The sequence below is a fragment of the Acidobacteriota bacterium genome (assembly GCA_003696075.1).
Taxonomy (GTDB): domain Bacteria; phylum Acidobacteriota; class Polarisedimenticolia; order J045; family J045; genus J045.
The window spans coordinates 1-44971 of record RFHH01000121.1 but is presented as its reverse complement, the minus strand read 5'-3'; the positions used below and the strand labels follow the sequence as shown (position 1 = coordinate 44971).

The window sequence follows — 44971 nt, the reverse complement described above, 5'->3', positions numbered from 1 at the left end:
TCCTCGAGGACGGGGACACGGTGATCATGACGGGGTGGTGCGAGAGGGAGGGGCTGCGTATCGGCTTCGGCGAGTGCAGCGGCACGTTGCTGCCGGCGTCGGAGTGAGGCGGCGGCCGGTCCCTGCGCGGCCGGCTTCTACAGCGCGCGAGGCTCGCCCCGTCTGACGGCCGCGCGGCGAGGCATGCCCCGCGCCGGCGCGGGCGCTCATGCCGACGGGTTCCGCTCCCGCGCGCCCCGCCACCCCGCCTTCCGTCCCGGGCCGGGATGGGGGGGCGAAACCCCCGGGCGGGGCGTCGCTCCTCGCCACGCGCACCGCCCCCGCGTGGCGGTGGGCGCAGGGCCCGCGGTGAGCGCCGAGCAGGCGCCAAGGGATCCGCCGACTCCGCCGGGGAAGATCGGCCGGCCGATCGAAACGCCTGGCCTTCTTTCTGCGAAGATGCCGCCCGCGCTCCGCGGGTCCCCTACGCTCGGTTCGGGGTGCGCCCCTGCGGTCCGTTGTCCTTTTGGAGTCGATGCCGGCGCGGACGTTGCCGGCTCGGGTCGCTCCGGGCGGCCGATTTCCAACCGGCCTCCACGCTCTTCGATGGCTCGGGCCGGATCGGAGCCCGCGCGGCGGAGCTTCGCACGGATTCACCGGGCCGGCGCATCGCCCTCCACCTTCCAGCGCAGGCGGTAGGCGGATGCCGGCGTGAGCGCGTCGAGCAGCCGCCTGCGGAGCTCCGATTCGGACGCCGCCACGGCGTGGCGCGGCTCCGCCAGGACCGCGTCCAGCGAAAGCGGCTCGCTCGCGCCGAGGATCACGTAGGGGACGAGGAGCGAGAAGGGATCGGGCGAGGCGAACTCGGGCGCGAGCCCCTTCCAGGCCCGGAACAGGCTCAGCCCCGGCACGACGAACCGTCCGTCCCGTTCGGCGAACCCGGACGCCTCCTCGATCCCGAACGGCGCGACGATCTCGAGCGGCGCGGGGAAGGGGTCGTGCGCCAGCGCCAAGATCTCCTCGAGCGTGTAAGGCTCGCCTTCCGGAACGGTGAAGATGCCCGCGAGGGCGGTCATCGTCTGACCGATGCGATCGAGGATCTCCCGCTCGCGCTCGTCCGGCTCGGGAAGCCGCTCCCGCTCGGAATCCTCGAGGGCGTCGGCAAGAATCGCGCCCAGCACGGCGCGGCTTCGGCCGGGGCGGCGCTCGAGGTAGCGGTACAGCTCGGCGAGGCCGCGAAGGTAGTCGCTCAGCGCCGCGATCCACTCGTCCAGAGCCTCGTCGAGGGCCTCCCGCTGGCTGAAGGTCGCGCGGCGGGAACGGTCGGCGAGGAAAACCAGCTCGATCTCGCCCGCCTCGCGCTCGACCTCGACGCGGACGTCGCTTCCGTCGAACAATGGCCCCAAGTCCTCGAGGCGTTCGAACGAAGCCTTGTGCCGGACTTCCCGGATCTCCCCGCCCGCGCGGTCGATGGCCGTGGTCCACCGCACCGGCTCGGCCCTCTCGAGGCGCCGGGACCAGTCGTCCTCGCCGCGGGCGGCGGCGGAGCGCAGGTTCTCCAGCCTCCTCGCGACGGCGCGCGGCGCGTCACCGCCCGGCGCGATGCGCTGGACGATCTCGACCTCGAAACTCCCGTCCCGCGAGAGCGAGATCGTCATGCCCTCCTGGAGCGGCGGCGTCGGGAAGCAACCATCGAGCAGGGGTACGACGGCCGCAAGGGCCAGCGCGACGCAGCGCGTGGTCCGAAGCGGTGCGGGATCCGCCCTGGAGGCCATGATGCTTCATTCTAGCCGCGCGCAGCCGTGCGGGATTGTTCGCGAGGTACCGGAGCCGGATCGGGCGGATTCCGGAGCGCGCACCGCCCGGAGCTCCTCGCGGCGCGCACCGGACCGGTCGTGAAGGGTTCCGCTTGCGGCCCGACCGTGCCGAGGGGGCCGCGAGGAAACCGCGGGCCGAGCCCCGGCGTCCGAGAAGCGGCGAGACCGGGGCGCGGGCCGAGAACGTCGATCTCAGCCCCAAGGGACAGACCCGGTGCCGCGGTCGCGAGACCCGCCGCCGAGCGTTGCCGCGTCGTCCCGCCGCAAGACGTTGCCGGGTGGACCGTTGAATCGCCGTCCGCCATGACGCGACCGGTGCGGCGCGCTAGGATCGTTTTCTTCGGGTTCGGACCGCGATGTGGCTGTACCGCGTCAACGCCGCCGTCGGCCAGCTCGTACGCCCCTATTGGCGGCTCGGGCTGACGGGAGCCGTGGAGGCCATCCCGCGGGAGGGCCCGCTGATCGTCGCGGCGAATCACCAGTCCTATCTCGATCCCTGGTTCATCGGAATCGTCTTCCCGCGTCCGATCCGGTACCTGATCAACAGCGAGTGGTATCACCGCTCCCCGCTCTGGCGGGCGCTCTTCCGCGCCTGGGGCACCGAGCCCGTGCGGAGCCGGTCGCGCGAGACGATCGAGGCGGTTTGCGGCATCCTCCGGCGGGGAGAGGTGGTGGGGATCTTTCCCGAGGGCCGGATCTCGCTCGACGGCCGGTTGCAGCCGTTCCGGCCTGGCCTGGCGAGGATCGCCGCCCTGAGCGGAGCCCCCGTGCTTCCCGTGGCGATCCGTGGCGCGTACGAGGCTTTCCCCAAGACCGCACGCGTGCCGCGTCCCCGCGAGGTCAAGGTCCACGTCGGCGTGCCGCTCGTCTTCGAAGGCGCGCCGTGGCCGACGCCCCCGCCGCGGGAGCTGGCGGAGCGCTTCCGGACGCGCGTGTTCGAGGAGATCCGCCGCCTCGCCGGACAGTCCGGCCCGGCCTCCGCACCTACGCTCCGGTGGGCACCGGCTGCTCCGCCCGCCGGCGGCGGAGGAGCCCCGCGACCGTCCCGACAAGCCAGGCCGCCGGCCAGAGGAGATCGATGATCCCGCCGAAGCGGGTGTAGACGGTCGGCCGATCCGGATCCAGCATCACCCGCCGCGTCAGCGCTCCCTTGACGAGGATTCTCGGGTCGTCCATCGGCCTCCAATGCTCGGAGGTGCCGACGAGGAAGCGATCCACGCGCCCGCTCGGCAGGATGAAGCCCGAAATCCCGGTGTTCCCGACGCGCACCACCCCCACCCGCGACTCGACGGCACGCATGATGCTGGAAGCGAGCTGGTTGTGGGCGACGCCCCAGCCGAGCCACCCCTCGGAGGTCATGTTGACGAAAAACTGAGCGCCGTTCCGCGCCGCCTCCCTCGCGCTGTCCGCGTAGTCGACGTCGTAGCACAGAGGCGTCCAGAAGCGGTAGGTCTTTCCGTCCACCTCGATCGAGAACACCGTCGCTTCCCGCCCCGGGAGCCCGTCGGGCGCGTGGCCCCAGGCCATCACCACCAGACGGTCGATCTGACGCGCCAGCCAGGGAAAGATCTCGTCCAGGAAGATGAAGGCGCGCCTTTCGGTGAACGGGAAGAGATAGATCTTGTCGTAGCGGCCTAGGATCGCGCCGCCCGGATCGATCAGGAGCGACCGCGCGCTCGGATGCTTCCCCCCGCCTCGCGTCCCCTGCGTGCCGATCAGCATGTAGGCCTTGCGGGTCGACGCCAGCCAGGTGACGACCTGCTGGTAGACGGGGTGCGTTTCGTACGGGAGCATGACGGAGTTTTCCGGCCAGACGATCATGTCCGCCGCGCCCGGCGGCACGTGCTCGGCGGTGAAGCGCTGCTGGAACTGGACGGTCCGGTCGGTCAGCTCCGGCGCGTGGTCCTGGCTGGGCTGGATCACCGCGAGCCGCGGGCCTGGCTCGAGCCGCTCGGTGGCAAGCCGCCACGCCCCGTAAGCCGTGGCGACCGCGACGATCGCCGCGGAGAGGGCCGCCCCCAGGCGGAGCCGGCGTCGGAGGTCCGGCGGCGGCCCGTCGATCCACGCGCGCGCCGCCTCGGCCATCGTGCCGAGGACCACTCCGTACAGCACGGTCAGGCCGCGCGCGCCGACCACGTCCGCAAGCTGAATCAGCAGGGGGTAGTCGTACAGGAAGGTCCCCACCTGGTACATGGTGAAGTTGCCCACTCCCACGAGCGGGCGGAGCCAATCCTCCGCGCCCATCGCCAGCGGCAGGACGACGAACGCCGGCCACCGGGTCGCCCGCCACAGGGCGTACGCGAGGACCCCCATGATCGCGAAGTGCCACGACAGGGCGGGAGCGAGAAGGATCGGGGCGAACCAGGCGAACTTCTTGAGCACGATGTGCATCGAGACGGCGTAGCCCATCAGCCCCGGCACGAAGCCGAGGATGGGCGCGCGCCACCGGTCACAGATCGCGGGGAGAAGGAGGATGGCGTAGCCGGCGCCGACGAGGGGGCCGGCCGCGGGCCAGCGCACGCCGGCATACAGCACGACGCCACCCAGCGCGGACACCGCGAGGACCTCCAGCAGACGCCGCCGGCCGCGAAGACCGCCGCTTGCCGCTCCAGCCTGCGAAGACACCACCATCAGCGGCCTGCCCCGCCCGGCGCGGCCACCCCTCGGAAACCCGCGCCGGTCGTGGCATTGGAACACGCGTTCCGGGGCGTTTCCACAGGGACGCCGCTCCGGCGGCCGGCCGCGGACAGGGCCGGCGCCCCGCGGATGGCGTGGCCGGGCCGCTGCGGTGCGGACGCGGCCGGGGGGCGGCGCCGGCCGGACGGCGCCGGCGACCGCGGGGACCCCGCGCCGCCCGGGCGCTTTCCGGAACCGGGTGCTCCGCCGGGAAAGGCACGGCGCGGAGCCGCTTTCCCGCGACGGGTGCATCCACTATGCTCGCCGCGGCACTCACCGGAGGACGCGTCATGCGCTGGACGATCGCCGCTGTACTGGTCGCCATCACCCTGCTGCCGGCTCAGGCGGCCGAACTCGCGGGCGTGAAGATGGAGGACTCGGTCGAGGTCGAAGGCCAGATCCTCGTCCTCAACGGGCTCGGCCTGCGGGAGAAGCTCTGGATCGACGTCTACGTGGCCGGGCTGTACCTGCCCCGGAAGATGGCGGACGCGGAGGAGATTCTCGCCTCCGACACGCCGCGGCGGATGGTGATGGAGTTCGTGCGCTCCGTCGGCAAGGGCAGGATCTGCGGCGGCTGGCGGGAAGGTCTGGCGAACAACAGCCCGGACGCCCCGGAATCGGTGAAGCAGGCCTTCGAGACCCTGTGCGGCTACATGGAGGACGTGGCTGCGGGGGATCGCTTCGTGTTCACCTACGTCCCGGGCAAGGGAACCGAGGTGCGCGTCAAGGGGGCCGTCAAGGGAACGATCCCGGGCAAGGAGTTCGCCGACGCCCTGTTCGCCTGCTGGATCGGTCCGAACCCGCCCGGCAAGGGCTTCAAGGCGGGGCTGCTCGGCGGCTGAATCGCCGGCGCCCCGGCACGGTCAGGCTCCCGAGACGGCTTCCCGGGCCGCGCGGAAGACCGCGCGGAACATCGGCTCGGTGAGACGTCCTGTCTGGGTGTTCTGCCGGCTCGGATGGTAAGAGGCCAGCAGCAGCCTCCCGCCGGACAGGTCGAACCGCGCCCCGTGCCGGAAGCGCGGCCTCTCCTCCAAGGGCGGCCGGCCGATCTCCCGTAGCGCGGGGACGAGCGTGTCGAAGGCCAGCCGGCCGAGGGCGACGTAGACGCGGGCGCGGCGCAGCAGGCGCAGCTCGCGCAGGAGAAACGGGCGGCACCGGGCGATCTCCTCCCGGTTCGGCCTGTTCCCGGGGGGAACGCAGCGGACGATCGCGGTGACGAAGCAGTCCCGCAGCTCGAGGCCGTCGTCGCGGGAGACCGCCCGCGCCTGGCTGGCGAACCCGTACCGGTGGAGGGTCCGGTAGAGCAGATCCCCCGACGCATCCCCGGTGAACATCCTTCCGGTGCGGTTCGAACCGTGGGCGCCGGGCGCGAGGCCCACGACGACCAGCCTCGCGCCTCCGCGGCCGAAACCGGGGACCGGCCGGCCCCAGTAGGTTTCGCCCGCGTACGCCCGGCGCTTGCGGCGCGCGATCTCCTCCCGGTGGCGCACCAGGCGCGGGCATTCGGCGCAGCGGACCACGTCGCGCTCGACCTCGGACAAGGATTCGCGCATCGGCCGCCGATGATAGCGGACGCTGCCGGGAGGCCGCTGTACAATCGCGCGCCCGCCCGTTCGCGCCGGAGGATCCGACATGCGCCGCTTCCCTGTTCTTCTTGCCGTTCTTGCGCTTTCGCTCGCGGCGGTCCCCGCCGACGAGGGGATGTGGCGTCTCGATCAGCTCGAGCAGCTCGATTGGGATGCGATGAAGGCCAGGGGCCTGCGCCTGGGGCCGGAGGAGGTCCGGGGCCTCGCCCGGGCCGTGGTGAAGATCTCGATGGGACGCGGTTACGGCACCGGATCGTTCGTCTCGGACCAGGGGCTGATCCTCACCAACCACCACGTCGCGCACCAGTGCATCTCGACGAACTCGGACGTCGAGGAGAACCTTCTCGAGAAGGGATTCCTGGCGGAATCGAGGGAAGAGGAGATCCCCTGCCGCGGGTTCGAGGTCCTGCGCGCCCTTTCGATGCGCGACGTCACGAGCGAGGTTCAGAAGCCGGAAGACGCCTCGCTCGATCCGTTCGAGCGGTACAAGAAGCGGGAGGCGCGTCGCAATCGGCTCGCCACCGAGTGCCAAGGCGGCCGGGAGGACCGGCGGTGTCAGGTGGTTCCTTTCTACGGCGGTGCGCAGGAGATGCTCGTCCGGTATCAGGTCATCCGGGACGTCCGGCTCGTCCACGCGCCGGAGCGGGCACTCGGCGTGTTCGGGGGGGATATCGACAACTTCGAATGGCCGCGGCACACGCTCGACTACTCGCTGCTGCGCGCCTATGACGCAGGCGGCGCGCCCTTCCACCCGGACGTCAGCTTGAAGATCTCGCTCTCCGGCTACACCGAGGGCAGCTTCGTGATGGCGTTGGGCTACCCGGGCTCCACCCGCCGTTACCTCCCGGCGGCCGAGCTCGCGTTCCAGACCGAGGAATTCGCTCCCCGCGTCCTGGACCGCATCCGCTCCGTCCTCGCGGTCTACCGCAAGCACGCGGCGAGGGACGAGGCCACGCGGCTGGCGCTGATCGACTCCATCAGAGGTCTGGCGAACGCGGAGAAGTACTACTCCGGGATGCTGGCGGGACTGCAGCGGATGCATCCGGACCGGCAGAGGCGGCGGATGGAGGAGGACCTCGCGGCCTGGATCGCCGCGGATCCGGAGCGCCGGAAGCGGTATGGTGACCTGCTTCCCGCCATCGAAGACCTCGCACGGCGCCAGCGGGAGACGGTCGAGCGGCAGATGTTGTTCTCGCGCGCCGGGTGGATCCGATCCCTCGGATGGGCCTACGCGCTCTACGAGCGGAGCGTGGAACGGGAACTCCCGGACGACCAGAGGCACGACCCCTACCACGACCGGCAAGAACCCGCGCTCCGGCTGCGCATCGTGGAGACGCCTCGCAAGATGGTCCCGCAGGCGGACGAGGAGCTGCTGGCCGGCTTCATCGCCGACGCCCTGCGGCTGCCGGAGGATCAGCGCATCGACGCCGTCGCGAAGCGGGCGCAGGGGCGGGAGGGCACGCCCGAGGAGGTGGCGCGGCGGATCGCGGCGGAGCTGGTGTCGGGGACGAAAGTCGGCGATCCGGAGACCAGGCGGCGCTACTTCGAGGCGAGCAAGAAGGACCTGCTCGACAGCGGCGATCCGATGATCCTCTTCGCCGCCGACCTGCACGCGCAGCGGCGGCCCTTCGAGGACCGCCTCGACCGCGAGATCACAGCGCCCGCGGAGGAGCTGTCACGCCGCTACGCGGCGGCACTGATGGAGTTCCGCGGCGGGAACCTCTACGCCGACGCCAACGCGACCCTGCGCTTCACGCACGGGCGTGTCCTCGGCTACTTCCCCTACGGCCGCGGGAGCCGGCTCGGCTACGCGACCACGGCCGGATCGATGATGGCGGCGGTGACCGACCACCCCGACTACGCGCTGCGCGACGAGGTGAAGGCGCAGCTCGCCGGCCGGAAGCTCGACCTGCTCGTCGACCCCTTCCTCGGCAACCTCCCGATCGACTTCGTGGCCGACATCGACACCACGGGCGGCAACTCGGGCAGCCCCGTCCTCGACGGCACGGGCCGCGTCCTGGGCGTCCTCTTCGATGGCAACTTCGAGGGGCTCGCCTCCGACCTGGCCTACGACGGCGAGCACGATCGGTCGATCATGGTCGACGTCCGGGCGATCCTGCACGTCATGCTCAGCGTGTACGGAGCGGTGGATCTCGCCGCGGAACTCGGCCTGTGACGTTCGCGGCCCGCGCCTGTCCGCGGGGCGCCGCCCGCACCGGGGCCGCAGGCCGGCCGGCGCCGGCGGCGGTCGCCGGGACGGCCTCTCAGGAGCTGCGCCCGGGGCGTTGCCGGCTGGAGGGAAGCAGCCGGGCGCGCAGAAGCCCGGCGTAGCGGTTGAGAGGGTGCTGGCGCGGGAGGAAAGAGAAGACGGGGGGCCGGCGACGTCCGAGAGAGGCCAGGAGCCGCTGGGCCGGGGCGCAGTCGGGCTCGAGCGCCAGCGCCGTTTCGAGAGCCTCCACCGCGAGGTCCTTGCGCGGGAGGAGGAGATAGACGCGGGCCGCGTTCACGTACAACTCCGCCTCCATCGGGCAGGCCCGCACCGCCTCCTCGCACAGGCGCCTTCCCCGGTCCAGGTCGCCCTCCGCGTGCGCCAGGGCCAGGCCGTAGAACGAGCGCAGGTGCGGAGTGACGCCGAGGCCCGGCTGGAGCCTCGCGTGCGCCAGGGCGCGCTCCAGCGGATCGAGCGCCTGGGCGTATTCCCCCGAGCGAGCCAGCTCGACCCCCAGGCGGTACCAGCGCTCGAAGACGGCCGCGTGGCCCCATGAGCGCGGCGGCAGAGTGGTGCGTCCCCTCATGGCGGTGAACCTCCGCCGGGGAATCTCGTGCCGCCGGGCGCGGCGGGCAAACGGGGGTCAGGAGGGTGCGCGCCAGCGGCTCGTGAGCCGGCGGAGGCGCTCGACCGCCCGCTCGACACCTTCCCGGTCGGGCCCCTCGACCGTCACGAGCACCACCGGCCCGTCCGGATAGGACCCCACCTCGAGATCGGGGTGTTCTTCCGCGAAGCGGTCGAGGACGGGGGCGATCTCCGCCTCCTCCGCGGCCAGCTCGATCTGGCCGCGATGCAGGGGGCGGCCGCTGAACCGCGGGGCGATCGCCGCGAACTTGCGCCTCACCAACTCCGGAACCCCCGGAAGGAGGAAGACGTTCCGCACCCTGACCACGGGCCAGCGGGAGCCCGGTTCCCGCTCGAGCGCGGCGCCCTCGGGGATCCTCGCCATCCGGAAGTGAGCCGGCGTCGCCCGGTCTCCGAGGTGGTTCCGGATCAGGGAGGCGAGGGTGGGATCCTCGACGACCCGCAACCCGAACGCCTGCGCGACCCCGGCGATCGTCCGGTCGTCGTGCGTGGGGCCGATGCCCCCGGTGGTGATGACATAGGTGTGTTCCCCGGAGAGCTCCCGGACCGCGCGGGCGATCGCCTCCACATCGTCCCGGACGACCAGGGCGCGGGTGACCCGCACGCCTCTTCTCCACAGCTCCGCGGCGAGGAACGGCAGGTTCTCGTCCCGCACGCGCCCCGACAGGAGCTCGTTCCCGACGAGAAGGATCGCGGCGGTGGGGGAGGAACTCACGGATGCGCCCCCGGGTCGCGCCACCGGCCCGCCCCGCGTCCGGCGCGCGGGAGGACGCAGCCGGGCGCATCCACGGTCATTCCGGGCCGCGGCCGGGGAAGGCAGCCCGGCGCACGCCGTGGGGCGGCCGCTCCGCGGACCGCCCCACGCCGGTGTGCTCGCTCAGTTGCCGACCAGGAAGTCGTGGCCCCGGACCGTCTTCCGCCCGTTGGCCAACGCCCGGGCGGCGGCCTGCTGGATGTACCAGTGGACCACGTTGTTCAGCGACTCCACCGCGTCGGACGCGACGTTGACGTTGTTCTCCCGCAGCGCCTGCTTGACCTTGCTCGCCACCATGAGCATCTCCGCGCTCTTCTTCGCGCGGGAGCGGGAGGTCTTCTTCGAACGGCTGGCAGACCGGCTGGTCTTCTTCTTCGCTTTTCTGGCCATCGGCTTTGCTTTCCTCCTCACCGGGACCCGAAACGCCCCGTTTACCCTCGAAACGGCCGTTTCCGCCCGATCCGCACGCATAGGTAGCACCGAAAACAAAACGGATCAACCCGGAAACGGGCTTTTTTTGCCATTTTTCGGGCGATCCGGGCCGCGCGACCTTCGCCGGCGGCGTTCGGCCGCACCCCTTCTCCCCTCCTCGGCGCGAGGCCGGGCATCCGGGTTAGCCTAGGTGGCCGATGAACCGCCGCTCCGCGACCCGACCGACGGAACCCGCCGCGCGCCCGGCGGCGGGAACGCTCCTCGCCGTCTTCCTCGTCGCTCTCGTCCCCTACGTGCGCGTCCCGTCCATACCTCTTCTGAGCGACTGCCACATCGCCATCGAGAACAACCCCTACGTTCGGGAGCGGCCCCTCGGCGAGATCTTCGGCGTCGACTTCTGGGGTTCCCCCCTCGATGCGCGCTACGCCACCGGTTCCTACCGGCCGCTGGTGACGCTCTCCTGGGCCCTCCAGGTGCGCGCCTTCGGCTACAGCCCGAGGGTGCTGCACCTGACCGACATGGCGCTCCACGGCGTGGGGGCGGTGCTGGTGGCGCTGATCGCGGGAGCCCTGCTCCGGCACCCGAGGGCGGCTCTCGCGGCGGGGATCCTGTTCGGCGTCCACCCCGTGCTGAGCGAGGCGGTGGTGTCGGGAGTCGGTCGCGCCGACCTGATGGCCTCGGTGGCCCTTCTCGCGGCACTCCTCGTGCGCCTTCGCGTCCGGCGGCGTGCGGTCGCCGACGCCGCCTCGGCGGCCCTCGTCGGGGCGGCACTGCTGTGCAAGGAGTACGCCGTCTCCTTCCCCTTTCTCCTGGCGGCCGCGGATCTGATCGCCGCTCGGGCGGCGGGGACTCGTCCCGACTGGCGCCGCCTCGTCCCGGGCTGGGGCGCGATGCTGGCCTTGCTCGGGGGCTACCTCGGGCTCCGCTACGCGCTGATCGGGGCGGTCGGCGGCGTGCCGATGCTGGGCCCGGCGAACCACCCGCTGTACGGGCAGCCGCTCTCCGTGCGGTGGGCCACCGCGCTCTGGATGTTCGTCCACGCGTTCCGGCTGGTGCTCGTGCCGATCGCGTTGAGCGCCTTCCATCAGGGCTACGGCGCGCTCGCCATCGCGCGGAGCTTTCTGGAGCCGCGCGCGCTCGCCGGCGCGGCCCTGCTCGCCGGTCTCGCCGCCGGCGCGGGATGGGCGCTCCACCGCCGGAGGCAGCCCGTACCCGCCATCGCCTTCGCACTCTTCTTCTTTCCCCTCGCCCCCTCCCTCAACACCGTGAGCCTGGCCGGTGTGCTGCTCGCCGAGCGCTTTCTCTACCTGCCGACCGCCGGGCTGGCTCTGCTCGCGGGGCTGGCGCTCCGGTGGTGGTTCGACCGGAAAAGGGAGCGGCCGGCGATCGTGTGGGCGGCGGTCGGCGTCGCGGCCGTCCTTCTCGCCGCCGGGACCGACCGGAGGGTCGGCGACTGGCGATCGGAGGAGAGCCTGGCGCGCGCCGCGCTCGCCTGGTACCCCGAGGCCGACGTGCCGTGGTACCTGCTGGGCCAAGCGCTGGGAAGACAGGGGAGGGATGCCGAGGCGGCCCAGGCGTTCGAGAGATCGCTGGCGATCAACGACCGCAACCCGATGGTCTGGAAGAACTACGCGGTGGCCCTCGGGCGCCTCGGACGGCTCGAGGAGGCGGCGCGGGCCTACCGCCGGTCCCTCCAGCTCTCTCCTCCCGACCTGGAGCCGCTGTGGAGGGGACTCGGGCGGGTCGAGCTCAAGGCCGGCCACTTCGAGCGGGCGCTTTCGGCGCTCCGCCGCGCCCACGAACTGCGCCCGGACGACGCAACGGCCACCGTCGCCTTCGCCCAGGCGCTGTTGCGCGTCGCGCAGAAGCGGCTCGGGGAAGGGCGTGCGGAGGAGGCCGTGGCTCTCGCCCGGGAGGCGGCCGGCCTGTCCCCGCTACCGCCGGATGGACGGTTCCTGGCCGCGCTCGTGTTGCACCGCGCCGGGGCCGCTGACGAAGCCCGCGAGCAGTTCGACATCGCCCTCCGCGAGGATCCGGAACTCCTCCGGCGCCGCCACGAACAGGCGATGAAGCTGGAGCGTGAGAGCCGGTACGACGAGGCCGCGGAGCTCTTCCGGGAGATCCTCGCCGCGCGGCCCGACCACGTCCCCAGCCTGTTCAACCTCGGACGCGCGCTGCTGCTGGCGGGCCGGCCGGACGAAGCGGTGGAGCCGCTCGAGCGGGGACTCGCCCTGCGGGACGACCCGGCCGCGCGCGCCCTTCTCGCCCGGGCACGCGCGGCCTCAGGACGCCCCCGGTAGCCCGCTCCGCGGATCGCCCGGCGTCCTCAGCGATCGTGCCGGGAAGCCGGGCGGTCCCGGTCGGCCTGGCGCCGCGCGCGCTCGAAGCGCCGCCGCACCATCGACCGCTGCTCGGGGGTGAGCAGGCGCGCGATATCCACGCGGGCGCGGAGCTGGACGCTGGCGAGTTCGCACTCCGCCTTCTCGACCTTCTCGATCGCATCGGCGATCGCCGCGTCGTCGAGCTCTTCCTTCTCCAGCAGGCGCATCAGCGCCATCCGCGCCTTTTCCCGCGCGGCCCGCAGCTCGATCATGCGATCGGCCGCCTCGTAGGCGACGCGGTCGATCTGCTCCACCTGCTCGGGCGTGAGCCCCAGGCGCTCGACGGCCTCCGGGTTCTTCCACCAGCGCTGGCCGAGCTCGCGTCCCCTCGCGGGCGCAGCGCCGAAGGCCGCCGCGATCGCGGCGAGTCCCACCGCCGCGGCGACCAGCGGCCGCAGGAGGCCGCTGTGTCCGTTCCTGGTGTTCGTGCTGGATCTCATCGTCGTCTCCTTGCTGTGCGGATGGCACCAGCGTCACAGAACCGCTTCCAGGAGGTCCGTCTCGACCTCCGGATCCTCTTCGAACAGAGGCGGAAGAGGCACGCTCTCCGGCGGCTCTTCCGCCAGCTCCCACGGGCCGAACGCGGCCAGGAGATCGTCGCCGGCCTCGGCGTCCGGCTCGGGGAGGGGCAGCTCCCACAGCCAGGCGGTGGCGGTCGTTACCTCCGGCGGCTCGGTCAGGAGCGCGAGCCCCGCCCCCGCCGCGAGGAGCGCCGCCGCGGCGAGAGCGGCGAGCCACGCCGCCGGCCGGGTGCGCCGCCGCTGAGCGATCCGATCGAGCACCTCCCGGCGCTGGCGATCGAAGAACCGATCGACCTCGGAGTCCCGCGTCACGGCGCCTCCCCGGGCCCGGCGGCCCAGGCGCCCGTGGCGCCGGCGAGCCTCGCGCCCACCACCTTCCGGAGTCTCCGGACGGTCCGGTGGAGGTGGACCTTGATCGTCCCGGTGTGCACCCCCAGGCGGCGGGCGATTTCCTGGACCGGGAGCCCCTCGAGGTATCTCATCTCGAACACCTCCCGCTGCCTGCCCGGCGGGATCGCGTCGATCGCCTCGCGGACCGCTCGTGCGGCCTCCCGCGCCAGCAGCTCGGCCTCGGCGCCGGGCGCCGTGTCCGGCATCTCGGCGGCTGCTTCCTCGCCGGAAACCTCGCGCCCCGCGCGGCGACCCCGGTCGGCCAGGAGGTTCCGGAGGATCCGGAACAGCCACGGTCCGAACCGATCCGGATCCTCCAGGCGGTCGAGCCGGTCGAACGCGCGGAGGAACGTCTCCTGGACCAGGTCGTCGGCATCGGCGAGATCCCCCGTCGAGCGCAGCGCCACCGCGGTGAGCGGGCGCTGGTAGCGGCGAACCAGCTCCGAGAACGCCTCGAGATCGCCGCGGCGCGAGCTTCGCACGAGGTCGGGATCGCCCGCGGAGCGCTTCGTCGCCAAGTTCCGCCTCCGTGAGACAGGACGGCCGGATCGCCCCGGGGTTGACACGGCGCTCCGCGCCCCGGCCTGTAGAATCGGCGTGACGGAGACCCGCCATGCCGCGCCTGACCAGAATCTATACCCGTACCGGGGACGACGGTTCGACGGCCCTCGGCACCGGGGAGAGGGTTCCCAAGGACGATCCCCAGGTCGAGGCCTACGGGACGATCGACGAGCTCAATGCGGCGATCGGGCTCGCGCTCGCGCAGCGTCCCGCGGAGGCGGTCGCGACCGAGCTGCGGCGGATCCAGAGCGAGCTGCTGAACCTCGGGGCGGTGTTGTCGACGCTCGGCGGGAAGGGCGGGGCCGGCCCCGCGATCGCGGACGCGCACGTGGACGCTCTCGAGGCGGCGTGCGACCGCCTCAACGCGGAGCTGGGGCCGCTGCGCAACTTCATCCTCCCGGGAGGAACGCCCGCCGCGGCGGCGCTGCACGTGGCGCGGACGGTCTGCCGGCGGGCCGAGCGCGCCATCGTCAGCCTCTCGCGGCAGGTGGCCGTCCCCGACGTGGCGCTGCGCTACGTGAACCGCCTGTCCGACCTGCTGTTCATCATGGCGCGGTACGAGAACCGGGAGCGGGGGGTCGCCGATGTCCTGTGGGACACGGAGGTCTGACCGCCTCCTCCTGACGGCGCTCGCCGCGCTGTGGCTGGCCGGCTGCGCGGCCGGGGGAGTGCCGCAGGCGCCGGCGCGACCCGAGCGGATCTGCTCGGTCAGCCTCGCGGGCGACGAGCTGCTGGCGCTCCTGGTGCCGGTGGAACGGGTCGTTTGCGTATCGGCGCTGGCGGACGACCCCGAGACGAGCAACGTGGCCGGGTTCTATCCGCCAGCGATCCCGCGGCTGTCCGCCAACATCGAGCCCGTGATCGCCTCGCGACCGGATCTCGTGGTCGCCGCCCCCTGGAACGAGGGCGGGTTCCTTCGCCTGCTCGCCCGTTCCGGCATCCCGTCGCTGGTGCTCGACGAGGTCCGCGACTTCGACGGGCTGCGGGCGCTCGTCGTTCGCCTCGGGGAGCGCCTCGGGGAGCCCGAGCGGGCCCGCGCCGTGGTCGCCGATCTCGACCGTCGCCTGGAGGCGCTCAGGAGCCGGCGGCCGGAGCCCGGCGCGCGGCCCCGGGTGCTCTCCCTCTCGCACTCCGTCGTCGCCGGAGCGGGAACGACGGTCGACGCCCTGATCCGCGCCGCGGGCGGGAGGAATGCGGCTGCGGAGGCGGGCGTGACGGGGCACCGCAAGCTCTCCGTGGAGAGGATCCTGGCGATCGATCCCGACGTGCTGCTGCTCGGGTTCGATCCGGGGGGATCGCCGGACGCCGCGCTCGCCTCCACGCCGGCGCTCGCGTCGATGCGCGCGGTCAGGGAGGGACGCGTCGTGGTCTTGCCCCCGCGCCTGCTCACCACGGTGAGCCCGCACTTGATCGAAGGTGCCGAGCGTCTGGCCGCGGCCCTCGGTTCCGGACGCGTGGCGCGCCATGGCGGGATCGAACGGTGAGAGCGGACCGCCTCCACCCGGCCGCTGTCACCGCGGGGCTCGCCGCGCTGCTCGCCGTCGCGGCGGCCGCCGGTCTTCTCTTCGGCGGGGCACCGGGTGTCGGGCCGGCGGAGATCGTCGCGGCGATCGCCGGGCAGGCGCCGCCGGACCCGATCGCTCGCGCGCTGCTCTTCGAGGTGCGCCTTCCGAGGGTTCTCCTCCTCGCGCTGGCCGGTGCCGCGCTGGCGGCGTCCGGCGCGGCGCTGCAGGCGTGTCTGGAGAACCCGCTCGCCGACCCCGGACTTCTCGGCCTGTCGGGAGGCGCGGCCGTGGGAGCGGTGGCCGCCCACGCCGGCGGCCTTGCGGCACGGTGGCCCGCCTCGGTGCCGGCCGCCGCGTTCGGGGGCGCGCTCGCGGCGGTCGCGGTCGTGTACGCCCTGGCGCACGCCGCCGGACGGCCCACGACCGGAACGCTGCTGCTCACCGGCGTCGCGGTCGGGAGCCTGGCCTCCTCGCTCGTGTCGGTCATGCTCCTTTCCACCGGGAGCCACCGCGTCCACGAGATCTTCGCCTGGCTGCTGGGGTCGGCGGAGGGGGCGAGCTGGGACGAGGTGCGCCTCGCCACGCTGCCCGTGCTCGCCGGCCTGGGGGCGCTGCTCGCTCTCGGGCGCCTCGTGGACGCCCTCGCCCTGGGGGAAGAGCACGCCGCGGGGGTCGGCGTCGATCTCCTCAAGGGCCGGGCGGTTCTTTTAGCGGCGGTGTCGCTGACCGCAGGATCGGCCGTCAGCGTGGTCGGCCCGATCGGCTTCGTCGGTCTGATGGTGCCGCACATGCTTCGCGGGCTGACCGGCGCGGCGGCGCGCGCCCTTCTCCCGGCCTCCGCGATCGGCGGCGCGGCGCTCCTCGTCGCGGCCGATCTGCTCGCCCGGACGGCCTCGCGGCGGTTCGAGGTGCCGGTGGGGGTGGTGACCGCCCTGCTCGGCGTGCCCTTCTTCCTCTTCCTTCTCCATCGCAGCCGGACGCGTCACTGAGATTGCTGCAGGTCTCGCGCCACCTCTGCCGCGCGGCGCATCACCCTCAGGATGTTCCCCCCGGCGATCTTGCGGATCTCGTCCTCGCCGTACCCGCGTTCGAGCAGGACCCGGATCAGGTTCGGATACCGGGAGACGTCCTCGAGACCGCGGGGCAGGGAATCACCGACGCCGTCGAAGTCGGAGCCGAACCCGACGTGATCGACGCCGACGAGCGACACCACGTGGTCGATGTGGTCGGCGACGTCGGCGACGTCGGCGTAGCCGGGGTGGTGGGCCTTCCGGTAGGCTGCGGCGTGCTCGCGGAATTCGGGATCGTCCCGGGACAGTCCGCGCTCGACCCGCCACGCCTCCAGGGCCTTCCGGAGCGACTCCTGCCGCCTCCGGATCCCATCGTCGAGGAAGGACGACCCGAAGTTGATCTGGACGACCCCTCCGGATCTCGCGATCCCGCGGATCAGCTCGTCGCTGAGGTTCCGCTGCCAGCCCGGAGTGAACCGGCGGCAGGAGGAGTGCGAGGCGATCACGGGAGCGCGGCTGATCTCGAGGACGCGCCGCGCCGCGTCGTCGGTGAGGTGAGAGACGTCGATCAGGATCCCGAGGCGGTTCATTTCCCGGACGACCTCTTCACCGAACGGGCTGAGGCCGTGCCAGCGCGGCTGCTCGTCGTACGAGGAATCGGCGATGAGGTTGTTCCGCGAGTGGGCGAGCGTGATGTATCGGATGCCTCGCTCGTAGAAGTGGGTCAGATTCCCGATGTCGCCTTCGATTCCAGCGCCGTTCTCCATCCCCAGCAGGAGAGAGAATCGACCCTGGCGGAAGTTCCTCTCCACGTCCTCCGCGCTCGCCGCCAGCGCGAACTTGTCCGGGTGCTGCGCGGCGATCCCCTCGACGATGTCGATCAGCTCGTCGGCCAGTCGCCTCGCTCCGCCGGACTCCTGGTACCGCGCCGGCACGTAGATCGACATGAACGCGGCGTCCAGGCCACCCTCGCGCGCGCGCACGTAGTCGAAGTCGCCGCTCGGCGTGCGCCGGGAGATGTCCTCCGGTTTCCGATAAAGGCGGTAGGGGAGGTCGATGTGCGTATCCACGATCGGCACCGCGTGCGCGATTCGCACCGCCTCGCCGGCGTCGCCACGCGGGTGCACGCACGCCCACACCCCGGCCAGCAGAAGAGCGAATGCTCCGGCGAACAGCGGCCGCGCCGCCGTCAACGCCACTCCTCCAGCGCGCGGACGAGCGCGCCGAGAAATCGGTTCGCGGTGAAGCCGTCGAGGGCCCGGTGGTCGATCGTGAGGGTCACGTAGACCATCGGCCGGATTTGAATGGCGTCCCCCTCGGGAGTGTCGACGACGACGACCCGTTTTTGCAGCTTGCCGACGCCGATCAGGGCGGACTGGGGCCGATGGATGATCGGCGTCGCGATCAGGCTTCCGGTGGTGCCGTGGTTCGAGATCGAGATCGTCCCGCCCTGAAGCTCCTCCGGCCGGAGCCGGCCGGCGCGGGCCCTGGCGGCGAGGTCGGTCAGCCGCCTCGCGATGCCCAGGAGATCGAGCTGCTGGCACCGGTGGAGCACGGGCACGACGAGGCCCTCGTCTCCCAGCGCCGTCGCCACGCCGACGTTCACGTCCTCGAACACTTCGAGGTGGTCGTCGTGCCAGGTGCTGTTGACCGCCGGGACCTCCGCGACCGCCCGCGCCGCGGCCGCGACGAAATAGGCGGTGAGGGTGAGCCGGGCGCCCTGGCGCGCGAACTCCTCCACGTGCGCCTTGCGATGCGCGAGGACCGCCGACATGTCGGCCTCGAAGACAGCCGTCACGTGGGGGGCCGCCCGGACCGACTCCACCATGTGCCGCGCGATCGCCAGCCGCATCGGCGAATGCGGCCGCTTGCGGCCGGTGGGGGCGGGCGCCGGCGTCCGGGCTTCGTCGGCGGGAGCCGATGCCCGCTCGAGATGTTCGAGCACGTCCCGGTGGGTGATCCGGCCGCCGCGGCCCGTACCGCGGATCGCCTTCGGGTCGAGGCCGTGCTGCGAGACCAGTCGCCGCACGGCGGGGCTGAGACGCGGCGCGCCTTCCGCGGTGGGCGGCGCAACGGCCGGCGCGGGGGGCGGCGCCGGTTCCCGGGCGGCGGCGTCGATCCGCCCGAGGATCGCTCCCGGCGCGACCTCCTCTCCCTCGTCGACGAGCACCTCGCACAGGACGCCGCCGGCGGGCGCCGGCACCTCCAGGGTGACCTTGTCGGTGGCGATCTCGACGAGCGGCTCGTGGAGGCGGACGGACTCTCCCGGGCGCTTGAGCCACCGGGCGACGACGGAACGCGCTCCCTCCGCCTCGTCGGCCGGAACCACGATGTCGATGCGCCTGCTTTCCCCGACGGTCATGGCCGCTCCGTTCTCAGAAGGCGAGCAGCTCTCTCATCTTCGCCTCGATCCGCTCCGTGGTGGGCACGACCGCTTCCATGAGCCCGGTGTCGTAGGGGATCGGGACGTCCGGGACCGCGAGTCTCACCACCGGGGCGTCCAGGTCGAACAGAGCTTCCTCGGCGAGCGTCGCGGCGATCTCGGCGCCGAAGCCGCAGGTCAGTCCGTCCTCGTGAACGATCAGGCAGCGTTTCGTGCGCGACACGGACTGGAGCACCGCGTCCTTGTCCCATGGAGAGATGGTGCGGAGATCGATCAAATCGATTCCGGCCTCCACCCTCTCCGCCGCGCGCTCGCAGCGCTCCACCATCGCCCCCCACGAGACGACGGTCAGGTCTCCTCCCTCGCGGACCCGCCGCGCGCGCCCGAACGGGAGGACGAAGTCGTCGCCGGGATAGGGGCGGCGCGCCCATGCGGCGTCGAGGAGAGCCCGGTGCTCGAAGAAGATCGTCGGGTCGTCTCCGCGCATGGCGGCTCGCAGCAGTCCCACCGCGTCCTCTGCATTGGACGGTATCGCGACGCGCCACCCGACGGCGTGGGCGAAGACCGCCTCCCCCGACACGCTGTGCCACGGATCGCCGCACTTGGCGAACCCCCCGGGCATGCGCACCACGATGGGAGCGGCAAAGCGGTTCGCGGTCCGCCACCGGATCGTTCCGCAGTTGTTGAGCTGCTCGGTGGCCGGATCGGCGTACTTGCGGAACTGGATCTCGGCCACCGGGACGAGGCCGGCGATCGCCATCCCGACGGCTCGGCCGACGATCCCTTCCTCGGAGAGGCTCGTGTCGAACACACGCTCCGGCCCGAACTTCGCCTGGAGGCCCATGGTGGCGGCATGGACCCCTCCCTTCGGCGCGACATCCTGCCCGAAGACGAGCAGCCGCGGGTTGACGCGCAGCTCGTGTTCCAGCGTCCGGCGGATGGCGGTCAGCATGTTGATCCGCGGCGGTTCCGGGGACGGGACGTCCGTACCGCGCGGCAGCTCCACGCCCTCGGCCGCGAGCCCTCCGGCCTGGGCCGGCAGCGAAGCGCCCGAGGGTCCGCGCTCGGCGAAGCGATAGCGGGTGACGCTGGCCGGATCGGGCCGCGGCCGGCGCCGCGCGGCCTCCACCGCGCGCTCCACGTCCGCCACCGCTTCGCGCGCCAGCGCCTCCCATTCGTCCTCGGAGATCAGCCCGGGCACCAGGTGGCGCCGCAATTTCGGCAGGGGATCGTTCTCGCGCTCCCGGCGCAGGACGTGTTCCGGCTTGTAGGCCTGGGTGTCCTGGCCCGAGTGCCCCGAAAGGCGCGGCACGGTCAGGCGCAGGAGCAGCGGGCCGCGGCGCGAGCGGACGTGGCCGACCGCGCGGCGCACGAGCGCCGCGCACCCGGCGGGATCGGTTCCGTCCCCCTCCATCACGGTGAGGTTCCTGAACGAGGCGAGGTTGGCGGCGATGTTTCCGCCCGGGGTCTGCATCGTGTTGGGAACCGAGATGCCGAAGCCGTTGTCCTCGATGTAGAAGAGGAGCGGCAGCTCGAGCGTCGTGGCGATGGTGAGAGCGGACCAGAAACCGTTCGTCGCCACCGACCCGTCTCCCCCGTGCACGACCGCGATCGAGCGGTCGTAGGTCGAGTCGCCCAGGACCCGCCGCCGGTACTCGATCGCCTGCGCCCAGCCTGCCGCGGGTGTGTACTGCGAGCCGACCTCCCCCGACATGGGCAGCACGGTCGGGCCGCCGTCGCCCGGCAGGTTGCACACCACGCCGATGTCGCGCCCGTCGCTGAAGCCCCCCGACCGCCCCATCGGCGCGGCCGCGGCGTCCTCGAGGGGAAGGCCGAGCGCCAGGAGCAACGGGCGGGAGCGGTAGTAGGCTCCGATCCCGTCGTGCGGGTCGTCCAGCAGGCTGCCGAGGATCGCCTGCGACAGGTCGTGTCCCCGCGCCGAGAACTGGTAGAGGACCTCTTTCCGCGGGACCAGTTCCGTCTCCTCGATCTCGTCGAGGGCCCGCGACCGCAGCACGACGCGCGCGACTCGCAGCCAGTCGATCGCCGCATCGGCGGCCGCCGGTTCGCTGCTGGTCCCGCGGTTCGGCATGGGGGCTCCGTCCCGCGTCGCCCGGCGCGGGGATCGCGCCGGGCCGGGCGCTCCGGTGTATTCTCGGCGTCCGCCCGGGCGGGGCGCGGCGATTGTACCGGAGCCCTGGCGCGCCGCACGCGCCGCCGCGCGGCCTGCCGGCGGGAGCGAGACCGATGGCTTACGAATCGATTCGTTATGAGCGCCGGGACGCCGTCGCCCGGATCGTGCTCGACCGCCCGAAGGTCCTCAACAGCTTCGACCGTTCCATGGCGAAAGAGCTGCAGGCCGCGCTCGACGATGCGGAGTCCGATCCGGCGGTCCGGTCGGTGCTTCTCACCGGCGCGGGCCGCGCCTTCTGCGCGGGACAGGATCTGGCCGAGGCGCTCCCCGAGCAGGGCGAGGCGCCGCCGATCGATGGGATCGTTCGGGAGAGCTACAACCCGCTCGTGCTTCGTATCGTGAGAGGGAGCAAACCGGTCGTCTGCGCGGTCAACGGCGTCGCCGCGGGCGCCGGAGCCAACCTGGCGCTCGCCTGCGATTTCGTGATCGCCGCCGAGGAAGCCGTCTTCATCCAGGCCTTCGTCAGGATCGGTCTCGTGCCGGACACGGGGGGCACCTATCTGCTGCCACGCCTGGCCGGGCTCGCCCGGGCCCGGGCGCTCGCGATGCTCGGCGAGCGCCTGCCCGCCCGGCAGGCCTTCGAGTGGGGCCTCATCCACGAGGTCTGCCCCGCCGGGGAACTGGAGGAGCGTTCCTTCGCCCTGGCCCGCCGGCTCGCCGCCATGCCCACCCGCGCCCTCGGCATGATCAAGGAGGCGTTCGCGGAATCGCTGGGCAACGATCTCGAATCGCAGCTCGAACTCGAGGCGCGGCTCCAGGCCGAGGCGGCGCGCACCGGAGATTTCGCGGAGGGCGTGCGCGCCTTCCGGGAGAAGCGAGAGCCGCGATTCTCGGGGACGTGATCGATGGCCGAGTCCGGGAAGCCGCGGGTGGGGATCGTCGGAGCCGGGACGATGGGCGGGGGCATCGCCCTCGTCGCCGCCGCGGCCGGGCACTCCGTGGTGCTCCATGACGCCGACGCGGGCGCACTCGCCGCGGCCCGGGGGAGGATCGAACAGGCGCTGGCCCGCCGCGCCGCCCGCGGGCGCTTGACGGTCGAGGAAGCCGAGAGGATCGGCTCCCGGATCGGCACCGCCGCCGGGCTCGCGGACCTCGAAGGCGCCGGCGTGGTCATCGAGGCGGTGGCCGAGCGCCTGGAAGTGAAACGCGAGGTCCTGCGCGCGGTGGAGCGCGTGGCGGAGCGCGATGCGCTCCTGGCGACGAACACCTCGTCGCTGTCGATCGCGGGGATCGGAGCCGGGCTTTCGGATCCCGGTCGCTTCCTAGGGATGCACTTCTTCAATCCGGCGCCGGCGATGGAGCTGGTCGAGGTGGTCCCCGCCCTGACCACCCGCCCGGAGACGGTTCGGCGGGCCGTGACGCTCGCGCGCGCCTGGGGGAAGACGCCCGTCGTCGCCAAGGACACGCCGGGCTTCATCGTCAACCGCATCGCCCGTCCGTTCTACGGGGAGGCGCTGCGGATCCTCGACGAGGGCATCGCGGACGCGGCGACCGTCGACTGGGCGATGAAGGAGTTCGGCGGGTTCCGGATGGGACCGTTCGAGCTGATGGACCTCATCGGCAACGACGTGAACTTCACCGTGACGGAGACGATGTTCCACGCCTTCTACGGCGAACCGAGATACCGGCCGTCGATCACGCAAAAGCGGATGGTCGAAGCGGGGCGGCTGGGCCGGAAGTCGGGCATCGGCTTCTACGACTACCGCGAGGGCGCGGTCCGCCCGCGCCCGTCGGGCGACGAGGAGCTCGGCCGGCGCATCTTCCGCCGCATCCTCGTGATGCTCGTCAACGAAGCCGCCGACGCCGTCTTCTGGGGCGTCACCACCCCGGAGGAGGCCGATCTCGCCATGACCAAGGGGGTCAACTATCCGAAGGGACTCTTGCGCTGGGGGGACGAGATCGGGCCTGCGGCGGTTCTCGACGAGCTCGACCGCCTCCGGGCCGACTACGGCGAAGAGCGGTACCGCGCCAGCCCTCTCTTGCGCCGCGCCGTGCGCGAGGGAACCACGCTGACAGAGGCCGGCATGCGCGGAAAGCGAGGTGGATCGTGCTGAGAGACGCTTTCCTCGTCGATGCAGTCAGAACGCCGATCGGAAAGCTCGGGGGATCGCTGGCGCCCGTCCGGGCCGACGACCTGGCGGCGCTGCCGTTGGCCCGGCTGCTCGAGAGGAACGCCGGAATCGATCCGGCGGCGATCGACGACGTGATCCTCGGATGCGCCAACCAGGCGGGTGAGGACAATCGCAACGTCGCTCGGATGGCGCTGCTGCTCGCCGGGCTTCCCCCGTCCGTGCCGGGCGAGACGGTCAACCGGCTTTGTGCGTCGGGGATGAGCGCCGTCATCCACGCCGCGCGCGCGATCCGGCTCGGCGACGGCGACCTGTATCTCGCCGGCGGGATCGAGCACATGACGCGCGCTCCCCTCGTGCTCTCGAAGGCTGAGCGGGCGTTCGGCCGCGACCAGCGGCTCTACGACACCAGCCTCGGCTGGCGGTTCGTTAACCCGAAGATGCGCGACCGCTACGGCGTCGACTCCATGGGGGAGACCGCCGAGAACCTGCGCGAGAAGTACGGCATCTCCCGGGAGGAGCAGGACCGCTTCGCCCTCCGGTCACAGCAGAAGGCCGCCGCCGCGCGGGCGTCGGGCCGGCTCGCCCTCGAGATCGTTCCCGTGGAGATCCCCCAGCGCAAGGGCGAGCCGCTTCTGTTCGAGCACGACGAGTTCATCCGCCCGGACACGTCGATGGAGGCGCTCGCGCGGCTCAAGCCGGCGTTCCGCGAGGGTGGCACCGTCACCGCCGGAAACGCATCCGGCCTCAACGACGGCGCCTGCGCGCTTGTCGTCGCCTCCGAGGAGGCGGCCAAGAGGTTCGGCCTGACCCCGCGCGCGCGGATCGTCGGCTCGGCCGTCGTCGGCGTCGAGCCGCGGATCATGGGGATCGGTCCCGTGGGCGCCACGCGCCGCCTTCTGGAGCGCACGGGGGTGAGCCTGGATCGAATCGACGTGATCGAGCTGAACGAGGCGTTCGCCGTGCAGGTTCTCGCTTGTCTCCGCGAACTGGACCTTTCGCCGGACGACCCCCGCCTGAACCCGAATGGCGGCGCGATCGCGCTCGGACACCCGCTCGGCATGTCCGGCGCCCGCTTGCTGACCACGGCCATGGTGGAGCTGGAGCAGCGGCGCGCGAGGTACGCGTTGTGCACGATGTGCGTCGGCGTGGGTCAAGGGATGGCGACCCTGATCGAACGCGTGTGAGGAGGCCCCGGCCGATGAGAGTCGCGAGTTTCGCCCAGGGAGAGTGGATCGAGGGCCGGGGCACCCCGGTCGTGGTCCGGGATGCGGTCACCGGCGATCCGGTGGCCGAGGTGAGCAGCGAGGGTCTGGACTTCGCCGGAATGCTCCGCTACGCGCGGGCAGTCGGCGGGCCGCGGCTCCGCGCGATGACGATCCACCAGCGGGCCGCGATGCTGAAGGAGCTGGCCCGATTCCTCCTCGACCGCAAGCAGGAGCTGTACGAACTCTCGTACCGGACGGGTGCCACCAAGCGCGACGCGTGGTTCGATGTCGACGGCGGCATCGGCACGCTCTTCGCGTTTTCGAGCAAAGTTCGCCGCGAGTTTCCCGACGAGACCTTCCACGTGGAAGGCACGCCGGAGATCCTCTCCCGGAAGGGGACGTTCATCGGCCGCCACATCTGCGTCCCCCTCGAGGGCGCCGCGCTGCACATCAACGCCTTCAATTTCCCGTGCTGGGGGCTGTTGGAGAAGACGGCTCCCACCTGGCTGGCGGGCGTGCCGGCGATCGTGAAGCCGGCGACCGTGACCTCCTACGTGGCGGAGAAGCTCGTGCGGCTGATCGTCGAATCGGGGATCGTGCCGGAGGGCGCCCTGCAGCTCATCTGCGGGGGGGTGGGAGACATCTTCGACCACTTGACGCACCAGGATGTCGTGACGTTCACCGGGTCGGCCGTCACCGGACGCCGGCTCAAGGCCCACCCGTCGGTCGTGGAGAACTCGGTGCGGTTCAACATGGAGGCGGACTCCCTGAACTTCTGCATCCTCGGGCCGGACGCCCGCCCCGGCACCCAGGAGTTCGACCTCTTCGTTCAGGAAGTCGTGCGGGAGATGACGATCAAGACGGGCCAGCGCTGCACGGCCATCCGCAGGACGCTCGTGCCGGCGGAGCTGTTCGACGAAGCGGCGGAGGCACTCTCGGCGGCGCTGGCCCGAGTGCGCGTCGGCGACCCGAGAATCGAGGGCGTCGAAATGGGACCGCTCGTCGGCCTCGAGCAGCGGCGGGAGGTGCGCGCGAACGCGGCTCGTCTTCTGGAGGAGTGCCGGCCGATCCTCGGAGATCCCGATTCGTGCGAGCCGGAGGGAGCCGATCCCGAAAAGGGCGCCTTCTTCGGCCCGCTGCTCCTCGCGTGCAGCGACCCGCTCGAGCGCGCGGCGCCACACGAGGTGGAGGCCTTCGGGCCCGTCAACACGATCATGCCGTACCGGGACCTGGACGAACTCCTCGAGCTGGCGCGGAGGGGGCGCGGGAGCCTCGTCGGATCCATCTTCACGGCGGACGGAGAGGTGGCCCGCCGGGTGGTGCTGGGCACCGCCTCGCATCACGGGCGCCTGCTCGTCGTCGACCGGCACTGCGCGGCCGAGTCGACCGGCCACGGCTCGCCGCTGCCGCACCTCGTTCACGGCGGTCCCGGGCGCGCGGGCGGCGGAGAGGAGCTCGGCGGGGCGCGCGCCGTGCTGCACTACATGCAGCGCACCGCGCTCCAGGGCTCCCCGGAGGCGCTCACGCTGATCTGCCGGGAGAGGCATCCCGGAGCGCGCGGGCGGCGGAGCTCCGAACATCCCTTCCGCAAGCACTTCGAAGACCTGGAGATCGGTGAGGAGATCCTCACCCATCGCCGCACGATCACCGAGACCGACGTCGTCAACTTCGCCGGGATCAGCGGCGATTTCTTCTACGCCCACACCGACGAGATCGCCGCTCGCGAATCGATGTTCGAGCGGCGGGTCGCGCACGGGTATCTCGTGCTGTCGGTCGCGGCCGGCCTCTTCGTCGATCCGGCGCCGGGGCCTGTGCTGGCGAATTACGGCCTGGAAGGACTTCGTTTCATCAAGCCGGTCTACATCGGGGATACAATAAGGGCGCGCTTGACCTGCAAGCGCAAGACGCCGAAACCCCCCCGGGAAGGCGAGCCGCGCCAAGGCGTCGTGGCGTGGGACGTGGAGGTCACCAACCAGGACGAGGAGGTTGTCGCCGCCTACACGATCCTGACGCTGGTCAAGTGCCGATCGGAATCGCCGACGGAAGCTCGAGACGCGCGCGGCCCCGGGCGGAGCCAGGAGCCATGAACGACCCTCGAACGCGCATGCAGGTTCTCGAACCGGAGGCGACGCGGGACCTCGTCCCCCGCCTCACCGCGCCGGTCTGGCTCTATCGCTTCGAGCACACCGAGCACGGATGGATCATGTGCATCGCGACCCAGGGCGAACCGGGGAGCGGCAAGCTCTCGCTCGGCGGCTTTCGCATCGTGCCGGAGGCCCGAGCCGCGGCTCCCGGGTTCTCGCCGGAGCGGGAGGCGATCGGCCTGGCCCAGGGGATGGGCGAAAAGGCGGCCTGGTCGCGGCTGACCCGCGTCGGGGGCCCCCTCGGCTTGCGGGAGCTCGACCGGATCGTCGGCGGGAAGTGCGTCCTGCTGCCGACCCCGGGTTTCCGTGTCGGGGAGAAGGGCGACTTCGAGCTGCTCGACTGGGGCGTCTCCTGCTGCCTCGAGGTGGAGCGCCGGGCCGGCGTCCACCTGATCACCGGGCAGGACATGGGCCACGGCGTCATGTCCGACGGGCGGACGACGTCGCTGGAATACCTTCACGAGCGATTCGCCGGCAGCGTGCTCGAGGACACGTCGAAGCCGACGGGGGAAGGGAACTACTGGATCCTGCGGGGCGCCCTCGATGCCCTGGGCATACCGATTCACAAGGCGAGCGTGGGGCTGATCGGGTGTGGCAACGTGGGCATGCACGTCCTCGACCGGCTGCACGACGCGGGAGCGCGTCTGCTCGCCCTCGACATCGACGAGAATCGGCTCAGGGAACTCTCGGAGCGGGGCGTCGCCACCTTCCGCGCCGGGGAAAAGGCCCGCCTGGTCCAGGCGCCGATCGACGCGCTCGTCGTCAACGCCGCCGGGGGAAGCCTGGACGAGCCCACCGTCAGCGCAGCGTGCGAGAACGAGCGGCTCAGGGTCGTCTGCGGCTGCGAGAACCTCGCCATGACCGATCCGCAGGGTGTCGAACGGCTGCGGCGCGCGAAGACGGCCTACATGCCGACGGAGCTGTGCGGGATGCTCGGCTACCTGACGGCGGTCGAGGAATACCTCTCCCGCGCCCGGGGGGTGCGCTACGGGGTGGAGGTCATGTTCGAGGCCGCCCGCGGGCTGGAGCCGATCGGGCGGCGGGGCATGTCACGGCTCGTCGAGCGGAACTTCGACTGCACCTTCGCCGACGCGGTTCGCGAGGTCTACGGGGAAAACCCTCTCGGTTGACGCACCGCGGGAGCGCATTCGCACGGCCGGCTCCCCGCCGGCCCTCCGCCGCGCGGGGCGGCCGCTCCGTGCGACCGGGGGCGCGGCGACTTTTCCTCTGCGGGGCTGCCGCGGGCCGGCCGATCCAGGGGATCCGTTCCGAGCTTCCGGTGGCAGCGGCTCGTTTCGCTGCGGACGCCGGCTACAGGCGGGGAGCCGGCCCGACGCGGCCCCGGGAACGGGACGGCGGCCGCGGGCGGTCAGCGGCCGCGCATTCCCTGAATCGTTCGCTGCGCCCGGTCGGTCAGCACCAGGCGGGCGCTGATCGCGGCGCGCCGCTCGAGGAGCCGTTCCCAGCCCGTCGTGTCCTCCCAGAACACGCGCTTGAGTTCCGCCATCGCCTCGGGCGAAAAGCCGGCCAAACGCTCGAGCAGCGCGGACACCGCGGCATCCAGCTCCTCGATCGAGTCATGGACCTGGGCGTACAGGCCGTGCCGTTCGGCCCAGTCCGCGTCGCGCCAGTCGGCGTCGGCGGCGGCGGCGGCGAAAGGACCGGGACCGATCCTCCGCTCCACCACCGGACCGATGACGAACGGCCCGATGCCGAGAGCGAGTTCGCTGAGTCTGATCGATGCGGCTCGCGTGGCGAGCGCATAGTCGGATGCGGCGACGACTCCGACTCCACCGCCGACGACCTTGCCCTGCACGCGCGCGACGACGAACTTGGGGCAGCTTCGCATCGCCAGGATCAGCCGCGCGAAGCCCATGAAAAACTCCGTGGCCGCTGCCTCGTCCTTCACCGCCAGCAACTCGTCGAACGACGCCCCCGCGCAGAACGCCCGCTCGCCGGCGCTCTGCAGCAGGACGACACGGGCTGCGGGGTCGTCCGACGCTCTCCGCACCGCGGCCGCGAGTTCCGCGAGCGTCGCTCCGGGAAGGGAGTTTCCCTTCGGGTGAGAGAAGGTCACCCGGGCGACACCGCCCTCGACGTTCACTTCGACCCGGCCCGGTTCGATCATCGGCCCGTCCTCCTCGAGCGGTGCGCCGGAGCGGCCGCCCCGCCCGGCGCGGGGACGGAGGCTATCCCGCCCGCCGATCGCTGTCGAGGCTGGGCTTTCCGGGAACTTGCGGCCGCGGTCGGAAAGAGCGAGCTTCGATCCGGGAGGCGTCGCCTCGATGAAGATGCAGCGGATGCCCTCCGGATCGGGTCTCGTCGCCCTGGTCGTCGTCCTCACGGTCGTGCTGCTGCTGTCGGCCCGGGCCTGGCGGTCGCACGTGCCCCCGGAAACGCCGCCGGCGCTCGACGGCGCCGCGATCGGCGAGAAGCTGCAGGAGATGGACCGGACGACCTCCCGGCACGCCCGGGAGCTGGAAAGGGTCCTCGGGGGCCCGTGAGCGCGGCGCGATCGCAAGCGCCACCGGCGCGACGGCGGAGGCCTCCCGGCGCCGCCCGGTTCAGCCCCGCGCCCCGGCCACCAGCGAGCGGACGCTCTCGACGACCGCTTTCTCGGTGATGCCGAGCTTTTCCATCACCACCGGGCCCGGCGCCGAGGCGCCGAAGCGATCGACGCCGATCACGACACCCCGGTCGCCCGCCCAGCGGTGCCAGCCCAAGCTGCGGCCCGCTTCGATCACGACGCGGGCGGTGACCGCCGGCGGCAGCACCTCCTTCCGGTAGGCGTCCTCCTGCTCTTCGAAGGCCTCGGCGCACGGCATCGAGACGACGCGCACGCGGATTCCCTCCGCGGCGAGCGACGTCCGGGCGGCGAGCGCCAGCTGGAGCTCCGATCCGGTCGCGATGACGATCGCGTCGGGCGTTCCGCCCTCCGCCTCCGCGAGGACGTACGCACCGCGCGGGAGCCCCTGCGAAGCGCGCTCGAGCGTGCCCTCCAAGACCGGAAGCTTCTGCCGGGAGAGGACCAGCGCCGTCGGACCGTCCGTTCGCCGTGCGGCGTAGAGCCAGGCCGCCGCGGCCTCGTTCGGATCGCCGGGGCGAACGACGTGCAGTCCGGGAATCGCCCGCAGCGCGGCGATCTGCTCGACCGGCTGGTGCGTCGGGCCGTCCTCCCCGACGCCGATCGAATCGTGCGTCCAGACATAGACGACCGGCAGCCGATCGAGCGCGGCCAGCCGCACCGGCGGACGCATGTAGTCGGAAAATGCCAGGAACGTGGCCACGAACGGCCGCAGCCCCCCGTGGTATGCGAGACCGTTCGCGATCGCACCCATCGCGTGCTCGCGCACGCCGAAGTGGACGTTCCGTCCCTCCCATTCGCCCGGTGCGACCCACCCCGCGCCGGCGATCTCGGTCTTCGTCGATCCCGACAGATCGGCATCGCCCCCGACGAGCCAGGGCAGCGCCGCCGCCACCGCCTGCAGCGCCTTGCCGGCCGCGGCGCGGGTGGCCAGCGATTCCCCCACGCGCCAGCGGGGCAGGCGCTCGGCGAGCTCGACCGGGGCGGGCTGCTCGAGGAATCTCCGGAACTCCTCGCGCCGCTCCGAGCGCTCGAGCCGCTCGCGCCACGCGGCGTGCGCGCGCCGGCCGCGCTCCGCCGCCTCGGCGCAGCGCGATCGAACCTCGTCCGGGACCGCGAAGCGGCGATCCGGGTCGAGACCGAGCGCCGCCTTCGTCAGCCGGGCTTCTTCCTCGCCGAGCGGCGAGCCGTGGGCGGCGTGGGTTCCCGCCTTGTGGGGCGAGCCGAATCCGATCGTCGTGTGGACCACGATCAACGACGGCCGCTCCTCGTCCTCTTCGGCCTCGGTGATCGCGCGGTCGATCGCCGCGAGATCCCCGTCGCCGTCCGCCACCTCGAGCACCTGCCAGCCGTAGGCGCGGTACCGCGCCGAGACGTCCTCGGTGAAGGTCATCGACGTCGGACCGTCGAGCGAGATGCCGTTCGAGTCGTAGAGGTAGATCAGCCGGCCAAGCCGCAGATGGCCGGCGAGGGAGGCGGCCTCCGAGGAGATGCCCTCCATCAGGTCGCCGTCGGAGACGAGAGCGTAGGTCCGGTGGCCGACCAGGGCCGGCCCGAAGCGGGCGCGCAGCATCGCCTCCGCGACCGCCATCCCCGCGGCGACCGCCGTGCCCTGGCCGAGGGGGCCCGTCGTCGCCTCCACACCGGGCGTGAGATGCCGTTCGGGGTGGCCGGGCGTGCGGCTTCCCCACTGGCGGAACCTCTCGAGTTCTTCGAGCGGCAGATCGAAGCCGTACAGGTGAAGCAGCGCGTAGAGAAGCATGGAGCCATGTCCCGCGGACAGAACGAAGCGGTCGCGGTCCGGCCACTCGGGATCCGAGGGATCGAACCGGAGGTGGCGCTGCCAGAGGACGTAGGCCATCGGAGCGGCTCCGAGCGGCAGCCCCGGATGCCCGGACCGGGCCTTCTCGATGGCGTCGATGGCGAGGCCTCGGATCGTGTTGACCGCGAGCAGATCCAGATCGTCCGGTCGATAGCTCATGGGCGCCTCCTGGAGACGAGCGACGGTGGAACGAGCGCCGCTGCGTCGGCGTCGGTGACGATGAGACCGCGGCGGGCGATGCGGGCGGGCGTCCGCTCGACCCGCCCCTCGTCGGCCATGACTCGAGCGAGAGCCTCCGCCTTCGAGCGGCCCGCCGCCAGCAGGACGATCTCCCGAGCCGCCTCGATCACCGGCGGCGTCACGGTGAGCCGGAGCTCCGGCGGCACCGGCGCGCGCACGCAGAGGACGCGGCGCCGCCGCTCGTGGAGAGCCGGCGACCCGGGGAACAGCGACGCGGTGTGGCCGTCCGCTCCCATGCCGAGGACGAGCACGTCCAGCCGGTCGGGAAGCCGCGCCTCGTAGCGCTCGGCGGCCTCGGGGCAGCGCTCTCCCTCCATGCGCAGGACGGCGCGGGGCGGGCGCGGCAGCCGGTCGAGAAGGCTCTCGCGGACCATGCGGAAGTTGCTCTCCGGATCGTCCGGTGGGACGCACCGCTCGTCACCGAAGAACAGCTCGACGCGGTCCCAGTCGATCGGCGGCAGGCCGCAGCCGGCGGCCAGCGATTCGTAGACGGGTCGGGGAGTGCGTCCACCCGCGAGTCCCAGACGGCAGCGGCCCTCCCGCGCGATCGCTCCGGCGACGAGGGAAGCCAGCTCGCGGGCGGCTTCCCGGCGGAACGCCTCCGCGCCGTCGCAGACGAGGAGTCTCGGCTTCACCGCCGCCAGGTCCCGTGCCGGAGCGGTGCGTCCTCGGGATCGCCACGCAGGCGGAAGCCGTGCGCTCCGAAGTAGTCGCGCTGCCCCTGCGTGAGGCTCTGGGGAAGCCTCTCCGAGCGCAGGGCGTCGACGTAGGCGAGGGAAGAGGCGATCGCAGGCGCCGGAATGCCGGCCGAGGCCGCGGCGGCGGCGGTCCGCCGCCAGCCCGCCAGCGCCTCTCCGATCTCGCGCGCCAGCGGCGGGTGCAAGAACAGGTGCGGGAGCTCCGGATCGCCTGCGAACGCCTCGGCGATCCGGTCCAGCAGCGCGGCGCGGATGATGCAGCCCGCCCGCCACACCCGCGTCACGGTCCCGGGATCGATCCCCCAGCCGTGCTCGTCGCTCGCGAGCCGAATGAAGCGGAACCCCTGGGCATAGGCGCACAGGCGGGCCCCGAAGAACGCCTGCTCGAGATCGCCGGGGGCGAGTTCGACCGGGCCCGCCGGCGTGCCGAGCCGCGCCGCGAGCGCGCGGCGCAGCGACCCCGCCGACGAGAGGACGCGGGCATCGACGGCGGCCGTGAGCGTCGGCACCGCCTCTCCCATGTCGATGGCGTCCCGGGCGGTCCATCGCCCCGTGCCCTTCTGCCCCGCCTCGTCGACGATGGCGTCGACGAGTGGCTGCTCTACGTGGGTGGCCCGCAGGACCGCGGCCGCCGCTTCGGTCAGGAAGGAGGCGAGGCGGCCCTCGCCGAATCGGTCGAAGAGATCCGCCACCTCCGCCGGGGCCAGGCCGAGGCCCCGCCGCGCGAGGTCGTAGATCTCGGCGATCACCTGCATGTCGCCGTACTCGATCCCGTTGTGGACCATCTTCACGAAGTGGCCGGCCCCCCCCGGTCCGAGCCTGGCGACGCAGGGGCCGTGCCCGCTTCGTGCCGCGATCGCCTCGAGGACGGGCGCCACGAGCTGGTAAGCCCGGAGATCTCCTCCTGCCATCAGCGACGGGCCGTGCCGGGCGCCTTCTTCTCCCCCCGACACTCCCAGCCCCACGAGCGACACGCCGCGCGCGTCGAGGGAGCGCTGGCGGCGCTCGGTGTCGCCGTAGTAGGAGTTTCCGCCGTCGATCACGACGTCTCCCCGGTCGAGCAGGGGAGCGAGCCGGTCGAGAACGGAGTCCACCGCCCGCCCGGCCGGCACCATGACGAGAATGCGGCGCGGCCGCGGCAGCCGCGCGACGAGATCCTCGAGATCCTCGGCTCCAACGGCCCGCCCGGCGGGCTCCTCTCTGCCGAACCGGGCCACGCGCTCCCGGTCGATATCCCACGCGACGACCGAAACGCCGTGATCGATCATGTTCCGCGCGAGGTTGAGCCCCATCACGCCCAGCCCCACGAGGCCGAAGGCGCCGAGCGCGGGGCGCTCATCGCGCGCCGTCATCGCGAGGTCTCCCGCGTGCGGGGAGCCGGCGGGATCGGGCGCCACGCCCGCCCGTCGTCGGTGAGCAGCTCGTCCGCCGCCGGGGGACCCTGGCTGCCCGCTCGGTAGAGATGCGGCGGCGGAAGCTCGCCGGACTCCAGCCGCTCGACGATCGGCGTGACGAACCGCCATGCCGCTTCGACCGCATCCTGACGGTCGAACAGCGTCTGGTCGCCGCGCATCACGTCGAGGAGGAGCCGGTGATAGGCGTCGTGGAGCGGGACATCGAAGGCCCGGGCGTAGGAGAAGTCCATGGTGACCTCCCTCACGTCGGTGGCATGTCCCGGCGCCTTGCAGGTGAAGGACAAGGTGATGCCCTCGTCCGGCTGGATCCTCAACGTCAGCACGTTCGGGCGCATCCGGCGGCAGGTGTCGCCCGTGTCGAACAGACACAGGGGAACCTCCTGGAAGACGATCACCACCTCGGTCAGCTTGCCGGCGAGCTTCTTCCCGGTCCGCAGATAGAAGGGGACTCCCTGCCACCGCCAGTTGTCGATGAAGACCTTCATCGCCACGTAGGTGGCGGTGTTGGACTCCGGATCGACATTCTTCTCCTGCCGATACCCTTCGTACTGTCCGGCGACGACGGCCCTGGCGACGTCGTCTCCCTTGATCGGGCGGAGGCCCCGGAGAACGGCCACCTTCTCGTCACGCACGTCGTCCGCGTGGAAGGAGAGCGGCGGCTCCATCGCGCACAGGGAGAGGAGCTGGAGGATGTGGTTCTGGACGATGTCCCTGACCACGCCCGTGCGGTCGTAGAAGGCACCGCGGTTCCCGATGCCGATCGGCTCGGCCACCGTGATTTGCACGTGATCCACGTACTTCCTGTTCCACAGCGGCTCGAACAGGGCGTTGCCGAAGCGGAAGACGAGGATGTTCTGAACGGTCTCCTTCCCGAGATAGTGATCGATCCGGTAGAGCTGGCTCTCGTCGAGGAACTCGCTCAGCGTGCGGTTGAGCCTCCGGGCCGACTCCAGGTCCCGGCCGAACGGCTTTTCGATCACCACCCGCGTCCACGGGGACTCCCGCCCCGTGCGGTGCAGCAGGTTCATCCCCGAAAGAGTCCGGAGGATCGGTTCGACGGCGGAGGGCGGCGTGGCCAGGTAGAACATCCGGTTGCCGCCCGTGTCCCTCTTGCGCTCGAGTTCGGCGAGGGCTGCGGCGAGCCGCGCGTACCCGTCCTCCTCGGACAGGGCCACGTAGTCGATCGCCTCGGCGATCTCGCCCCACCGATCCTCGGGGACATCGGAAGCGCTCGGGCGGAGCGACTCGAGGAAGGCGTCCCGCTCCATCCGTGTCCTGGCGGCCCCGAGGATCGCGAACCGCTCGGGCATGAGCCCGTCGCACGCGAGCCGGAACAGGGCGGGGAACAGCTTCCGGCGCGCCAGATCCCCCGTCGCTCCGAACAGGATCAGCGCGCACGGCTCGGGCCGCTCGCCCGCCGCCGGTTCGGGACGGGGTCCGGCGACCTCGCACTCGATCCGCATCCTGTGACCTCCTGAGGCCTGGCGCTGCGGACTCCCGGGCGCTCATCCTCGCACGGGAGGCGTTCGGGGGAAAGGGACGCTCCCGGCTCCTCGCCGGTCGCGGCCGGCGGCTCGGCGGCGGACCCCTCCGCCGGCCGGGACTCCGGAGTGCCCGCCGGCGGGGAAGCGCTCCGGTGCCCCCCGGCGGTCCGAGGTTGCCGAGGCCGCGGCCGTTGCGGATGATGGGCGGCGTGACGCCGTCTCCCGGGCGGCCGGAGGTGTCCCATGGCGGAGCGGAAGGACCAGGATCCCTGCCTCGACCACTTTCGCGAGCACCGCGAGGAGATCCGCACGGAGCTGCTCGACTCGATCGCCCGGTTCGCGCCCGGGGAGTGGGACGGCTCTCCGCTGCGGGTCCGCTCGGGACCGTTTTCGATCGTCGTCGACGTCCACGCCGACGTGGCCGGCTTCAGTTCGCGCGTGATCACCCGGATCCGCGCGCCCTACGTGAACCGCGACGGCTTCCGTTTCCGCCTGCGCCGCCGCTCCCTGATGCTGGACCTCGCCAAGCATCTCGGCATGGAGGACGTCGAGATCGGGGATCCCGAATTCGACCGCGAGTTCATCGTTCAGGGCAACAGCAAGGAGGAGCTGCGCCGCCTGTTGGGCTGCGAGCGGCTGCGGCGCGATCTGGTGGAGGCTCCGGTGGAACTCCTGGAGGTGCGGGACGACGAGGGGTGGTTCGGACCGGACTTTCCGGGGGAGGTCGACGAGCTGTACCTCCAGGCGGACGGGCGGATCACCGAGCCGGACAAGATCGACCGCCTCTACCGGCCGTTCGCCGAGACCCTCGACCGCCTGTGCCAGATCGGCTCCGCCTACCGGTCCGATCCCAACGTTCGGCTGTGAGCGGGGGCCACGGGACGATGCGCCGGCTGCCGGGCTACCGTCCGCATCCCGATTCGCCCGCCGGCCGGGCTCGCCGCGGCGGGGCGGAGGGCCCGAAGCCCAAGTGGTTGGGAGTGCGCCTCCGCACCGGCCCGCGGTACAACCGGGTCCGGCGGCTGGCGGAAGGGCTCGGGCTGAACACCGTGTGCCAGGAAGCCCGTTGCCCGAACATCTTCGAGTGCTGGTCGGCGGGCACGGCCACCTTCATGATCCTCGGCAGCGTGTGCACCCGGCGGTGCGGTTTCTGCGCGGTGTCCAGCGGCCGTCCCCCGGCGCCACCCGATCCGGACGAACCGCGGCGCGTGGCCCGCGCGGTGGCCGACCTCGGGCTCCGGCACGCGGTGATCACCTCGGTGGATCGCGACGATCTCCCGGATGGCGGCGCGGCCCACTTCGCCGCCGTCATCGAGGAGATCCACCGGACGGCGCCAGGCTGCGCGGTGGAGGTCCTGACTCCCGATTTCAAGCAGGATCCGGAGGGTGCGCTCCGGACCGTGCTCCAAGCGAAACCGGCGGTTTTCTCGCACAACGTGGAGACGGTGCCGGAGCTGTACCGGGTCGCCCGCCCCGGCTCGCGGTTCGAGCACTCGCTCGCGCTGCTCCGGCGCGCATCGGAGCGGCGGGCTCTCTTCGGAGGCCTCACCAAGACCGCGATGATGCTCGGCCTCGGTGAGACCCGGGAGCAGGTGGCGGCGGCGCTCCGGCGGATCCGGGAGGCCGGTGTGGACATCCTCGCGCTCGGCCAGTATCTGCGGCCGGGTCCGGAGCAGATGGCGGTGGCGCGGTACGTTCCGCCGTCGGAATTCGAGCGCTGGAGGCGCTTCGCACTCGGGTTGGGATTCCGTCACGTGGAGGCCGGGCCGCTGGTGCGCTCCTCGTACCACGCCGAAGCGCACGTTCCGCGCTGAGGGCGTCACGGCTCGCCGGAGAGCTGCAGGACGCGGCCGATCATCTCCTCGCGGCCGCCGTCCCGTCCCGGTTCGATCAGCCGGCGGTCCTCGCGGAGTCGCATCCAGGTACGGAGGAGCCGGGCCGCCCGGTCGGCTCTCGGGGGCGCCGGCGGCGGCGAGAGGACCGCGTCGACCGCCTCCGCGGCGGCCCTCCGCGCCCGGCGGGGGCCGGGTAGCAAGAGGCGTCGGCGCACCAGCCGCCCGCCCGCGATCGAGAACAGCGCCGCCCCTCCCCGCCACGGGGCGGGAGCCACCAGCACGCCGTCCGGCGGGGCGGGGCCGAGGGCGCGCCGCTTCACGTTCAGGCGCGGTTCGAAGCGCCGAATCCATTCCGCTTCCGCCAGGAGCGCATCCGGGACGCTGTCGACCGTCCGGGTTTCGAGCCGGAACGACTCGGCCCGGAGGAGGCGGTCCTTCTCGTCGCGAGGCGAGCCCGCGAAATAGGAGCAGACCCGCGCCCTGAGGTTGGCCGACTGGCCGACGTAGATCGTGGTGCCGTCCGCGGCGAGAAAACGGTAGGCCCCGGGCAGCTCCGGGAGACACCGCAGATCGCTCGGGCCGAACGCCTTTCCCTCGAAGTCCGCCGGCTCGAGCGCGGCTTCGAGCATCCGGTGCAGCGCGAGGGTGTCCCCGACCCCTTCGAGCGCGAGCTCCTCGACGAGGGCGGCCCAGGCGTCGGCCACGACCGCGGCGAGTCGGTCGGCGGCCGGTCCGCCGGCGCCCTCCACCGGCTCGACGTGCGGGCAACCCAGCGACTCCGCGATCGCCACGGGGTCGGCGCGGCCGCGATGGCCGCGCAGGCGCCTCGCGACCTCCGCCAGCGAGAGGACGGGGCGCGGCAGCTTCCTTCCCGTCCGCTCCTCGAAGCGGGCCGCCTCCGCCTCGCCGCCGGCGCAGACGGTCATCGCCGGCTTCCCCGGCCCGCGCGCCAGGAAACCGGCGAGCGGAACCCCGTGCGGGGCGACGACGGCCGCGAACGGCGCCCGGAGCGGGAGACCCCGGGCGGCGGAACCGCGCACGCGCCAGACCGTCCCCAGCCGCTCCAGCCGCGGATCCGCGGCGAGAAGACCGCCGAGAAGCGACTCCGCCGTCGCCTCGTCCAGCACGCCCACGCGGAGAAACTCGCGGGCGAGGTCGGCGGTGCTGCGGGGGGGCCCGTCCGCGAGAGAGGCGACGATGCGGTCGACCAGCGCCGGACCCTTCATCGCGGATCAGCTCCTGGCCAGCGCCACCAGCGTCAGATCGTCGTCCTGCTCGGCGCCGCCCGCGTGCTCTTCGATGGCGGACGTCATGCCTTCCACCAGCTCCTCCGGGCCGCGCGGCGCCAGCTGCCGGAACCGCTCCAACAGGCGGCCCTCGCCGAACGGATCGCCGCCCGGGTCGCGCTGGTCCAGAGCCCCGTCGCTGCACAGCAAGAGGAGATCGCCGCTCCGGAACGGGCGCTCGGCGATGGGGCAGTCGAAGTCGGGGAAAAGGCCGACGGCGGGTGCCAGCGACCTCAGGACCTCCACCCGGCCGCCCGAGAGCAGGAGCGCAGGTGTGTGTCCCGCCCCGGCCAGCCGGAGCCGGTCGGTTTCCGCGTCGACGAGAGCGAACGCTATCGTCGCGAACCGGTTCTCGGGAATCAGCGGCCGCAGCCGCTCGTTGATCCTCGGCAACCAGCGCTCCGGGGGCAGGTCCGAGGTGCGCGCGCCGTACCACAGGGCGTGGAGGCTCGAGGTGATGAGCGCCGCGCCGAGGCCCTTGCCGGCCACGTCGGCGACCATGATTCCGGCCGTGGCGGGCGACGGCTGCCACACGTCGTACAGATCGCCGCCCACCGTGTGACACGCCCTGTGGTGGGCGGCCACCACGAAGCCCTCGGCGAGGCGGGGGTGCTCGCCGGGGAGGAGGCGCTCCTGGATCTCCGCCGCCGCGCTCAGCTCGGCCTGCATGCGCCGGTTCCTCTCCTCCACGCGCCGCGCGCGCTCGAACTCCAGCGCGATGCCGATGAAGCTCGCCAGCGTGGCCACCAGCTCGAGTTGCGAGCGGTGAAAGTGCGCCCGGTGCGAACGGGTGTCGATGTAAAGGATCCCCCGAACCTCCTCCTCGTAGCCGACGGGGGCGCAGTAGAAGGACCGGATGCCCTGGCTGACGACGGATCGCGCCGCGGCCATGTCCCGGTCGGCCGAGACGTCCTCCGCGAACACCGCCTCGCCCGCCTCCAGCACCCGCCGGTGGACCGTGCTCGGTATGACGATCTCCGCCCGCTTCTCCCAGGGAACCGCGCTCTTGATGCGGAGCGAGCCGTCGGGGGCGGCGAGCGCGAGAGCTCCCCGGTCGCCGTCGACCGCCTCCACCGCCATGCGCAGGATGTCCCTGAGCGTGGTGTCGCTCGGTCCGCGGTGGGCCAGCTCGCGCACCGCCCTCACCACGACCCGGGGGAAAGCGCGGGGCGACGTGTCGGCGGAGCGGTAGGTGTGCACCGTCGCTGCACCCGCCGTCTCCGAGAGGGTGACCGAGCCGTCCGCGGCGGCTTCCCCGAAGGCGAGCGCGCTGTTCCCCAGCTGCACGATGTCCCCCTCGTGGACCGGCGTCGGCGCGGTGACCCGGACGCCGTTGAGGTAGGTGCCGCCGCGGCTTCCCACGTCGCGGATCGTCCAGCCTTCAGCGGTCCTGGCCAGCTCGGCGTGCGCGCGGGAGACGTAGGCGTCGAGAAGACAGATCTCGTTCGACCTCGACCGGCCGACCCGGATGCGCTCTCCCCGCAGCTCGATCGTGCGCCGCTCGTCGTCCGCCGTGATGATCGTCACCTTCATGGCGGCACCTCCGACCGGATCCTCCCGGCGGGCGAGGGCGCCCGGTGCCGCGCTCCGCTCCGCGGCGAACTCAGCGGCGCTCTCGGGTGATCGTGCGAACCCGCACGACACCGGCGGGGACTCGGTAGACGAAGAGCTTCGGGAGGAGGAACTGCTGCGTGCAGATCTGCCCCGGCCCCGGGTAGACCTCCTCGAGGGTGAAGACCGCTTCCTCGTCTCCGTCCAGCTCCGTTTCGACCACTCGAGTCCGGCGGCAGCCGTTGCTCCTGGGGCGCCCCGTCACGGCCACCACGCGGTGCGCGTGGAAATCGACGGCTGGCGGCTCCCCTTCGAGCCCGGAGCGCTTCGCCAGGGAGGCGTAGGCCGCCTCGTCCGCGACGATCTCCGCCCCCGGGGCGTGATCCCAGCTTCCCTCCCAGAGGAGTACGGGGCGTTCCGCACCGGGCGCGGGCCGGCACTCCGCCGGCGCCTCGACCGTTTCGGCCGTGGCCTTCCGCACCAGCCGGCTCACCGTCACCAGCCACGCGGCGGGAGGCCGCGCCCCACCCCCGCAGCCGCACCCGGGCTCCGGGACCCGCTCCTCGATCGTCACCTTCGCCTTCATGTTCCGCGTCTCGACCGCCGCCAGGGCGGTGTCGCGGCACCCGTTCTCGCGAGGCCGGCCCACGACCAGCAGGACCGATCGCTTTCTCAGGTCCGGCCGCTCCCCGCCGAAGTCGGGGTCGAGCGGTTCCACGAGCCGGTCGAAAGCCGCGTCGTCGCGGATGACCGTGACCCCGGGCTCGAGCCCCGGGGCGGTCCCGCTGTAGATCACCTCCGGCTCCGGCGCCTGGAACAGCTTCCCGCCGCCGGCGAGGGTCACCAGAAGGGCGGCGAGCACCAGCCGCGCCCGCCCGCGTGGGAGAGGGTTCCTGCGCTGCGATCCGTCCACGTCTCGCCTCCTGCGACCAGCATTGTGCCACGGACGCCGGCCGGGGAGCCGGGCGGCGCGGCGGGCGGCGCGGTGCGATTGTGAGACAATCCGCCCGGACGGTGCGCGGGGCGCGATGATCCGGAAATTCCTGGCCGACACGGTGGAGGCGGTCCTGCGAGGCCTGACGCGGCTCGGGCTGCCGGTCTGGTGGCGCGAGCGGATCCGCCGGCGCCTCGCGGCGCTCGGCGGGGACTCGCCCATCCCCGCCCGGCCGTCGAGGGCCCCTTACAAGATGTGCGCCGAATGCCGCGCGCTCGTTCCGCGACGGGCCCGTTCCTGCCCGGAGTGCGGGGCGGCGATGCGGGGGGGAGCGGCCGGCGGCCCCCACCGCCTCCTGGAGGCGCTCGCACCCGGTCTGGGGTCGGCTTCGCTGGCGGTCGCCGGACTGACGGCGGCGTTGTACCTGGCGATGGCCCTCGCCGGCCCCGGGGGCTCGCCGTTCAGCCTGCCGACCCGCATGCTGGTGCGATTCGGGGCGAAGTACACCCCGCTCATCGCGGCCGGCGAGTGGTGGCGGCTGGTGAACCCGATCTTCCTCCACGCGTCGATCATCCATGTCGGTTTCAACGTCTACGCTCTCGCGAGCCTCGGGCCGGTGGTGGAGGAGGTGGTCGGGGGCCGGAGATTCCTCGTGATCTACGTCGCCACCGGTATGGCGTCGTTCGCCGCCTCGGCCTGGTTCGCTCCGGGTTCACTGAGCGTCGGCTGCTCGGGGGCGCTCTTCGGGCTGATCGGCTTCGGCATCGCGCACGGATACCTGCGCGGCTCGCGACGCCTGGCGGGTCAGCTCACGCGCTGGGCCCTGTTCGGGGCGATCCTGCTCCTCGTGCCGGGGATCGACCATGCGGCGCACGCCGGCGGCCTCGTCGCCGGCCTGTTGCTGGGGTCGGCGATCGGCGGCCCCCCGGCGCGCTCGGCGTGGCTGGAGGGCGCCTGGACGGCAGCCGCCGCCGTCGCCGTGCTTGTCTGCCTCGCGGGCTTCGTCGCGGCGGCCGCCGCGCCTCCCGCCGTCTGAGCGGCCGAAGCGGATGACGAGCGGCGCGTCGCACGACTGGCTACCGACCGCGGCCGCGATCGCGGGGGCGCTCCTCCTGGTCCTGGCCAACGCCCTGTTCGTCGCCGCGGAGTTCGCGCTCGTGCGCGTGCGTCCCGGGAGGCTCCGAGAGCTGTCGGCGAAGGGCAGCCGCCGGGCGGCCAGGGCCCTCCATCTCGTCGAGCACCTGGATCAGGCGCTCTCGGTCTGCCAGGTGGGGATCACGCTCGCCAGCCTGGCGCTCGGATGGCTCGGCGAGCCCGCCTTCGCGTCGATCTTCGAATTCCTTCTGGGCCCCGCGGAGCCGTGGCTGGGGACGGTCGCGCTGTCGGCCTCTCTGGGCCTCTCCTTCTTATTCATCACTTTTTTGCACGTGGTGCTGGGCGAGCTGGTGCCGAAGACGGTCGCCATCGTCCTGGCGGAGAAGGTGGCCCTCGGCGTCTCCCTCCCCCTGCGGCTGTTCTGGATCGCCTCGTGGCCCCTGGTGGCGCTCCTCAATTTCTCGGCGCGCCAGATCCTCAGGCCCTTCCCGATCGGCGACGTCGAGGAGGCAGAGGCGCACGGGCGCGAAGAGTTGCGGCAGATCCTCCGGCGAAGCCTCAAGCAGGGCCGGCTGGGAGCCATCGACGTCGCCCTCCTCGACAACATCTTCCGTTTCGCCAACCGCCGGGTCCGGGAGATCATGGTTCCCCGGGCGCGGGTCGTGGCGTTGGACGCCGGCAAGCCGGTGGCGGAACTCCTCGAGCGGATCCGTGAGGAGGGGTTCTCGCGCTATCCCCTCGTCGAGGGCGATCTGGACAACGTGATCGGAATGATCCACGTGAAGGATCTGCTCCAGCCGCTCATCGCCGGGGAATCGCGGGTCGATCTGCGGCGCCTGGCGCGGCCGTGCCCGGTGGTGCCCGAGACGCTGACCGCGGACCGGCTGCTGAGGACGTTCCAGCAAAGCCGGGCCCACCTGGCCGCAGTGGCCGACGAGTACGGGGGCACCGCCGGGATCGTGACGCTCGAGGACGTGCTCGAAGAACTGGTCGGAGAGCTCCGCGACGAGTTCGACCTGGGGGAGCAGGATCCGATCCGCCCACGCTCGGGAGGAGGGTGGGTCCTGGATCCGCTGCTGCCGCTCGACCGCCTCGCCGAACTGGTTCCGGAGCCGCCACCCGCTCCGCCCGGCGTCCACACCGTCGCCGGGCTGATGCAGGAGCGGCTCGGCCGGCTTCCGCGGGCGGGGGATCGCATCCCCTTCGGCCCCGGACACGAACTGGTCGCGACCGTGGTTCAGGGCACCAATCTGCTGCGCGCCGAGCTGGTTCCTCGCGGCGACTGAGGCGCCGGTCCCCGGCCGGGCCCCGCTCGGGTCCGGTGGACCCTCCGGGCTCCGTTCCGCTCCGGAACAGTCCGCCATCTTTTTCGTCAGCGGATTTGCGGGATCGGAAACCGGGCCTCGCGCCGCCCTCCGCGGCCGTCTTCAACCGCACATGTTTCAAAGCTTTCCCGCGCCACGAGAGCTGCGCGCGGTGCTTGATCTTCGCCCTTCCGGGGCCATATTCGCCCGGGGGACGGGATCGCATCACCCGCGAAAAGGAGAGAGACCGTGCGCGCTTGGACGTCCTTGGTTCTCGCCGTGGGGACCGCCGTGGCCGCGACGGCCGCCTTCTCCGCTGAACCGGCGGAGACGGCCTCCTCCCAGCCGGTCTTCGACACGTCGATGTACAGGCCGACGATCGTCTTCCTCGACGCCGCCGAGAGCACCGATGCCGCATTCGTCACCGTCACCGGCATCGTCTTCTCCCACGCGCCGATCGAGCGGGTGACGGTCGGCGAACGCGTGGCGGCGACGCGCCCGGCGCAGCCGAAGGACCTGATGAAGCTCGAGCGGGTCCCGGAGGGGGCGACCGAGGCGCCCTTCCGAACCTTCTTCGAGCTTCAGGACGCCGGCCTTCCCCGCCAGGGGGCGAACGACATCGAGGTGCGCGCGCACGCGTCCGACGGCCGCGTCTCCCCTCTGTACCGGATCACGATCGTCCGCACGACGCCCGTGGCGCGTGACGACTGACCCGGAGTAGGCCGGGAAAAGGTGACATCCATGAGATCGACCCGCTACGAGCAATCGGGCTCCGCCCGCACCGTTTTCCTGCTGGCCCTCGTGGTGAGCGCATCGGCGCTGATCGCTTCCTCCTTCCTGCGCGGAGAGAGCATGATCAACATGCTCGCTCGCGCGATCACCGAGTTCGTGGTGCCCCTGAACGCGATGATCATGTTCGGCTTCGCGGTGATCATCTCTCTCGTGCTGGGGGTCTTTCTTCACTACTACCTGTTCGAGCTGCGCGACCGGTACCTGATCGACATGGAGGCGGCCCAGCGCGTCGCGGCCGAGCTGCGTAACACCGCTGCGCCGATGGAGCAGCGTATCGCCGCCGCCCAGCGCGCCCTCGAAGGCGACCGGACCCTCTTCGGGCAGATCCTCCGGCGATTCCTGCAGGAGAACGGGCTGGCCGAGGCGGCGCCGGGGCGCAAGTGGCAGGAGCTGCAGGATGACGAGTTCGAGCGGGTGAAGCGCAACCTCATGTACTTCTCGCTCGCGTCCGTGCTCGCGCCGGCCATGGGATTCCTCGGCACCGCGGTCGGGATGGTCGCCGCGTTCTACGAGATCTCGATTCTGGACACGGTGACGCCCGCGGATCTCGCGACGGCGATCCAGATCGCTCTCATCACGACGGTCGTCGGCTTGATCATCAAGACGATCGCCATGCTGCTGAAGACGCTGGTGATTCACTCGATGGGGCGCCGGGAGGACCAGATCGCCCTGGCCTACCAGCGCCTGATCGCCTGAGGAAGCGGGGCCGGGCGGAGCCCGGTGTGCCCCGGCGAGGGCCCAGATGCGAAAGTCGTGGCGGCACAGCTTTGATCTCGAAGACGGCTTCGAGGGAGCTGTCGACGTCGTTTTCCTGCTCATCATCTTCTTCCTCGTGGCCTCGTCGTTCGACAAGACCGTCCGCGAGAAGCTCGCCCTCCCGCAGCGCGATCCGGACCGCGCCGTCGCGACGAGCGCGCAGGAGCGCGATCGACTCGACATCACCATCTACCGCGACTCCCGCATCGCCGTGGATCACGAGGAGATCGCCGTCGGTGACCCCAACTCCGTCGAGGCCTACCGCAAGGTCGGCGAGGCGATCGAGAGCTGGGCGGCCGAGCATCGTCCCGGCCTTCCGGTGGAGAAGGCGCTCCGCGGAGTCGACGTCTTCATCACCACCGATCGCCAGTCGTACGCCGGGGCGGCGCTGAACGCGATCCTGGCCTGCCTCGACCGCGGCATCACCCCGCAGGTGATCTTCGAGGAAGCGAGGGTGGCTCGACGATGACGCCGAGGGCCCGCGAATCCCGGGAGCGCCTGTATCGATACCTCAGCGTCTGCCTCTCGGTCGCGACGGCCCTCCTCTTGCTTCCCCCCGAGTGGATCCGGTTGTCCCGGACGCGCGAGGAACCGCGGGAGGTCGTCCCGCGGGAGGTGAAGATCGTGCGCGTCCCGCCGGAGACGCTCCCGCCGCCGCCGCCCCTGCCGCCGAGGCCGAAGAAGCGCCCGCGGCCGCGCCCCCAACCGCCC

General features: G+C 72.1%; 41 protein-coding genes. 21 read left to right on the top strand and 20 right to left on the bottom strand.

Translation table 11 applies throughout. From position 1 onward, the window contains the following. Nucleotides 1-632: 632 nt before the first annotated feature. Nucleotides 633-1637, bottom strand: a complete 1005-nt coding sequence (locus tag D6718_07940) for a hypothetical protein (GenBank protein ID RMG45320.1) — start codon at nucleotides 1635-1637, stop codon at nucleotides 633-635. Nucleotides 1638-2152: 515 nt separating this feature from the next. Between D6718_07940 and D6718_07935 the strand changes: the two genes are divergently transcribed. Beyond that, on the top strand, nucleotides 2153-2878 hold the full coding sequence (locus D6718_07935; protein RMG45319.1) for a 1-acyl-sn-glycerol-3-phosphate acyltransferase: 726 nt from the start codon (nucleotides 2153-2155) through the stop codon (nucleotides 2876-2878). Here the strand turns inward: D6718_07935 and lnt are convergent. Next, a complete protein-coding gene (lnt, locus tag D6718_07930; protein ID RMG45318.1) occupies nucleotides 2781-4427 on the bottom strand; it encodes an apolipoprotein N-acyltransferase in 1647 nt (548 codons plus the stop codon). The two genes, D6718_07935 and lnt, sit on opposite strands and share 98 nt — an antisense overlap. 302 nt (nucleotides 4428-4729) lie before the next feature. On the opposite strand from lnt, the gene D6718_07925 reads away from it, so the two are divergent. Then, nucleotides 4730-5314, top strand: a complete 585-nt coding sequence (locus tag D6718_07925; GenBank protein RMG45317.1) for a hypothetical protein — start codon at nucleotides 4730-4732, stop codon at nucleotides 5312-5314. A 21-nt stretch (nucleotides 5315-5335) separates the two neighbouring features. Here D6718_07925 and D6718_07920 read toward each other — a convergent pair whose 3' ends face one another. Beyond that, nucleotides 5336-6025 (bottom strand): uracil-DNA glycosylase, encoded by a 690-nt coding sequence (locus tag D6718_07920; GenBank protein ID RMG45316.1) that lies wholly within the window; start codon nucleotides 6023-6025, stop codon nucleotides 5336-5338. A gap of 79 nt (nucleotides 6026-6104) precedes the next feature. On the opposite strand from D6718_07920, the gene D6718_07915 reads away from it, so the two are divergent. After that, complete coding sequence (locus D6718_07915; protein ID RMG45315.1) at nucleotides 6105-8234, top strand: S46 family peptidase; 2130 nt, start codon at nucleotides 6105-6107, stop codon at nucleotides 8232-8234. 88 nt (nucleotides 8235-8322) lie between these two features. On the opposite strand, the gene D6718_07910 is transcribed toward D6718_07915, so the two are convergent. From D6718_07910 to D6718_07900, 3 genes are all read right to left on the bottom strand, one after another. Next, nucleotides 8323-8853 (bottom strand): tetratricopeptide repeat protein, encoded by a 531-nt coding sequence (locus tag D6718_07910; protein RMG45314.1) that lies wholly within the window; start codon nucleotides 8851-8853, stop codon nucleotides 8323-8325. A gap of 57 nt (nucleotides 8854-8910) precedes the next feature. Beyond that, nucleotides 8911-9651 (bottom strand): competence/damage-inducible protein A, encoded by a 741-nt coding sequence (locus D6718_07905; protein ID RMG45313.1) that lies wholly within the window; start codon nucleotides 9649-9651, stop codon nucleotides 8911-8913. Nucleotides 9652-9789: 138 nt separating this feature from the next. Further along, nucleotides 9790-10056: a hypothetical protein gene (locus D6718_07900; protein ID RMG45312.1), complete on the bottom strand. Its 267-nt coding sequence runs from the start codon at nucleotides 10054-10056 to the stop codon at nucleotides 9790-9792. 239 nt (nucleotides 10057-10295) lie between these two features. On the opposite strand from D6718_07900, the gene D6718_07895 reads away from it, so the two are divergent. After that, nucleotides 10296-12398 carry a tetratricopeptide repeat protein gene (locus D6718_07895; GenBank protein ID RMG45311.1) on the top strand — a complete coding sequence of 701 codons (2103 nt, stop codon included), beginning with the start codon at nucleotides 10296-10298 and terminating at the stop codon, nucleotides 12396-12398. Nucleotides 12399-12424: 26 nt separating this feature from the next. On the opposite strand, the gene D6718_07890 is transcribed toward D6718_07895, so the two are convergent. The 3 genes from D6718_07890 to D6718_07880 are packed head-to-tail and all read right to left on the bottom strand — an operon-like array spanning nucleotide 12425 to nucleotide 13983. Next, nucleotides 12425-12919 (bottom strand): periplasmic heavy metal sensor, encoded by a 495-nt coding sequence (locus D6718_07890; protein ID RMG45310.1) that lies wholly within the window; start codon nucleotides 12917-12919, stop codon nucleotides 12425-12427. 33 nt (nucleotides 12920-12952) lie between these two features. After that, nucleotides 12953-13312, bottom strand: coding sequence for a hypothetical protein (locus D6718_07885; protein RMG45309.1), 360 nt, complete (start codon nucleotides 13310-13312; stop codon nucleotides 12953-12955). After that, a complete protein-coding gene (locus tag D6718_07880) occupies nucleotides 13309-13983 on the bottom strand; it encodes a sigma-70 family RNA polymerase sigma factor (GenBank protein RMG45308.1) in 675 nt (224 codons plus the stop codon). The genes D6718_07885 and D6718_07880 overlap by 4 nt, the downstream gene beginning before the upstream one ends. Nucleotides 13984-14003: 20 nt before the next feature. Between D6718_07880 and D6718_07875 the strand changes: the two genes are divergently transcribed. Genes D6718_07875 through D6718_07865 form a run of 3 tightly spaced genes read left to right on the top strand, consistent with a single transcriptional unit; the run spans nucleotide 14004 to nucleotide 16445 of the window. After that, nucleotides 14004-14561 carry a cob(I)yrinic acid a,c-diamide adenosyltransferase gene (locus D6718_07875; GenBank protein ID RMG45307.1) on the top strand — a complete coding sequence of 186 codons (558 nt, stop codon included), beginning with the start codon at nucleotides 14004-14006 and terminating at the stop codon, nucleotides 14559-14561. After that, entirely contained in the window at nucleotides 14536-15435 is a 900-nt protein-coding gene (locus tag D6718_07870; protein ID RMG45306.1) for an ABC transporter substrate-binding protein, read from the top strand. Before D6718_07875 ends, D6718_07870 begins: the two co-directional genes overlap by 26 nt. Then, nucleotides 15246-16445 (top strand): iron ABC transporter permease, encoded by a 1200-nt coding sequence (locus tag D6718_07865; protein RMG45324.1) that lies wholly within the window; start codon nucleotides 15246-15248, stop codon nucleotides 16443-16445. The genes D6718_07870 and D6718_07865 overlap by 190 nt, the downstream gene beginning before the upstream one ends. On the opposite strand, the gene D6718_07860 is transcribed toward D6718_07865, so the two are convergent. From D6718_07860 to D6718_07850, 3 genes are read right to left on the bottom strand one after another with little or no spacing between them, the layout of a single operon-like run. Further along, entirely contained in the window at nucleotides 16439-17641 is a 1203-nt protein-coding gene (locus D6718_07860) for a membrane dipeptidase (protein ID RMG45323.1), read from the bottom strand. The two genes, D6718_07865 and D6718_07860, sit on opposite strands and share 7 nt — an antisense overlap. Before the next feature lie 14 nt (nucleotides 17642-17655). Next, nucleotides 17656-18828 (bottom strand): dihydrolipoamide succinyltransferase, encoded by a 1173-nt coding sequence (locus tag D6718_07855; GenBank protein ID RMG45305.1) that lies wholly within the window; start codon nucleotides 18826-18828, stop codon nucleotides 17656-17658. A gap of 13 nt (nucleotides 18829-18841) precedes the next feature. Further along, nucleotides 18842-20941 carry a pyruvate dehydrogenase gene (locus D6718_07850; protein ID RMG45304.1) on the bottom strand — a complete coding sequence of 700 codons (2100 nt, stop codon included), beginning with the start codon at nucleotides 20939-20941 and terminating at the stop codon, nucleotides 18842-18844. 155 nt (nucleotides 20942-21096) lie between these two features. Between D6718_07850 and D6718_07845 the strand changes: the two genes are divergently transcribed. From D6718_07845 to D6718_07825, 5 genes are read left to right on the top strand one after another with little or no spacing between them, the layout of a single operon-like run. Next, entirely contained in the window at nucleotides 21097-21885 is a 789-nt protein-coding gene (locus D6718_07845; protein ID RMG45303.1) for a 2-(1,2-epoxy-1,2-dihydrophenyl)acetyl-CoA isomerase, read from the top strand. 3 nt (nucleotides 21886-21888) lie between these two features. After that, the gene (locus tag D6718_07840) at nucleotides 21889-23097 is read left to right on the top strand and encodes a 3-hydroxybutyryl-CoA dehydrogenase (protein ID RMG45302.1); all 1209 of its coding nucleotides are present in this window, start codon (nucleotides 21889-21891) and stop codon (nucleotides 23095-23097) included. Beyond that, complete coding sequence (gene pcaF / locus D6718_07835) at nucleotides 23094-24299, top strand: 3-oxoadipyl-CoA thiolase (protein RMG45322.1); 1206 nt, start codon at nucleotides 23094-23096, stop codon at nucleotides 24297-24299. The genes D6718_07840 and pcaF overlap by 4 nt, the downstream gene beginning before the upstream one ends. Nucleotides 24300-24313: 14 nt before the next feature. Further along, on the top strand, nucleotides 24314-26407 hold the full coding sequence (gene paaZ, locus D6718_07830) for a phenylacetic acid degradation bifunctional protein PaaZ (GenBank protein ID RMG45301.1): 2094 nt from the start codon (nucleotides 24314-24316) through the stop codon (nucleotides 26405-26407). Continuing rightward, the gene (locus D6718_07825; GenBank protein ID RMG45300.1) at nucleotides 26341-27594 is read left to right on the top strand and encodes a hypothetical protein; all 1254 of its coding nucleotides are present in this window, start codon (nucleotides 26341-26343) and stop codon (nucleotides 27592-27594) included. Before paaZ ends, D6718_07825 begins: the two co-directional genes overlap by 67 nt. 239 nt (nucleotides 27595-27833) lie before the next feature. On the opposite strand, the gene D6718_07820 is transcribed toward D6718_07825, so the two are convergent. Further along, nucleotides 27834-28592: an enoyl-CoA hydratase/isomerase family protein gene (locus D6718_07820; protein ID RMG45299.1), complete on the bottom strand. Its 759-nt coding sequence runs from the start codon at nucleotides 28590-28592 to the stop codon at nucleotides 27834-27836. A 157-nt stretch (nucleotides 28593-28749) separates the two neighbouring features. On the opposite strand from D6718_07820, the gene D6718_07815 reads away from it, so the two are divergent. Continuing rightward, the gene (locus D6718_07815; protein ID RMG45298.1) at nucleotides 28750-28968 is read left to right on the top strand and encodes a hypothetical protein; all 219 of its coding nucleotides are present in this window, start codon (nucleotides 28750-28752) and stop codon (nucleotides 28966-28968) included. Nucleotides 28969-29028: 60 nt separating this feature from the next. Here D6718_07815 and tkt read toward each other — a convergent pair whose 3' ends face one another. Genes tkt through zwf form a run of 4 tightly spaced genes read right to left on the bottom strand, consistent with a single transcriptional unit; the run spans nucleotide 29029 to nucleotide 34686 of the window. After that, nucleotides 29029-31029 carry a transketolase gene (gene tkt, locus D6718_07810; protein ID RMG45297.1) on the bottom strand — a complete coding sequence of 667 codons (2001 nt, stop codon included), beginning with the start codon at nucleotides 31027-31029 and terminating at the stop codon, nucleotides 29029-29031. Next, nucleotides 31026-32081 carry a 6-phosphogluconolactonase gene (gene pgl, locus D6718_07805; GenBank protein RMG45296.1) on the bottom strand — a complete coding sequence of 352 codons (1056 nt, stop codon included), beginning with the start codon at nucleotides 32079-32081 and terminating at the stop codon, nucleotides 31026-31028. The genes tkt and pgl overlap by 4 nt, the downstream gene beginning before the upstream one ends. Beyond that, nucleotides 31742-33160, bottom strand: coding sequence for an NADP-dependent phosphogluconate dehydrogenase (gndA, locus tag D6718_07800; protein ID RMG45321.1), 1419 nt, complete (start codon nucleotides 33158-33160; stop codon nucleotides 31742-31744). The genes pgl and gndA overlap by 340 nt, the downstream gene beginning before the upstream one ends. Then, nucleotides 33157-34686, bottom strand: coding sequence for a glucose-6-phosphate dehydrogenase (gene zwf / locus D6718_07795; protein ID RMG45295.1), 1530 nt, complete (start codon nucleotides 34684-34686; stop codon nucleotides 33157-33159). The genes gndA and zwf overlap by 4 nt, the downstream gene beginning before the upstream one ends. Before the next feature lie 264 nt (nucleotides 34687-34950). Between zwf and D6718_07790 the strand changes: the two genes are divergently transcribed. Then, on the top strand, nucleotides 34951-35574 hold the full coding sequence (locus tag D6718_07790; protein RMG45294.1) for a DUF3137 domain-containing protein: 624 nt from the start codon (nucleotides 34951-34953) through the stop codon (nucleotides 35572-35574). Between the two features lie 17 nt (nucleotides 35575-35591). Then, nucleotides 35592-36521 carry a lipoyl synthase gene (lipA, locus tag D6718_07785; protein RMG45293.1) on the top strand — a complete coding sequence of 310 codons (930 nt, stop codon included), beginning with the start codon at nucleotides 35592-35594 and terminating at the stop codon, nucleotides 36519-36521. A 5-nt stretch (nucleotides 36522-36526) separates the two neighbouring features. Here the strand turns inward: lipA and D6718_07780 are convergent, their stop codons facing one another. The 3 genes from D6718_07780 to D6718_07770 all read right to left on the bottom strand — a co-directional run bounded on the left by D6718_07780 (nucleotide 36527) and on the right by D6718_07770 (nucleotide 40292). Further along, the gene (locus D6718_07780; protein ID RMG45292.1) at nucleotides 36527-37768 is read right to left on the bottom strand and encodes a nucleotide excision repair endonuclease; all 1242 of its coding nucleotides are present in this window, start codon (nucleotides 37766-37768) and stop codon (nucleotides 36527-36529) included. 6 nt (nucleotides 37769-37774) lie between these two features. Next, on the bottom strand, nucleotides 37775-39361 hold the full coding sequence (locus tag D6718_07775; protein ID RMG45291.1) for an FHA domain-containing protein: 1587 nt from the start codon (nucleotides 39359-39361) through the stop codon (nucleotides 37775-37777). Between the two features lie 70 nt (nucleotides 39362-39431). Next, nucleotides 39432-40292 (bottom strand): hypothetical protein, encoded by an 861-nt coding sequence (locus tag D6718_07770; protein ID RMG45290.1) that lies wholly within the window; start codon nucleotides 40290-40292, stop codon nucleotides 39432-39434. 115 nt (nucleotides 40293-40407) lie between these two features. On the opposite strand from D6718_07770, the gene D6718_07765 reads away from it, so the two are divergent. The 6 genes from D6718_07765 to D6718_07740 form a co-directional block, all read left to right on the top strand. After that, the gene (locus D6718_07765; GenBank protein ID RMG45289.1) at nucleotides 40408-41349 is read left to right on the top strand and encodes a rhomboid family intramembrane serine protease; all 942 of its coding nucleotides are present in this window, start codon (nucleotides 40408-40410) and stop codon (nucleotides 41347-41349) included. After that, the gene (locus D6718_07760) at nucleotides 41297-42694 is read left to right on the top strand and encodes a DUF21 domain-containing protein (protein RMG45288.1); all 1398 of its coding nucleotides are present in this window, start codon (nucleotides 41297-41299) and stop codon (nucleotides 42692-42694) included. The genes D6718_07765 and D6718_07760 overlap by 53 nt, the downstream gene beginning before the upstream one ends. Nucleotides 42695-42961: 267 nt before the next feature. Continuing rightward, nucleotides 42962-43423 (top strand): hypothetical protein, encoded by a 462-nt coding sequence (locus D6718_07755; GenBank protein ID RMG45287.1) that lies wholly within the window; start codon nucleotides 42962-42964, stop codon nucleotides 43421-43423. Nucleotides 43424-43453: 30 nt separating this feature from the next. Next, nucleotides 43454-44200: a MotA/TolQ/ExbB proton channel family protein gene (locus D6718_07750; protein ID RMG45286.1), complete on the top strand. Its 747-nt coding sequence runs from the start codon at nucleotides 43454-43456 to the stop codon at nucleotides 44198-44200. 46 nt (nucleotides 44201-44246) lie between these two features. Next, on the top strand, nucleotides 44247-44729 hold the full coding sequence (locus tag D6718_07745) for a hypothetical protein (protein RMG45285.1): 483 nt from the start codon (nucleotides 44247-44249) through the stop codon (nucleotides 44727-44729). Continuing rightward, on the top strand, nucleotides 44726-44971 hold a 246-nt coding region (locus tag D6718_07740), incomplete at its 3' end, for a hypothetical protein (GenBank protein RMG45284.1). The genes D6718_07745 and D6718_07740, both read left to right, overlap by 4 nt.

Excerpts from the sequence above, each read along its gene's own strand:
- D6718_07940 (RMG45320.1), bottom strand. The coding sequence starts at position 1,637 with ATGACGATCTCGCTCTCGCGGGACGGGAGTTTCGAGGTCGAGATCGTC.
- D6718_07935 (RMG45319.1), top strand. The coding sequence starts at position 2,153 with ATGTGGCTGTACCGCGTCAACGCCGCCGTCGGCCAGCTCGTACGCCCC.
- lnt (RMG45318.1), bottom strand. The coding sequence starts at position 4,427 with ATGGTGGTGTCTTCGCAGGCTGGAGCGGCAAGCGGCGGTCTTCGCGGC.
- D6718_07925 (RMG45317.1), top strand. The coding sequence starts at position 4,730 with ATGCTCGCCGCGGCACTCACCGGAGGACGCGTCATGCGCTGGACGATC.
- D6718_07920 (RMG45316.1), bottom strand. The coding sequence starts at position 6,025 with ATGCGCGAATCCTTGTCCGAGGTCGAGCGCGACGTGGTCCGCTGCGCC.
- D6718_07915 (RMG45315.1), top strand. The coding sequence starts at position 6,105 with ATGCGCCGCTTCCCTGTTCTTCTTGCCGTTCTTGCGCTTTCGCTCGCG.
- D6718_07910 (RMG45314.1), bottom strand. The coding sequence starts at position 8,853 with ATGAGGGGACGCACCACTCTGCCGCCGCGCTCATGGGGCCACGCGGCC.
- D6718_07900 (RMG45312.1), bottom strand. The coding sequence starts at position 10,056 with ATGGCCAGAAAAGCGAAGAAGAAGACCAGCCGGTCTGCCAGCCGTTCG.
- D6718_07895 (RMG45311.1), top strand. The coding sequence starts at position 10,296 with ATGAACCGCCGCTCCGCGACCCGACCGACGGAACCCGCCGCGCGCCCG.
- D6718_07890 (RMG45310.1), bottom strand. The coding sequence starts at position 12,919 with ATGAGATCCAGCACGAACACCAGGAACGGACACAGCGGCCTCCTGCGG.
- D6718_07875 (RMG45307.1), top strand. The coding sequence starts at position 14,004 with ATGCCGCGCCTGACCAGAATCTATACCCGTACCGGGGACGACGGTTCG.
- D6718_07870 (RMG45306.1), top strand. The coding sequence starts at position 14,536 with ATGTCCTGTGGGACACGGAGGTCTGACCGCCTCCTCCTGACGGCGCTC.
- D6718_07855 (RMG45305.1), bottom strand. The coding sequence starts at position 18,828 with ATGACCGTCGGGGAAAGCAGGCGCATCGACATCGTGGTTCCGGCCGAC.
- D6718_07850 (RMG45304.1), bottom strand. The coding sequence starts at position 20,941 with ATGCCGAACCGCGGGACCAGCAGCGAACCGGCGGCCGCCGATGCGGCG.
- D6718_07845 (RMG45303.1), top strand. The coding sequence starts at position 21,097 with ATGGCTTACGAATCGATTCGTTATGAGCGCCGGGACGCCGTCGCCCGG.
- D6718_07840 (RMG45302.1), top strand. The coding sequence starts at position 21,889 with ATGGCCGAGTCCGGGAAGCCGCGGGTGGGGATCGTCGGAGCCGGGACG.
- paaZ (RMG45301.1), top strand. The coding sequence starts at position 24,314 with ATGAGAGTCGCGAGTTTCGCCCAGGGAGAGTGGATCGAGGGCCGGGGC.
- D6718_07820 (RMG45299.1), bottom strand. The coding sequence starts at position 28,592 with ATGATCGAACCGGGCCGGGTCGAAGTGAACGTCGAGGGCGGTGTCGCC.
- D6718_07815 (RMG45298.1), top strand. The coding sequence starts at position 28,750 with ATGAAGATGCAGCGGATGCCCTCCGGATCGGGTCTCGTCGCCCTGGTC.
- tkt (RMG45297.1), bottom strand. The coding sequence starts at position 31,029 with ATGAGCTATCGACCGGACGATCTGGATCTGCTCGCGGTCAACACGATC.
- gndA (RMG45321.1), bottom strand. The coding sequence starts at position 33,160 with ATGACGGCGCGCGATGAGCGCCCCGCGCTCGGCGCCTTCGGCCTCGTG.
- zwf (RMG45295.1), bottom strand. The coding sequence starts at position 34,686 with ATGCGGATCGAGTGCGAGGTCGCCGGACCCCGTCCCGAACCGGCGGCG.
- D6718_07790 (RMG45294.1), top strand. The coding sequence starts at position 34,951 with ATGGCGGAGCGGAAGGACCAGGATCCCTGCCTCGACCACTTTCGCGAG.
- lipA (RMG45293.1), top strand. The coding sequence starts at position 35,592 with ATGCGCCGGCTGCCGGGCTACCGTCCGCATCCCGATTCGCCCGCCGGC.
- D6718_07780 (RMG45292.1), bottom strand. The coding sequence starts at position 37,768 with ATGAAGGGTCCGGCGCTGGTCGACCGCATCGTCGCCTCTCTCGCGGAC.
- D6718_07775 (RMG45291.1), bottom strand. The coding sequence starts at position 39,361 with ATGAAGGTGACGATCATCACGGCGGACGACGAGCGGCGCACGATCGAG.
- D6718_07765 (RMG45289.1), top strand. The coding sequence starts at position 40,408 with ATGATCCGGAAATTCCTGGCCGACACGGTGGAGGCGGTCCTGCGAGGC.
- D6718_07750 (RMG45286.1), top strand. The coding sequence starts at position 43,454 with ATGAGATCGACCCGCTACGAGCAATCGGGCTCCGCCCGCACCGTTTTC.
- D6718_07745 (RMG45285.1), top strand. The coding sequence starts at position 44,247 with ATGCGAAAGTCGTGGCGGCACAGCTTTGATCTCGAAGACGGCTTCGAG.